We start from the raw sequence: 56889 nt of genomic DNA, 5'->3' as shown, positions 1-56889 counted from the left end.
ATACGCCGCACAACCCGTCGGCGACGGTCTGGCAAAAGGCCGATTTTGCCGCGCTGTGGCAGGCGATTGCGGAGCGTGAAATTTATGTCCTGAGCGACGAGGTGTATGAGCACATCTGCTTCGCGAAAGAAGGACACGCCAGCGTGCTGGCCCATCCGCAGCTGCGCGAGCGGGCTATTGCCGTGTCGTCATTCGGTAAAACCTACCATATGACCGGCTGGAAGGTGGGGTACTGCGTGGCCCCCGCCGCCATCAGCGCCGAGCTGCGTAAGGTGCACCAGTACCTGACGTTTGCCGTGAATACCCCTGCTCAGCTGGCGCTGGCGGATATGCTGCGCGCTGAACCCGAGCACTATCGCGACCTGCCGGATTTTTACCGTGCTCGACGGGATCTGTTCGTGACGGCGCTGGGCCAAAGTCGCCTGGAAATTTTGCCGTCTGAAGGAACCTACTTCCTGCTGGCGGATTACAGCGCCATTTCCGATCTGGATGATGTCAGTTTCTGCCAGTGGCTGACGAAAGAGGTCGGCGTGGCCGCCATTCCGCTGTCGGTATTCTGCGCCGATCCCTTCCCGCATAAGCTGATCCGCCTCTGCTTTGCGAAGCAGGAATCGACGCTGCTGGCCGCGGCGGAGCGTCTGAACACGCTCTGATTATTTTACCGTCCAGGCTTCAGAGTAACGGCGGTCTGCAAACAGCTCCAGCAGGCCGTTGATTTGTTTGAGACGCAACACCTCATCGCTGTCCATCCCGAGCTCTTCGCCAATTCTCTCATTGCTCCAGCCAAGCTGTGCAAGTTCCCGAACGATTTCGGACATGGCGTTGATTTGGTGTCGCCCGCGCGCCCGGTTGTGCCGAATGGTGGCGGCCATGCGGTCATGTTTATTCTGCCGGTCCTGGCGCAGGCAGGTGACGGGCAGGTAACCTCTGAGCTTACGCTTCAACGCAGCCCGACTTGTGCCAATTTCATGACGATGAAATCCATCCACAATTTCGTAATGTTGCGGTTCGCTTTCGGTCACAACAATAGGCTGGGTGAATCCATCAAGCTCCAGCGACTTGCTGAGCAGCCGTTTTTCCGGTGGGGCTACATTATTGGGATTGTAATCGTTGGCGGTAATGGCGTCCTGTTTGATCCACAGTACGCAGTCGATGGGCTGATCGTAAAACGGGCTATTTTTGTGCAGCGCCAGGCGAAAGGCATTAATGGCGTTAATTCTGTCCTCTTCGGGGAGAGACTGAAGATATGTTTCGATGTTGTTGATTATTCTTTGTCGCATAAAATGCCCCACTCCTTGCGTTTAGCCTTCACTCTGTCGCTGTAGCGTTGATAATGTTTGGGTTTGTTTGGGCTGAATGACAGTGCTCTGCACCAGTAGTCGTTATTCAGTAAAACCTTACAAATACGGCGCCATGAGGGAATGTCTTTGGCACCGATATCGCCTTCCTGGGTATCGGGAATATCCTCCATGCCTCTCTTTTGATACCAGTGCAGATAAACGGCGATTTTATTGCGGTAATGTTCGGCCGTATTTTGCGGCATGCTGTCGAGCAGCAGCATGGCGTATTCACGCCAGCAAAGGTGTTCGGGCTTCAGGATTTTCCTGTGACCATAGAAATGATTATCGTGACCAGCATAAATTCCCCCGCTGCGCACGCCGCTTACGCGTTCACACATATTCGCCCAGCGTTCAGGCTCCACAACGTGGTAAAGCCACAACCCCTGACGCTGCTCCGGGCCAAAGGGCTCGCAGATGCGCATGTAGCGGGGCGGCACGCCTGCCTGAAACATCAGGTCATACAGGGCGTTATAGCAACCCCCCGATTTGGCGAACCAGGTCCAGATATCGGCGGTTTTCCAGTCGTAGAGAGGATAGATATACCAGGCATGTCCCCCCGGCGCGACGGTTGTCCAGGGCTTGTCGTCGGCAAAACGCTGCTTCCGCGCTGAAGCGATAGCCAGAAAGCGGTTGTAAGATTCATCGGCACGAATACCAATCAGCACGGCCGCCGGGCGATTGCGTGAATACCAGTCGGAGAAACTGCGAACGAAGACTTCAAACGTCATGCCTGGCTGGTAAAAAGGAAAAAAGGCGGGATCGGTAACTGCATCATCTGGAGGTTGGCGAACCCACCGGGCGCCCGGTTCCCAGCATTGCCATTCCGGCTGAAATTGCGAAAGAGAATTTTGTGTCGTCAGGGGGAGGGCCACCCACCAGAAATGGTCAATGACGTCGCTGTATAATTCGCGCATATGTTCAACGTGGGCGATGGTATAAGAAAATTGCGCTTCCCAGTCGATAAACAGCACATCTATTTTTGTTTTCATCTGTCTCGCCCGAAGGGCAACCAGATGCAGCATGACGGTGGAGTCTTTACCCCCTGAAAAAGAGACACACACTCTGGATAGGTTTTCGAGCGTCCATGCGATGCGTTCCTGGGCTGCACAGAGGACATTTTTATCCAGCGGAAGCTTATAAATAGACATGGTTATCCTCTTCCTGAGTACTCAAATTGGGTCGTTAAGTAAATATGTAAGAAGAGAATACTATTAGCTGATAATTACATCAGGAAATAAATTGTATAAAATCATTAAAATATAATTATTATGAATGCGTTAGAATGTGTTGGCTGAATGTGAATTCAGCCAGTCACCATTATCGATGCAAAGATAGCTCTTCAATAAAGCTTGAAAACGCCGAGCTATTCAATGCCGAGCGGTTGTACATCATAAATATTTGGATGGAAGGGAGGACTAATGTTGTTTCAATCTTCCGTAAATTTAACGACGCGCCATACTGATCGAATGCTGGTGTAGGAGCAAGACCAATTATATCGGTACAGCTGATCATTGACAGCAGAGAAATAAATGAATCACTACGAAATACAATGTTACGTTCTGGAAGGACTTTCTCTGCGCTCTCCTGATAGTTTTTAACGCTTAGTTCATCACTTAAAAATGCCGTAAAGTCTTCTTTAAGGAGTTCCTCAAGTGTTGCGCTCTGACCAATACGGGGATGATCCGCACGGCAAACAAGCGTAAAAGACATTTCATAGAACAGACTGCAGGCGATAGAACGACTGTTGAGAGATGAGAAGGAGAAAACCAGGTCTGCTTTACGGTAGGCTAACAGATCTTCTGCTGAATCTGGGGCGAGAAAAACATCATGAAGCTCAATTTGGTAGTTATGCTTTTCCATCAAAATTTGCATTGGCCCCAGCATAATTTTGGGCGTCATAAACTGCGGGCAGTAAATGACAAAGTTCTTCTTTAACCCGCTGCTGTGCATGATGTTGATGGTCTGCTCAAGCTGATTCAGGTTTTGTTCAAGATGATGGTGAAGATTGACGCCAACCGTAGTCGGCGTAATCCCCTTACCTGAACGAATAAACAACGGGTCGTTGAGCTGCCCGCGCAAACGCTGCAGTGACTGGCTTACCGCGGAAGGTGTAATATAGAGCGTCTCAGCCGCTTTACTGATACTCAGATGTTGATAAATGCACTCAAAAATGACGAGCAGGTTGAGGTCGAATTTCTTGAGGTCGTAGAGATTTGCCATGTTTCGTCCTGATGATGTCGTGTTTGCTGTGGTTATCACATCACTGATAACTATAGTTTGAAGCTAACCATTTACAATCCTTTCGGTTAACTCTCTTAATTTTAAATTAAACTCACCTTAATATATCACGACGTCAGATTATTAAAATAGCGCTTCAAAGATGATTAAGATAATTTTATCTTAAAGAAGGGATAAACCGCTTAAATGACAATTGTCATTTATATATTGAGGTATTTTTATCATAAAAATAAATTTATAACGCCTCGAAATGATGTTCGATACTGCCTATCACAGCCATAGGCAGAAATGCCTCAGTTATGGATTGCTCAATCTCTGCACGGGTGGTGTAATCAAACCGCTGTTACCGCCTTGATATTAAGGGTTGTAGAGCGCAACGCAACGCCAGCTTCGGCTGGCACTGAATGTACCTGCGGGGAATTCAGGTATCAGGGCCGCCCGTTGAGGCGGCCTTTTTACTTTTGGCGTTTCCTTTAAAAGGTTCACCTTACTGTCTTGTTGAAGTTGTTAGGTTTGGCTGATTGATTTGATAAAGCATACGCATTAGCCCCGATGAAGAAAGTTGGTTACCTTACATCTCAACGAAAACACGGAGGAAGTACAGATGTCTTTGATTAATACCAAAATTAAACCTTTCAAAAACCAGGCGTTCAAAAACGGTGAATTCATTGAAGTCACTGAGAAAGATACCGAAGGCCGCTGGAGCGTGTTCTTCTTCTATCCTGCTGACTTCACCTTTGTTTGCCCGACCGAACTGGGTGACGTGGCAGACCACTACGAAGAACTGCAGAAGCTGGGCGTAGACGTTTACTCTGTCTCTACCGATACCCACTTCACCCACAAAGCGTGGCACAGCAGCTCTGAAACCATCGCGAAAATTAAATACGCGATGATCGGCGACCCGACTGGCGCCCTGACCCGTAACTTCGACAACATGCGTGAAGATGAAGGCCTGGCCGACCGTGCAACCTTCGTGGTTGACCCGCAGGGCATTATCCAGGCTATCGAAGTTACCGCTGAAGGTATCGGCCGTGATGCTTCCGACCTGCTGCGTAAAGTGAAAGCGGCTCAGTACGTGGCTTCTCACCCAGGCGAAGTGTGCCCGGCGAAATGGAAAGAAGGCGAAGCGACCCTGGCTCCATCTTTAGACCTGGTCGGCAAGATCTAAGTCTGTAAAGCCTGGCGGCGCTGCGCTTGCACAGGCCTACAGTATCGTAGGCCGGGTAAACGAAGTGCCACCCGGCAATCAATGGGCGCCCCCCGCGCCCATTTCATTCCAGCACCATGATGCAAGTTGCATTCAGGCCGCCCTTATAAGGCAGCTTGCATGATGACGTCTTAAGAGAGGGAAGAACCATGCTCGACACTACGATGAAAACCCAGCTCAAGGCCTACCTTGAGAAACTGACCAAACCCGTTGAGCTGATTGCCACGCTGGACGACAGCGCAAAATCGGCAGAGATCAAGGAACTGCTGGCAGAGATTGCTGAACTGTCACCGAAGGTGACTTTCAAAGAAGACAATACGCTTGCCGTCCGTAAGCCTTCTTTCCTGATCGCCAACCCAGGCTCTGACCAGGGGCCGCGCTTTGCCGGCTCTCCGCTGGGTCATGAATTTACCTCACTGGTGCTGGCGCTGCTGTGGACCGGCGGTCATCCGTCTAAAGAAGCGCAGGCGCTGCTGGAGCAGATCCGCGATATCGACGGTGATTTTGAGTTTGAAACCTATTACTCGCTCTCCTGCCACAACTGCCCGGACGTGGTGCAGGCGCTGAACCTGATGTCGGTTCTGAACCCGCGCATTAAGCACACGGCGATTGACGGCGGTACGTTCCAGAACGAAATTACCGAGCGCAACGTGATGGGCGTTCCGGCGGTGTATCTGAATGGTCAGGAATTCGGCCAGGGCCGCATGACGCTGACCGAAATCGTTGCCAAAGTAGATACCGGCGCAGAAAAACGCGCGGCGGAAGAGCTGAACCAGCGCGATGCATACGACGTGCTGATAGTTGGCTCCGGCCCGGCGGGTGCGGCAGCAGCGGTTTACTCCGCACGTAAAGGGATCCGTACCGGCCTGATGGGCGAACGCTTCGGCGGCCAGGTGCTGGATACCGTGGACATCGAAAACTATATTTCCGTGCCGAAAACCGAAGGCCAGAAGCTGGCGGGCGCGCTGAAGGCGCACGTTAGCGATTACGAAGTGGACGTGATCGACAGCCAGAGCGCCAGCAAGCTGGTTCCGGCGGCGGTGGAAGGGGGGTTACACCAGATTGAAACCGCTTCTGGCGCGGTGCTGAAAGCGCGCAGCGTGATCGTTGCCACCGGTGCGAAATGGCGCAACATGAACGTGCCGGGCGAAGATCAGTACCGCACCAAAGGTGTGACCTACTGCCCGCACTGCGACGGCCCGCTGTTTAAAGGCAAACGCGTGGCGGTGATCGGTGGCGGTAACTCCGGCGTGGAAGCGGCTATCGATCTGGCAGGAATTGTTGAGCACGTGACGCTGCTGGAGTTCGCGCCAGAGATGAAGGCTGACCAGGTTCTGCAGGATAAAGTTCGCAGCCTGAAAAACGTCGATATCGTGCTGAACGCGCAGACCACGGAAGTGAAGGGCGACGGCAGCAAAGTGACCGGCCTGGAGTACCGTGACCGCGTAAGCGGCGACGTTCATAGCGTTCAGCTTTCGGGGATCTTCGTACAAATTGGCCTGCTGCCGAACACCACCTGGCTGGAAGGCGCGATTGAGCGCAACCGCATGGGCGAGATCATTATTGATGCTAAATGCGAAACCAGCGTGAAGGGCGTGTTTGCCGCGGGCGACTGCACCACCGTGCCGTACAAGCAGATCATCATCGCCACTGGGGAAGGTGCAAAAGCGTCCCTGAGCGCGTTTGATTATTTGATCCGCACCAAAACCGCATAATAAAAGAAAGTAAGACGATACCTGCACTAGCCACCTCTTTATGAGGTGGCTTTTTTTTTAGATTTTTTTACCCTCAATTATCCTCGTTATTGACCACTTCATGCGTTAATTACCTGCTTCGATCAAAGAAATTAATGAGCCTGCTGATAATATCTCGTCGTTTTTTGTGTCGATAAATATTTATATTTAACATGAATGATAAAGATATATTCACCTCTTCAATATATGAGGCGTTAACCCCCTTTGAAATAAAGGGATTGACGTTTCGTGATTTCTTTAACGCGGCAGACATGACATCGCGATGCGCCTCGTTACACCTTTTATTCCCGGAAAGTGAAGCCTGGCAGCAGGATGAGGCGTTAGAGGTTGAGTATGACTTCAACGCCCTGTTTGTCGGCCCTGCGACGCTGCTGGCGCCGCCTTATGCCTCGGTTTACCTTGACGAGGAGCCGCTGCTGATGGGGGCCACAACGCTGAGCGTGCGCGAATTCCTGCAAAGCATTGGGCTGTTCGTGACGGAGGAGAATAGCGTTCCCGACGATCACATTAGCTATGAAATAGAGCTGGCGGTGATGCTCTCCGTGCATGCCAGACATTCGCCGCAATATCATGATGCACTCACCCGCTTTGTGCGCGGCCATCTCGAATTATGGCTCCCTGCGTTTATCGCAAAAATAAATGATTGTGCAAAAACATCCGCAATGAAATGTCTCGCGTCGCAGCTGACTAATTGGTTTGATGAATTAAAAACGAGAGTAATATTATGAGTATTGATAAAGGGCAGCTAAACCGGCGCTCCTTTTTAAAAGGACTGATTGCGCTGGGTACCGTCGCCGCATTACCTGGCGGACTATTATCCTCCCGATGTGCCCTGGCACAGCCCCCCATTCCGTTTAACCCGAAAACCTACAAAATTTTCCGTAACGCTTGCCCGCGTAACTGCTACGACACCTGCAGCTTAAAAACCTGGGTCAAAGATGACGTAATCACTTTCGTCGACGGGGCAAGCGAGTCCACGTTCACGCACGGCGCGCCGTGTGTGAAGGGGCTGACCTACCCGCGCCGGGTTTACTCCCCGGACCGCATTAAATACCCGATGATTCAGGACGGTCGCGGCAGCGGTAAATGGCGTCGCATCTCCTGGGATGAGGCCATGCAGCGCATTGCCAGCAAGATGCTGGAGATTAAAAAGAAAGACGGATCTATGCTCGGCCTGGCGCTGTCGAAATACTCCGGCAACCTCGGCGTGATGAGCTATGCCGTGGAGGGGATGATGTCTTCTCTCGGTTACACCACGCGCTTTGCCGGTACGCCATGCTGGCCGGCAGGGATCGATGCCCAGCACTATGACATGGGCGACATGTGGTGTAACGACCCGGAAGATCTGGTGAAAGCCAAATACATCATTATCTGGGGCGCAAACCCGGCGTGGTGCTCCATGCACACCATGAAGTACATCTATCAGGCGCGTGAGAGAGGGGCGAAAGTCGTGGTCATCGATCCGCTGTTCTCGCAAACCGCCGCCAAAGCCGATCTGTACCTGCGCGTGCGCCCCGGCTCAGACGGCGCATTGGCGCTGGGAATGGCGCGCCACCTGCTGGATATCGGCCGCGTCGACCAGGAGTTTGTGAACAACTTTGCGCACGGCTTCCCGGAATTCGAGCAGTATCTGCGCAGCAACATCACCGTTGAGTGGGCGTCTGAAATCTGTGGCCTGTCGGTAGACGTAATTCGCCAGCTGGCGGAAGAGTTTACCGCGGTAAAACCTGCCACCGTCTGGATCGGCTACGGGATGCAGCGCCACGTCAACGGCGGGGCGAACGTGCGCGCCATTGACGCTTTTGTTGCCATGACCGGCAACATCGGTGTGGAAGGCGGCGGTGCCCGCTACGGCCATCTGCAGACCTGGGGCTATAACTATCATGCGATGACGCAGAAGCCACCGGCCGGATCTGTTGGCATGGTGGGCGAAAGCGGCCCGGTAGGGGAGTTCGTCAGCGACAGCGGCGAAAAGAGCCACTATTCCGACCGCGCGCTGAACCTGAACCAGACCGCGCAGAGCATTCTTGATGCCAACGATCCGCCCATTCGCATGCTGTGGGTGGCATGCAAGAACCCGTTTGCCCAGGACTTTGACCGCAACAAAATGGAAAAAGCCTTCAGCAAGCTGGAGATGGTGGTCTGCGTCGATCAGTTCTTCAACGAGACGGTGCAGCATGCCGATATCGTGCTGCCGGTGACCACCACCTTTGAGCACTGGAACCTGTCGTCGTCTTACTGGCATTACTGGCTTTCGGTGAATGAACCGGCCATTAAACCGATGTACGAATGCAAGAGCGATCTGGATATTGCCGTGCTGCTCTCGCGCACCATCAACAAAATGGAGCCGGGCTCCTGTACCTTCCCGCAGGACATTGACCAGAAAAAATGGCTCGACCTGGAGTTCAATGAGGGCATGGCGAAGCAGTTTGGCATCCGCTCATGGGACGATCTGCTGGACGGGCCGGTGAAAGCCAAAATGGTCAGCTCTGCCGCCTGGCACGACCGCAAGTTTAAAACGCCATCGGGCAAGTATGAGTTCCTCTCCGAGCTGTGTGAAAAGAACGGCCATAAAGCGCTGCCGGAGTATATGCCGGCCGCGGAGGGCAAGCTGCCGTTCCATCTCTTCACCCCGCATTTGCAGTACGGCCTTCACTCGCAGTTCGTCAACCTCGACTGGATGCAGGTCTTCTGGCCGGAGCCGTTTGTCTATATCCACCCAGCCGCCGCGCAGAAGAAGGGCATCCGCGAGCTGGCGAAAGTCCGCGTGTTTAACGAGGTGGGCGAAGTGGAGCTGCGGGCGAAGATCACCACCAACGTGCCGGAAGATTTCCTGGTGATGTATGAGTCCTGGTTTAACAAGCTTAAGTACAACGTGCAGAACGTAGTGAAAGATACGCCAGCCGATATGGGCAAGATGGCAACCGGCGCGCCTGGCGCGGCGATCCACAGCCAGTTTGTCGACATTGCCCTTATCGCGAATGAAGGAGCAGACGCATGAGACGCGCATTTTTAGTGAACAGTGATAAATGTATTGGCTGCCGTGGATGCGCCATGGCCTGCAAGAGCTTTAACCAGCTTGAGCCGGATCGCTTCTGGCGCTATGTCTATCCGCTGGATAAAGAAATTTATCCGCATGAGGAGCGCGCGTTTTTCTCGCTGGCCTGTAACCACTGTGAAAACCCGGCCTGTCTGGCGGCGTGCCCGGTGGAAGCCTACACCAAACGCGATGACGGCGTGGTGGTGCATAACCCTGAGCGCTGCATCGGCTGTAAAAACTGCATCCGCAACTGCCCGTACGGCGCGCCGCGCTTCAACGAAGAGACGCAAAAGGCTGAGAAGTGCAGCATGTGCTATGAACGTCTGGATATCGGTATGGCCCCGGCCTGCGTTAACGCCTGTCCGGTCGGCGCGCTGACGATTATCGATCTGGATGCCGACCCGCTGCCGAACAATGCCGTGCAGTATCCGCCGGGCTTCCCGAAGATGCCTCAGCTTAATCCGGGTACGCGCTTCATTCTGGCCCGTCAGCCAAAACAGCCGGGGGATAAATAATGGAAAAGTATGAAATACCGCTCGTTATCTTTACCGTGCTGAGCCAGATGTCCGTTGGGATGACGCTGCTCCTGACCTGGCGCACGCTGCGTGGTGAAGTGCATGGCACCCGCCTTCACTGGCTGATTACCGGGCTGATTCTGGGCGTGGCCTCCGTCGCCGCGGTGCTGCATCTGGCGCACCCGGAACATGCTTACAACGCGTTGATTAACCTGAAACATGCCTGGCTGAGCCGCGAAATTCTGGGCGCGACCCTCTACGGCGCCATGATTGGGCTGGCCTTCCTGAGTAAGGGAAACAAAGGCGCGGCGCTGCTGGCGTCCCTGTTCGGGATCCTGCTGGTGGTGGTGCAGGGGATGACCTACGCGGCACCGGCGATGCAGGCTATTGCCAACGGCATCACCATGATGCTGTTCTTTGCGACGGTCTGGGTGATGGGCTGTGCCGCCACGCCGCTGCTCGGGCTGAAAGCATCTAACGCCGCGCTGCGCCAGGGAATTATTGCCCTGATGGCGCTGCTGATTGCCGCGCCGGTGATGTGGCTCAGCGGCGGCACCATCATGAAAATGACCGCTCACGCCTGGTTAAGCTCGCCGCTCTATCTGGGCAGCCTGCTGTGCTGCATTGTGGGTGGCGCGTTGTCGCTGAAGCGCCAGCCGATGCAGAAAGCGGTGTTTGCGCTCCTGCTGATGGGCGTGGTGCTCAGCCGCCTGACCTTCTTCGGCGATACCGTCAGCACCATCGTCAATATTGGTCACCTGTACTGATAAACAAAACCCCGCGAAAGCGGGGTTTTTTGTGGGTATTTACCGGACTACCATCACCGGAATATGGGTGTGGCGGATCACGCTGGAGGCGTTCGACCCCAGCAGGTGAGTGGTAATGGAAGGATTACGTGAACCGATCACCACCACGTCTGCATTCAGCTCTGCGGCCAGTTCATTGACGGCGTCGCGCACGCTGCCGAACCGGACGTGGGTTTTGATGCGGGAAGGGTCGATGCTGAAATGCCCGACCATGGTCTGCAGCCGCGTTTCGGCTTCGTGCTGTAAATGCTCCTCAAAGCGACGCACGTCGGCGGCAAAGCGGTGCAGGCTCAGGCTGGCAGAGCCCGGTAAGACGTGTAAAAGATGAATAATTCCATCCTGCTGCGCGAGGAATTCCGCGTGGCGCACAGCTTTGTCGCTCAGTTCCATTTCGAAAACATCAACCGGCATAATGATTGTCTTATACATAACCGTTTCTCCTTGTTTATAAACGCTGGATACATTCAACCACAAAATATGAATGGTTTCTGTAAGCGCTTCGGCACTTTTCCTCTCTTGCCAGGATAAATCTCAAAAGGCGCGTATTTCCCGGCAGACTTTCAGGGGTAGCTACCCTTTATAAACTTACCTGAAACCTTTCGGAGGTTGCATGAAAGCGCTCACGTACCACGGTCCGCACCATGTTCGCGTTGAGAATGTCCCCGATCCCATCATTGAACAGCCCGACGATATCATCCTGCGCGTCACGGCCACGGCGATTTGCGGCTCCGACCTGCATCTCTATCGTGGGAAGATCCCAAAGGTGCAGCACGGCGACATTTTTGGACATGAATTTATGGGCGAGATCGTCGAGTGCGGTCGGGAGGTGAAGGATCTGCAAAAAGGCGATCGCGTGGTGATCCCCTTTGTCATCGCCTGCGGTGACTGCTTCTTTTGCCGTCTGCAGCAGTACGCGGCCTGTGAGAATACCAATGCCGGGCAGGGCGCTGCGCTGAACAAAAAGCAAATTCCCGCGCCGGCAGCCCTGTTTGGCTATAGCCATCTCTACGGCGGCGTGCCGGGAGGGCAGGCGGAATACGTGCGCGTGCCGAAAGGCAACGTCGGGCCGTTTAAGGTGCCGCAGCTGCTATCCGACGATAAGGCCCTGTTCCTGTCTGATATTTTGCCCACCGCCTGGCAGGCGGCAAAAAATGCGCAGATTGAAAAAGGCTCCAGCGTCGCCGTTTTCGGTGCCGGTCCGGTGGGGCTATTGACCATAGCCTGCGCGCGGCTGTTAGGGGCTGAGCAGATCTTTGTTATCGACCATCACCCCTACCGGCTGCGGTTTGCCGAGGCGCGCTACGGTGCTATCCCCATCAATTTTGATGATGATAACGACGCGGCGGAAAAGATAATCCAGCAAACCGCAGGGCAGCGGGGTGTCGATGCCGTCATTGATGCCGTCGGGTTCGAGGCCAAAGGCAGCACCACGGAGACGATCCTCAGCAACCTTAAAATCGAGGGTAGCAGCGGCAAAGCATTGCGTCAGTGCATTGCTGCCGTCCGGCGCGGCGGGGTGGTCAGCGTACCCGGCGTGTATGCCGGGTTTATTCACGGCTTCCTGTTTGGGGATGCCTTCGATAAGGGGCTGACGTTTAAGATGGGCCAGACGCACGTCCACGCCTGGCTGGGCGAACTGTTACCGCTGATCGAAAAAGGGCTGCTGACGCCGGAAGAGATTGTTACGCATTATCTCCCCCTGGCGGATGCGGAACGTGCCTATAAGATTTTCGAAAAACGGGAAGAGGAGTGCCGGAAGGTGATCCTGGTGCCCGGCGCGGAAACGCCTGAGGCCGCTGAGCAAAAAGTGAAGGGCCTGGTGAATGCATTCCCGGGCGGCGTGGTGTGAGGTCACTCGCCGGTGGCGGTCAAGATACAGGACCGCGGTGAAGCACAATCGGGTGAAGATGTTCGGAAAGAGGATGCAGACGCATCCTCTGTGCAACGCGGGTCGCGTTTGTTCAGAATGACATTAACGCAGGTAATCGCCCGCAGCTTCTGGCTGGTAGAGCAGCTCCAGCACTTCCAGATGGGTGGAGGCACCGCCCGGCAACTCCCAGTGGATGGTATCGCCCGTGCGCAGCCCCAGCAGCGCGGCACCCACAGGAGCAAGAACCGAAAGCTGCGCGCTGCTGTCGGTCATCTGAGCCGGATAAACCAGCGTGCGGGTCAGCTCTTCACCGGTGGTCAGGTTGCGGAATTTCACCTGGCTGTTCATGGTGACCACGTCATGCGGCATGGACTCTGGCGTGCACATCTGCGCGCGGTCGAGCTCCTCATTCAGGGCGTCGGCCACCGGAAGTGAGGCGAATTCTGCTTTTTCCAGCAGCCTGTCGATACGTTCTGCGTCGAGCTCGTTGATGATGATTGTAGGTCTGGACATTTTTTACTCCATGTCGTTAATGCTGCGTCTAACGCAGAAACCAATCCAAAAGAAAACCCTCGCCGTCTGGCAGCGAGGGTTTAACTCTCCCGATGATACTGGCTGAACGCGCAAGTTTGAAGTGATGAAGGTCACATTCATGTGCCATATGAATTTTCACTGAAATTTATTCAGTCTTTATTCCTGGCGGATTGCGTTACGCTGTGTGTTCTGAACCCGGGCGCTGCGCGAAGCATCATTCGCCTCAGCCCTAACCAACGAGAGAGCGCTATGTACTTTTACCAACCGTCTCAGGGGCATGGCCTGCCGCATGACCCGCTGAACGCCATTGTCGGCCCCCGTCCGATTGGCTGGATCTCCTCTTGCGACCAGGCCGGTCATCTGAACCTTGCGCCGTATAGCTTCTTCAACTGCTTCAACTATCGCCCGCCGATCGTTGGCTTTTCCAGCAACGGCTGGAAGGACAGCGTGCGTAATATTGTTGAAACAAAGGAGTTTGTCTGGAACCTGGCGACGCGCGATCTCGCGGAAGCGATGAATCTAACCTCTGCCACGCTTCCTCACGATCGCGATGAATTCACCTTTTCAGGGTTAACGCCTGCTGCCAGCAAGCTGGTGAGCGCCCCCCGCGTGGCGGAAAGCCCGGTCAATTTTGAGTGCCGTCTTTCGCAGTGCATTCAGCTTACCGGAGCCGACGGTACACCGATTGACACCTGGCTGGTGCTGGGGGAAGTGGTGGGTATCCATATTGCCGAAACGCTGCTGGAAGAGGGGATATACCAGACGGCGAAAGCGCAGCCCATCCTGCGAGCGGGTGGGCCGACGGCTTACTATGGTATCAGTGACGAACACCGGTTTGACATGGTGCGACCGGTGGTGGGCGATCAGTAACCGGCTTTATCAATGACAAATTGTTTTCCGCAGTTGCCTGGATGCGGCTGCGGAGCAAAGGATGCCGCAGAAAGCGGGGCGTTAATGGTGTCTGCTTTCAGTGAAATCTGCATCTCGGTCAGATACGCCGGATTACCGTTGCAGGTCAGCTTGAAGGCTTTGATATTTTCCTTGCCCCAGGTTTTGGCAACGGCGTTGTCAAAGTCGGTACGGCTGACGGTTTTACCGTAATTTTCCGCAAGGAAATGACCGACGGCGCTGGTTTTCATTTCCTGATTCATTCTCACCATGGTGCCGAAATAGGCATCGGGATCAAAACCAAAGCAGACGCCATGTTTGGCATATTCATAACGTTCCAGACAGGAGTTTCCGCCCGCGCCCGGCATGACCTCGTTCAGCTTCGCCGCGCCGGAAAGCGACAGCCCGGTTTCGGCTGCTGCGCATTTGCGGCTGGCCTTCACTTCCGGCATGTTCGGGATAGGGCGCGTGGCACAGCCAAATCGCATCCATCGACGTTCATCCACGCCGCGTGCGGCAATGGATTTCGGCAGGCCGGGCCATAGCCCGTGAACGGTCAGAAAATCGGTTTTATTGTCGCGCTCTTTTTGCAGACGACATTCATCCGGTTCATTGCGGTTACGCTCGACCATGCTTTGACAAAAACCCGTTTGCCAGGACAAAGCCAGCACATAGCGATCGAAATCACCGTACTGCGTGGCCTTGAGAGGTTCGGCCTGTGCTGAGAAGAGACTGAGTGCAAGCGCTACTGCGCCAGACGGGATAACAATATCCTTCCTGAACATGTGATTTCCTGATTGGTTGTGCGCAATTCATTTTTGTGGGTTATTAAAGCACAAAAAGCGCCCGCAGGCGCTTTTTGGCAATCAGGAATTTCACTTAGGCGGCGCCGGGCACCAGCACTTCGGTAGCAATAATGACGATGATCAGCCCAACCAGCACCGGCACTGACGTGCGTTTCACTACTTCAAACGGCGAGATTTTTGCCATCCCGGCAACCGCCACCACCACGCCTGAAACAGGCGAGATGGTACGACCCAGGTTTGAAGCCTGGAGCATGGGAATGGAAAGGTAAGCCGGGTTGATACCGGACGAGTGAGCCAGCTTAGGGATCATCTCAACGAAGGCGTAGAAAGGGGCGTTACCGGAGCCGGTGGTCATCGCCGCCAGCATGGTCAGTACCACCAGGACAAGCATCAGGATAATACTGGCCGAGCCAAACGAGGTGGCGATGGAGATCAGGCTCTGGATAAAGCCGATCGTGCTCAGACCCTGGGCAAAGACACCCGCCGCAACCAACAGCATCACCACGCCAGCAAACGCATCTGCCATACCGCGATACGCGACCTCAAGGCCGGAGAAGACTTTTTGGGTGTTGAAACCGCGCACGAACTCCAGCACAGCGGCTAGCAGCATACAGATAACCAGGATAGTAATAATGTGCAGCTGCGGGCCCCATTTTCCGTCAAAAATCAGCACGCCGATAATCGGCGTGAACGGCAGAATGGCGTAGAACGCCGGCGCGGTGGTGGTGATTTCGCTGACATCCATCATTTCATGGCTGATGTTCTCTTTCTTATCAAGATAGCGCTGCCAGAAGAAATGCGCGATACCCATTCCCACAATGGCAACGATCGAAATCGGCAGCGTGGTTTTAAAGGCGAAGTCGATAAGCGACATTTCGGCTGCTTTCGCCGCCAGCACAACGTCACCTGACGTTGGGGAGAGAATAATGGCCGCCGGGGAGGCGCAAATTGCCGCCGCCGCCCCGCGGCTGATGCCCACGTTTACCATCACCGGGAACAGCGTGGCCATTAGCAGTACGCCAAGCCCGGTTGCCGATGAAACGGCCAGCGACATCAGGCAGGCGAGGAAATAGGCGGCAACCATCAACAGATACGGCGAGTTAATGTACTGCAGGGGCTTCGAGGCAAGCTTCACAACCATGTCGTTCGCGCCGATATGGGTCATATAGGCTGCAAAACCGCACAGCATCATGATCATCATGCCCAGATCGCCACCGCGGCTCATGAGCAGGATTTTAATATATTCAACAATATCCGTGGCGGTGTAGCCCGTACTGGCTGCGCTGGCAGGTAAAACCTGATGACCCATTAATGCGCTGATTATCAGCAGCGTTAAACCACCAACAAATAAAACGCCTGTGGCTGAGTAGCCTTTAATGATGTAGCGAGCTACACCCACAATGACGACGACCCCAATTAGGAGTTCGAAAAACGTAAGCATGATTTCCCCTGTGTCTTTCAGCCCTGAGATATAAAAAATTAATATAAAAAAGAAGGATGAAAATGTGCCGAATTAATGGCCCGCCCTTGCTGATTAAAATCAATAAACAGACGACTAACGAACAGCATAACAGCGTTTTTGCCATGGCTAAGGCATTTATGTCATAAGGATCTTGACCGGCAAAGACAGCGTAACATGTCTACCTAATGATAACAAAATGTTAAACTTTTGTGTGGTCTGGCCTGTTAATCCTGGAGACGGTTAACAGGCAGTAGGCGTACAAGATGTGGGATTATTCGGGATAAGCAGAACGCCGCTTTAAGAATATTCCCGAAAAACGGCCTGATATTTAAGAGTAGCGGTGATGCCGTTAAGGCTTGGTTCAATTACTTTATGGTAAACTTTGCCTCGAATATCAAGAATGGTAATTGCATTGTGATTGTACGTAATACTTTTTTCTCTATTTTATTGTTTATTATTGGTCAGTTAACGTTTTCTACTGTTGCACAGGCAGAGGACAACGCGACGGATAAAGGCTGGTTCTCTACTTTTACGGATAATGTTTCGCAGACCTGGTCAGCGCCTGAACATTACGATCTCTATGTCCCGGCAATAACGTGGCACGCGCGCTTTGCTTACGACAAAGAGAAGACGGATAAATATAACGAGCGTCCCTGGGGGGCGGGTTTTGGTCAGTCGCGCTGGGATGATAAAGGAAACTGGCATGGCATCTATCTGATGGCCTTCAAAGATTCCTTTAACAAATGGGAACCGATTGGCGGCTACGGCTGGGAAAAAACCTGGCGCCCGCTGGCGGATGAGAACTTCCACGTGGGTCTGGGCTATACCGCCGGGGTGACCGCGCGCGACAACTGGAAGTACATTCCGATCCCTGTATTGCTGCCTCTGGCCTCTGTTGGCTATGGCCCTGCAACGTTCCAGATGACCTACATCCCGGGGACGTATAACAACGGTAACGTTTACTTCGCCTGGATGCGTTTTCAGTTTTAACTGACAAAACGTTACATGTTGGTGAAAAAACGCGCAGCCGTTGATTCATAAGCGATAAAAATCTGTCAGTGAAAATTAACGCGACTTTAGTCACTTTTTGTCAAAGATCCGCTGGACAAAAGGTCCCACAATTGATGTACTGGTAACCGACACAGCATTTGTGTCGTTTTTTAATGTAAAGGTAATTTTGATGTCTAAGATTAAAGGTAACGTTAAGTGGTTTAATGAGTCCAAAGGATTCGGTTTCATTACTCCTGAAGATGGCAGCAAAGACGTGTTCGTACACTTCTCTGCAATCCAGTCTAATGGTTTCAAAACTCTGGCTGAAGGTCAGCGTGTAGAGTTCGAAATCACTAACGGTGCCAAAGGCCCTTCTGCTGCTAACGTAATCGCTCTGTAATTCAGACGCGTCAGCAAGAATTTCAAAACCCGCTCATTGAGCGGGTTTTTTTCGTTATGAATCAGCCAAGCAGGTAAATTTTCAGGAAGCTGGCCACGATCAGTACGCTCAACAACACCATGCCTGCGCTCATCAGACTCTGTTTCATTTGTCACCCTCGTTCAGTATTGCCTTCAGAGTGACAGAGAAAAATTAAGCCAACATTAACGCTTCGGCAGTTAATGCGTGCTTACAGAGGAAAAGAGCCAAAATGCGATCCCCGTCATCGCGAAAGATCCGATCATGTTGATCGCGATATTCACCAGCGCCCAGCCGATACGACCTTCCTGAAAGAGAAAAACCGTTTCCGCGGAAAAGGTTGAAAAGGTGGTCAAACCGCCGCAGAAGCCGGTGGTGATCAAGACTTTCCACATGGGATCGATGTGGGTCATCCGGTTAAACCAGGCCAGCCCCATTCCAATAATAAAAGCACCAATCAGGTTGGCGGCCAGCGTCCCTAATGGAATTGCCTGATGCAGGGGGTTAAACCGCATACTCAGTAACCACCTCGCAACGCTCCCCGTGCCTCCACCAATAAAAACAGCTAAAAGGAGTTGTAACACGCTAAATACCTGCTATTTGATGTGTAAGAGTAGCGAGTTTAACGCTGTTTATAATGAGGGGACAAATATGTATGTTGCGGTAGGGCAGTTTGCGGTCACGCCTGACTGGCGGGTTAACGCTGTTCAGTGCGTTAACCTGATGATACAGGCCCGACAGAAAGGCGCGTCGCTGCTGGTGCTTCCTGAGGCGTTACTGGCAAGGGATGATAACGACCCGGATTTGTCCGTGAAGTCCGCGCAGGCCCTTGACGGCGAATTTTTACAGCAGCTGCTTGCCCAGAGCGTGGGCAGTACGATGACCACCGTCTTAACCGTGCATGTTCCCTCTACCCCGGGTCGCGCAGTGAATACGCTCGTGGCGATCCGTGACGGTGCCATTGTTGCGCGCTATGCCAAGCTTCATCTCTATGATGCGTTCAGCATCCAGGAGTCGCGACGCGTTGATCCGGGAGATGTCGTCCCGCCGCTCATTGATATCGACGGGTTTAAGGTGGGGTTGATGACCTGCTATGACCTTCGTTTCCCGGAGCTGGCGGTGCATCTGGCGCTGCAGGGAGCGGACGTGCTGGTATTGCCTGCTGCATGGGTTAAGGGGCCGCTAAAAGAGCAGCACTGGGCAACGCTGCTTGCGGCACGCGCGCTGGACACGACCTGCTACGTTGTTGCCGCCGGGGAGTGCGGCAATAAAAACATCGGGCAGAGCAGGGTGGTTGATCCGCTGGGAGTGACGATTGCCGCCGCAGCGGAAGCGCCGGTTCTGCTGATGGCGGAGATAATTTTAGAAAGAGTTGCGCTTGCGCGTCAGCAATTACCTGTTCTTCGCAACCGTCGCTTTGCGCCACCGCAATTATTGTGATGTTTTTTTCAACAATGCTTGATTCACCTTGTTACAGATTGCTATTGTGTGCACGCGCCAAATGACCGTTAATACGATCGGGTTTTTGGCGCTGAATGCAGCCTGTTTTAAGTAAAGAAGGTATCTATGGGTGAGATTAGTATTACCAAACTGCTGGTGGTTGCCGCACTGGTCGTCCTGCTGTTTGGTACCAAGAAGTTACGCACGCTGGGTGGTGACCTGGGGGCTGCCATCAAAGGCTTCAAGAAAGCGATGAACGACGATGACGCAGCCGCGAAGAAAAGCGCTGACGACATCCCGGCAGAAAAGCTTTCCCACAAAGAGTAACGGCAATGCCTGAGGGCTTGCGAAAAAAACCGGCTCATGAGGCCGGTTTTTTTGCATTACTGTAAATGAATATTACGGCGTTATTTGACTTCTTCGCCCTTCGCCTGCATGTCCGCATGGTAAGAAGAACGAACAAACGGACCGCAAGCCGCATGGGTAAAGCCCATCGCCAGCGCTTCGGCTTTCATCTCGTCAAACTCATCCGGGCTCACGTAGCGCTGTACCGGCAGGTGGTGACGGCTTGGCTGCAGATACTGGCCGAGCGTCAACATGGTCACACCGTGGCGGCGCAGATCGCGCATCACTTCGATGATTTCGTCATTGGTTTCACCCAGACCGACCATCAGACCTGACTTGGTTGGAATATGCGGATGTGCTTCTTTAAAACGCTCCAGCAGCTTCAGAGACCAGTTATAGTCGGCTCCCGGACGCACCTGACGATAAAGACGCGGAACGTTCTCCAGGTTGTGGTTAAACACATCTGGCGGCGTCGCGGTCAGGATATCCAGCGCGCGGTCCATACGGCCGCGGAAGTCGGGAACCAGCGTCTCGATTTTGATGTTCGGGCTTTTTTCGCGGATAGCAGTAATGCAGTCAGCGAAGTGCTGAGCACCGCCATCACGCAGATCGTCACGGTCAACGGAGGTGATAACCACATAACGCAGCGCCATGTCGGCGATGGTTTGCGCCAGTTTTTGCGGCTCGTTGGCATCGGGGGCCACCGGGCGGCCATGCGCCACGTCGCAGAATGGGCAGCGGCGGGTACAGATAGCACCCAGAATCATAAACGTCGCGGTGCCGTGATTGAAACATTCAGCAAGGTTCGGGCAAGAGGCTTCTTCACAAACAGAGTGAAGGCCATTCTTACGCATCGCCGCTTTGATCCCCTGGATACGCGAAGAGTCTGCCGGAAGTTTGATTTTCATCCATTCCGGTTTTCTTAACAGCGCCTCGCGCTCTGTAGCCACGTTTTTAACCGGGATAAGGGCCATTTTATCGGCATCGCGGTATTTAACACCGCGTTCCATCACAATGGGTTTACTCATAGCGTGCGTGTTCCAGTTGCGAATATCGAAGGAAAGCGTTTCAATTCAAGGGAATGTTGTATTTATCAACTATTTTTGAACGAACGACAGGCAGTATATCATTGAAACGGTCGTTAAAGCAGCCTGCCAGGTCGCCAATTTGTAAAATAGTTGTTGTTTTGTGCGTTTTGCCCTGCAAGCGGCAGGGACGTGTACGGGTACGCTCTGTCAGAAGGCCTGACGGATAATGCGGATGACGTTTTCCAGTACCGGATCGCGCAGGCTGAGCTTGTTGTAATGCAGTGAAATCTCGATAGATTCTGCATTGAGCTGGCTAAGCGGAATATTCTCCAGCGGCCAGCATTTCCGCAGCAGGTTATACAGGCGTGAAGGCATGATGCACAGCATATCGCTGCTGCCAATCAGGGATGCGGTGGTGAACATATTGTAACTGCTGAAACTGATCTGACGTTCCGGAAAAATTTCATCAATACGCTGACGCAGAGCGTGGTTAGACTGTCCTTCGGTCATGAAAGACGAGTGGTCGTAGTTGCGCAGGTTCTCAATGGATAACGGCTCGCTGAGGGCGGGGTGCTGCCTGCGGCAAACCAGCACCAGGTTATCCGCATAAAGCACATTTTGCCCCAGCGCTCGGGCGCTAAAGCTACCGCTTTCAATGACCAGGTCCGTCTGGAACTGAGCAAGCTGAACGTCAGGTTCGTTAAGAGGCACATTGCGAAGCAGAAGCTGAGGCGCATGCTCTTTCACGGCCTGGAAGATCGCGGGCATCACCAGCACGCCGACAGAAGGGGAGCAGCCGATGGTGATGGTTCTCTGTTTGTCATAGCTTCCGGTTAAATCCAGCGCACCCAGAATCGACTCCAGCCCCTGGCTGATGTATTCGTGGAGGTGTGTCGCATAGGCCGTTGGCGTGACGCCCTGGCCCTTACGGATAAATAAGGGATCGGGAAATATAGCCCGCAGCTTTTGAATTGACTGACTTATTGCCGATGGCGTGAGATTAAGAATTTTCGCAGCGTTAACGATACCCTTATGGACATATACTGCCTCAAAAATAGTCAGTAAATTGAGATCAATATTACGTAAAGTCCGAAAAATTTGCGGCTTATCTTCGCCACCAGGGTCATTCAGGCGTTTGGCTGGTAAATTATTATACTCCACGCTTTCACTCCGTATACATTCACAACATGAATGATAGTTCAATTTATTTATTATGCTTGTAGAGATTCGTAAAGTGTTGGTTTTGTTCCACTTGTTTATCAAAAACAAACAGTTGTGTGATTATCACTCAAGTTACTTAGCCTGAGTATGCCGTGCTGTCCGGAGGCTAAATAATATGTAAGGGCAATATTCGGGCGCTTCGAAAATATAGAATCTGCGGATTATTGTAAAGCGTAAAAGCGGTAAATAAACAGCGGCCCGTCAAATTATCGGGCCGTCTGAATGATATATTAAGCAGGGATATATTCGTGCGGGGGATTGTTAAGCAGTGCTAACACGTTCTTCAGAAGCACGGGGCGTATATTTTCTGGCGTAGCGGTGTCGACCCACTGGCGCATTTGCGTCATTTCCATGCCGGCGTAGCCGCAGGGATTTATGCGCTGAAAGGGCGTAAGATCCATATTAATATTCAATGCCAGGCCGTGGAAGGAACATCCTTTACGAATACGCAGCCCCAGAGAGCAGATCTTCATTTCGCCAACGTAGACGCCCGGTGCATCGGCACGCGGATGCGCGTCAATACCATATTCCGCCAGCGTGTTGACGACGGTCTGCTCCAGTAACGTCACCAGCTCACGCACGCCAAGCTTTCTGCGCTTCAGATTAAGCAGGACGTACATCACCTGCTGACCAGGCCCGTGGTAAGTCACCTGACCCCCGCGATCGCTCTGGATCACCGGGATATCGCCCGTCATTAATAAGTGTTCCGCTTTTCCCGCCTGGCCCTGCGTAAATACCGGCAGATGTTCGACCAGCCAAATCTCATCAGGGGTGTTGTCATCGCGTGAATCGGTGAAGTCGTGCATAGCCTGGGAGACAGGCTCATAAGGTTGCAGCCCGAGATGACGGACCAGAATTTTATCCTGATACAAAACGCGTCTCCGAAGACGAGGGACAAAAGATGAGGGGGAGTATATCACAGCGGGGAAGAGGGGTTACCCGGCAAACCGGGTAACCGCAAAGGGACTACAGCACCATACGAACAATTTCGATATTGCCGAGCTCTTCGTACAGCGTCTCAACCTGCTCGATATGTGTGGCAGTGATGGTAATAGAAACCGAGTGGTAGTTGCCCTTGCTGCTTGGTTTTACTGACGGAGAGTAGTCACCCGGCGCATGGCGCTGTACCACTTCAACCACCTGATCAACCAGCTCAGGTTTCGCCAGACCCATTACTTTGTAGGTAAATGGGGTAGGGAATTCAAGCAGTTCGTTAAGTTTGGTTTTCATGTCAGCTCCGGCGTAACGTCAAAAAGAATAACTCCCACGTCAGGTGGGAGTTATCAGGATACTTAGTATATGGGGATCAAAATCACACTTTCAAGTGTTCGATTTTTAGCCAAACCAGTGATGGAACATCAATTTAATGTAATCAATGATTTTGCCGAAGAAATTGCCTTCAGGAATTTCTTCCAATACCACGAGGGGACGCTGGTCGATCGTTTTACCGTCCAGCTGGAAGTTGATGGTGCCCACTACCTGATTTTTCTGCAGCGGGGCATGCAGTTCAGTTGTGTTAAGCACATAGCTTGCTTTCAGATCCTTCATACGACCGCGTGGAATGGTCAGGTAGAGGTCTTTATCCACGCCCAGAGAAGCACGGTCGTTATCGCCGAACCAGACGGGTTCAGAAGCAAACTCTTTGCCTGCTTTCAGCGGGTTCACGGTTTCGAAGAAGCGGAAGCCCCAGGTCAGTAGCTTCTTGCTTTCGGTTTCGCGACCTTTGAAGGTGCGACCGCCCATCACGGCAGAGATCAGACGCATCTGGCCTTCAGTAGCAGAAGCCACCAGGTTGTAACCGGCTTTGTCGGTGTGGCCGGTTTTGATGCCGTCAACGTTCAGGCTGTTATCCCACAGCAGGCCGTTACGGTTGGTCTGACGAATGCCGTTGAAGGTGAACTCTTTCTCTTTATAGATAGAGTACTCGTTCGGCACATCACGGATCAGCGCCTGACCAATCAGCGCCATATCGCGCGCGGAGCTGTACTGACCGTCTGCATCGAGACCATGTACGGTCTGGAAATGGCTGTTCTTCAGACCCAGAGCATTGACGTAGCTGTTCATCAGGCCCACGAATGCATCCTGACTACCGGCGGCGAAATCGGCCATGGCCACGCAGGCATCGTTACCGGACTGCAGGTTAATGCCACGAATTAACTGAGAAACCGGAACCTGCATTCCTGGTTTCAGGAACATCAGCGAGGAACCTTTGAAAACAGGGTTCCCGGTAGCCCACGCATCGTTGCCGATGGTGACCAGATCCGTCTCTTTGAACTTACCGGCTTTCATTGCCTGGCCAATGACGTAGCTGGTCATCATTTTGGTCAGGCTGGCCGGGTCACGGCGGGCATCGGCATTCTGTTCAGCCAGCACTTTGCCAGAGTTGTAATCGATCAGGATGTAGGATTCCGCGTCGATTTGCGGAACGCCAGGGATCATGGTCTTGATATTCAGGTCATCAGCATGAGCTGCAGAGAGTGCAGCCGCGCAAAGGGCCGTGGTCAGCGCCATGCGCTGCACAAAACGAGCAGAAAAAGTGGTCTTCATGGTCAGAACTACGACATCCGTGATGGAATTAAAAAAAGTGCCTTACTATAGCAAATGCTATTCAGGCAGGCATCCGACTTTAAGCATGAGTTTGTGAATGTGTTTTACACAAACTGACATTTCGGATACCGCCGATTAATTACTTCGTAACAGCGATAAAGGACTGCAGCTGTGCCTCGCTCTGCAAACGCTGCTGCAGGGACGCTGCCTGCGACTTGCTGGCGAACGGCCCCATCTGGATACGCCAGACCGCGCCGTTTTGCTCAACGCGTCCTGGTACGCCAAACTGCTGGCTTAAACGCTGCTGATACTGCTGGGCACGGGCCCGATCGCTCACTGCGCCCACCTGGACGACAAAGCCGCCGCTGGCTGCTGCGGGAGCGGCAACGGCTGCGCTCTGGGTCGTAACCGGAGCCGTTACCGGGGCAGGTTGCTGCACGACGGGGGCGGCAACAGGGGCAGGTGTCGGCTCACTGCTCTCCAGCACGCCCGAAGCTAAGTTCGTTGGTGCACCAAGGAAGCCGCTGCTTTTTACCGGTGCGCCAGTGGAATCTTCGCTTTGCAGGGTGTCATTGCTGATCGGGCGAATCTCTCCCGCTGGCTGAGAAGGTTCTGCCGGCGAGGAGACGCTTCCCATGCCGCCGTCCAGATTTGGGCGGTCAGGGAGGGCATAGGTCTGTTTCGCCACCGTGGTACACGCGGTTCCCGGCCCGGAGAGCGAACCATCCTGCGCCACGATAATTGGGTCAATGCGGACTTTGGTGTTGTTCGAGGTGTTCAAACGATCGGCAGACGCGCGCGACAGGGAAATCACCCGGTCATTACCGTATGGGCCGCGGTCGTTAATACGCACGACGATCATACGGCCGTTCGCCAGGTTGGTGATACGGGCGTAGCTTGGGATCGGCAGAGTCGGGTGCGCCGCAGTCAGCTGCATTGGGTCAAACGTTTCACCTGATGCCGTCAGGTTACTGCCTGGCTCGGCATCATAAATGGCGGCAAAGCCAGCCTGGCTAAAGCGGGACGGATCCTGCACGATTTTGTAGCTTTTTCCGTCGCGCTCGTAATCCTGATTCGCGCCGGCATTCAGCGGTTCATAAACGGGATCGGCACCGCTAATTTCAACGATTGGGCCATTACACACCGCAGGCTGCGGCGGCGCGACGGTTGCCTGTTGCTGACCATCATCACTTGTGCAGGCCGCAAGTAAACTTGCCGCAATGCAGATCCCCAGCCACTGCTTACGCATTCCGATCCCCTTATTTTTATACGCTTTTTGACAACATTTTTCTGTGGGTATGGATCGACATCACGATACCAAACCCGGCCATCAACACGATCAGTGCCGAGCCTCCGTAACTCACCAATGGTAGCGGTACGCCTACCACCGGCAGAATACCACTCACCATACCAATATTTACGAAGACATAAACGAATAAAATCAACATCAGTCCGCCCGCCATGACGCGGCCGAAGGTGGTTTGCGCGCGGGCCGCAATCCACAATCCTCGCATGATGAGCAGCACGTAGAGCGCCAGCAGGATCAGGATGCCAACCAGCCCCAGCTCTTCTGCCAGTACCGCAAAGATAAAGTCGGTGTGGCGTTCCGGTAAAAACTCCAGCTGAGACTGGGTACCGTGCAGCCAGCCTTTACCGCGCAGCCCGCCGGAGCCAATCGCAATTTTGGACTGAATAATATGATAGCCCGCACCGAGCGGATCGGTTTCCGGATCGAGAAGCATCATGACGCGCTGGCGCTGGTAGTCATGCATCAGGAAGAACCACAGGATAGGGATAAACGCTGCAACCAGCACCACCGCGATACCGATCAGACGCCAGCTTAAGCCCGAGAGGAACAGGACAAACAGGCCGGAGAGGGCGATAAGGATCGAGGTGCCGAGGTCAGGCTGCGCCGCAACCAGCAGCGTCGGCAGGAATATCAGCACCAGGGCGATAGCGGTGTTTTTCAGCGACGGCGGGCAGACGTCGCGGTTGATAAAGCGCGCTACCATCAGCGGAACCGCGATTTTTGCAATCTCCGAGGGCTGGAAACGGACTATGCCCAGATCCAGCCAGCGCTGTGCCCCTTTTGAGATGGCACCGAACGCATCTACCGCCACCAGCAAAATAATACAGAAGATGTAGAGATAGGGTGCCCAGCCTTCATAGACGCGCGGCGGGATCTGCGCCATTACCACCATAATGACCAGACCCATCGCGATCTGGCCGATCTTGCGTTCCATCATGCCGATGTCCTGGCCGCTGGCGCTCCAGATAACCAGGGCGCTGTAAACCAGCAGGGCCAGCAGGATCAGCAGCATGGCTGGGTCGATGTGAATTTTATCCCACAGCGATTTTTTATTTGGATTATCCGTCATGATTATTGGTCCTCCGCCGCAGCGGCGGCCGGGTTTTCAGCCGGCAGTTCGGTGTTGTTATCACCCAGCATAATGTGGTCCAGAATCTGGCGCATGATGGTCCCAACCGCCGGGCCAGCGCCGCCGTTCTCCAGAATCATCGCCACCGCCACCTGCGGGTTATCATAAGGGGCAAACGCCGTCATCAGCTTATGGTCACGCAGACGTTCGGCAATGCGGTGTGCGTTATAGGTTTCATTGGCTTTCAGACCAAAGACCTGCGCCGTACCGGATTTCGCGGCCACTTTATATGGCGTACCTGCGAAATACTTGTGCGCGGTTCCGTTTGGACGGTTTGCCACACCGTACATACCGTCTTTCGCTATTTCCCAGAAGCCGGAATGGATGTCGCCCACCGGCGCTTCATGGGGTTGCACCCACGGCACTTTTTTGCCGTCTTCAACGGTGCTTTGCAACAGATGCGGAACTTTAACCACGCCGTCGTTAATGAGGATCATCATCGCTTTGTTCATCTGAAGCGGGGTGGCCGTCCAGTAGCCCTGGCCGATACCCACCGGTATGGTATCCCCCTGATACCACGGCTTTTTAAAGCGCTTCAGCTTCCACTCGCGGGTTGGCATGTTGCCTGACCGTTCCTCTGCCAGATCCACGCCGGTGTAGTGTCCGTAGCCGAATTTGCTCATCCACTCAGACAGGCGGTCAATGCCCATGTCATACGCCACCTGATAGAAGAAGGTATCCGCAGACTCTTCCAGAGATTTCGTGACGTTCAGATGGCCGTGGCCCCATTTCTTCCAGTCGCGATAGCGTTTTTCAGAGCCGGGCAGCTGCCACCAGCCCGGGTCAAACAGGCTGGTATTGCGGTTAATGACGCCCGCGCTCAGCGCTGAGACCGCCACGTACGGTTTAACCGTTGATGCCGGCGGGTAAACGCCTTGCGTGGCGCGGTTCACCAGCGGGGTGTTAGGGTCATTCAGCAGGCCGGAGTAGTCTTTGCTGGAGATGCCGTCAACAAAGAGGTTCGGGTCATAGCTTGGCATAGAAACCATGGCCAGAATGCCGCCGGTGCGCGGGTCGGTGACCACCACGGCGGCGCGGCTGCCCGCCAGCAGGGTTTCAATATACTGCTGCAGTTTGAGATCGAGCGTCAGATAGACGTCGTGCCCCGCCTGAGGCGGTACTTCTTTAAGCTGGCGGATGACGCGGCCACGGTTGTTAACCTCAACTTCTTCGTAGCCGGTCTGCCCGTGCAGGACATCTTCGTAGTAGCGTTCAATCCCCAGCTTGCCGATATCGTGCGTCGCGGCGTAGTTCGCCAGCTTGCCGTCTTTATCGAGGCGCTCAACGTCTTTATCGTTAATCTTGGAAACGTAGCCAATCACATGCGTTAGCGCGGAGCCGTAAGGGTAATAGCGACGCTTGTAACCCTTCACTTCCACGCCGGGGAAGCGGTACTGGTTCACCGCAAAACGGGCGACCTGGACTTCCGTCAGGTTGGTTTTCACCGGGATGGAGGTGAAACGGTGGGAGCGGGCGCGCTCTTTTTTGAAGGCCGCGATATCATCATCGTTAAGATCGACAACGCTTCTTAGCGCCTCCAGCGTATTCTGCACGTTATCAACTTTCTCCGGCATCATCTCGACCTGATAGATGGTGCGGTTTAACGCCAGCGGGGTGCCGTTACGGTCGTAGATAATGCCGCGGCTGGGCGCGATAGGCACCAGCTTAATGCGGTTTTCGTTTGAACGCGTCTGGTAATCGGTAAAGCGGACAATTTGCAGATTATAAAGGTTGGCGATCAGCACGCCGGTAAGCAGCAAAATCCCCGTAAAGGCGACCAGCGCCCGGCGCACAAACAGCGCGGACTCAGCCGTATAGTCGCGAAAAGAATTCTGTAGTTTCATCCGCTGCTTAATCTACCCTGGTCAGTCATTACTCGCGGTGATAGGGGTGGTTGGTAGTAATGCTCCACGCGCGATACAAGCTTTCCGCCACCAGGACCCGAACGAGCGGGTGGGGCAGCGTCAGCGCAGAGAGAGACCAACTTTGTTCTGCTGCCGCTTTGCAGGCGGGGGATAACCCTTCAGGTCCACCAATCAACAGACTGACGTCGCGGCCATCCTGCTTCCAGCGCTCCAGTTCGTGCGCCAGCTGCGGCGTATCCCAGGGTTTACCTGGAATATCAAGGGTGACGATGCGGTTCTTGCCTGCGGCAGCCAGCATCAGTTCACCCTCTTTATCGAGAATACGTTTGATATCCGCGTTCTTGCCGCGCTTCCCGGCGGGAATTTCCACCAGTTCGAACGGCATATCTTTAGGAAAACGACGCAGATACTCAGTAAAACCGGTTTGTACCCAGTCCGGCATTTTGGTGCCGACGGCGACCAGCTGCAACTTCACGCATTAACCCCAGAGTTTTTCCAGCTCATACAGGCGACGGCTCTCTTCCTGCATGACGTGGACAATCACATCGCCGAGGTCAACAACCACCCAGTCAGCGGTCGCTTCACCTTCAACGCCAAGCGGTAACAGTCCTGCTGCGCGCGATTCCTGAACCACATGGTCGGCAATCGAAACAACATGACGCGTAGAGGTACCGGTGCAGATAATCATGCAGTCGGTAATACTGGATTTACCCTTAACGTCGATAGCGATGATGTCCTGACCTTTCAGGTCATCAATTTTGTCGATAACAAAATCCTGGAGTGCTTTACCCTGCAAGTTTTCCCCCTGGGTGAATGAGATTGTACAACTATGAATTCGTGGCCAGACAGTATACCTGAACTGACGCCCCTGTCGGGACAAATGTCACCGTCCGGGCTTTTGAAGGCGGGTATCATCCCACCCTCCGCCTGAGATTGCATCGCCATTTTTGTAAAACAATTTCTGTAAAGCAACGATCGGCGGGAAAGTCTGGCAGCGGAGGATAACAGTATGGCTTAACCTGTCAAGGCAGGATAATCAATATGCTGCTTTTTATGCCTTCCGGCTATTTATCTGCGGTTTTCTGATACAACCCGTGCGTATGAATATACGACAACACCGGGGCGGGCAGCAGATCGTCACAGGCTAAACCCTGCTGTAAACGCTCGCGAATAAGGGTCGCAGAGATGTCGAACCAAGGCGTCTCTGCCAGATAGATCTTCCCGGCGGGCTGGTTGTGAAGATCTTCCACGTTATCGGTCAGGTGGTCTTCAAGCCACTGCTGATATTGCGCTTCGCGCATGGTCAGCGGGTATCCCGGACGGCGGCAGACGAGCAGGTGGCTGTTCTCCAGAATGGTTTCATACTTGTGCCACGTGGGGAAGTTGAGCAGGGAGTCCTGACCGATGATAAAGGCGAGCGGCTGGTCAGGCCCCTGTTCGGCCCGCCACTCCTGCAGCGTTTGCGACGTCCACGAGGGGGTGTCGCGACGCAGTTCCCGTTCATCCAGCCTGAAGAGCGGCTTATCCGCGATAGCCAGAGCGAGCATCTCTTTTCGCTGCTCGCTGGTCGCCTCTGGCTGAGGGCGATGCGGCGGAACATTATTGGGCATGATGGTAACGCGCTGCAGGCCGATCAGATTTGCCAGAATTTCTACCGGCTTCAGATGCCCGTAATGTACCGGGTCAAAGGTGCCGCCATACAGAGCCTGTAAAGAGTGCATACTATCCATCAATAAATACGTCAGCCAGCGCCTTGTGGCAGAGCAGCAGGGAAAGGCTTTCCAGCTCCGCCCACACCGACTGGCCGTAATCTTGTTTCAGGGTGAGCTCGGCGCGCATCAGAAGCTGCACAGCCTGACGCAGCTGTTCATGGCTCAGGCGGTTGATGGCCTCGGTGGTCATTGCCCGACGGTTTTGCCATACCCGGTGTTTATCAAACAGGGAGCGTAACGGCGCGTGGGCCGACTGGCGCTTGAGCGTTATCAGCAGCAACAGTTCGCGCTGCAGCGTGCGCAGCAGAATGACGGGTTCACTGCCCTCCAGGCGCAGCTGCTGGAGAATATGCAGGGCGCGTTTGCTTTTCGCCGACAACAGTGCATCCACCCAGTGGAACGGCGTGAAGTGTGCGGCATCGTTAACCGCCTGCTCAACGCGCGGTAAGGTCAGCTTGCCGTCCGGCCAGAGCAGGGAAAGCCTGTCCAGCGCCTGTGCCAGAGCCAGCAGGTTGCCTTCATAGCAGTAGCAGAGCAGCTGGTTCGCCGCATCGTCCAGCTGAAGGTTGTTCTGCTTTGCCCTTGCCGCCACCCATTTTGGCAGATGCGCCTGTTCAGGCGTCTGGCAGGTGACCTGCACCGCGTGGGTCGCGAGCTGGGTGAACCACGCCGCATTTTCCTGCGCTTTGGTGAGCTTGCTGCCGCGCACAATCAGCAGCAGATCGCTGTGTAACAGACTCACCAGGGTGGCGAGTTGCTCATTGATGGCCGCGTTAGGGCCGTTCTCCGGCAGCAGGATCTGGATTGTCTGGCGTGACGCAAAAAGGCTCATCGCCTGACAGAGTGAGAAGAGGGCATTCCAGTCGGTGGAGTTATCCACCTGGACGGTATGGTGTTCATCAAAGCCCTGAGCGGCGGCCGCATGCCGCACGGCATCCAGGCTTTCCTGAAGGAGTAACGGATCGTTTCCGAGCAGCAGATACGCCGCGCGCAGCCCTTCATTGAGCTGCGCGCGGAGTTGTTCAGGATACAGCCTGATCATCATTTACCCAGAGAGGTAGAAACAGGAGGCGTGCTGGCATCCGGTTTTTCAATAATGTCAGAGCCTTCTCTGTTAGACGCTGCAATACCTGGCAGTTTGCGGATCAGCTGCTCCGCCGCCTTGTCGTACATTTCGTTGATGATAATCTGCTGTTCAGCATCTTTTGCCAGCGCCGTTTGCGGGTTATCAAAGAACGAACGATACACTTTTGCGCTGATCGGATAGATGTCTTTACCCGGGATCAGTACAGCCGCGTTGACCGACAGCACCATCTGATATTCAGCCGTGCGGCCGTCCTGGAAGATGGACGCCGTATCCTGTCCCAGCGTCATTCCCAGTACGCGCAGAGATGGTACATCCTGGCGCAGCGTACCTTTCTCGATAAGCTCAACGCCATTCAGACGCAGCTGATTGCGGATTGCCCGGCTGAGCGGGCCGTTTGGATCCCCGGAATCAAAGATCATTGTTTTCATCTCAGCGGGCACCGCCGTGGTGTTGCGCAGGTGCCAGCCACAGCCAGCGGTGACAAGCACCGCCAGAGATAAGAGTATTGTTGCCAGTTGTCGCACGTTTCCTCCCGCGCTTAGCCAACGACCAGATTGAGCAGTTTACCCGGTACGTAGATCGCTTTACGTAAGGTAACGCCCTCAAGATATTTCGCAACCAGAGGTTCCTGGCCCGCGCGCTCGCGAACCTGATCTTCGGTTGCATCGACCGCCACGGTAATTTTACCACGGACTTTGCCGTTGACCTGGACCACCACCAGCGTGGTGTTTTCTACCATCGCTGCTTCGTCAGCCACCGGCCACGGCGCGTTGTCGATATCGCCTTCGCCTTTCAGCTCCTGCCACAGGGTGAAGCTGACGTGTGGCGTGAACGGGTTAAGCATGCGAACCACGGCCAGCAGCGCTTCACGCATGATGGCACGATCCTGCTCGCCGTCCTGCGGGGCTTTCGCCAGCTTGTTCATCAGTTCCATAATAGCCGCAATTGCGGTATTGAAGGTCTGACGACGACCAATATCATCGGTCACTTTCGCAATCGTTTTATGAACATCACGACGCAGCGCCTGCTGATCTTCGCTCAGCGCAGCGGCGTTCAGTGCCGGGGCATCACCCTGTGCGGTGTGTTCGTACACCAGTTTCCAGACGCGTTTCAGGAAGCGGTTCGCGCCTTCCACGCCGGATTCCTGCCACTCCAGCGTCATATCAGCCGGAGAAGCAAACATCATGAACAGACGCACGGTGTCAGCGCCGTAACGCTCAACCATCACCTGCGGGTCGATACCGTTGTTCTTAGACTTGGACATCTTGCTCATGCCGGTATAAACCAGTTCATGACCTTCAGCGTCTGTCGCCTTCACGATACGGCCTTTCTCGTCGCGCTCAACGATGGCATCAACCGGAGAAACCCAGTTGCGCTCGCCGTTCGCGCCAACGTAGTAGAAGGCGTCTGCCAGCACCATACCCTGGCACAGCAGCTGTTTAGCGGGCTCGTCAGAGTTCACCATGCCGGCATCGCGCATCAGCTTATGGAAGAAGCGGAAGTAGAGCAGGTGCATGATGGCGTGTTCGATACCACCAATATAGATATCTACCGGCAGCCAGTAGTTGGCGGCGTCAGAATCCAGCATGCCTTCTTTGTACTGCGGGCAGGTGTAGCGCGCGTAGTACCAGGACGACTCCATAAAGGTGTCAAAGGTGTCGGTTTCACGCAGCGCAGGTTGGCCGTTGACGGTGGTTTTGGCCCACTCAGGATCGGCTTTGATCGGGCTGGTGATGCCGTCCATAACCACGTCTTCCGGCAGGATCACCGGCAGCTGATCTTCAGGCGTTGGCATTACGGTGCCGTCTTTCAGGGTCACCATTGGAATTGGAGCACCCCAGTAACGCTGACGGGAAACGCCCCAGTCGCGCAGACGGAAGTTCACTTTACGCTCGCCCACGCCCAGTGAGGCCAGCTTATCGGCGATGGCGTTGAAGCCCTCTTCGAAGCTCAGGCCGCTGAATTCGCCGGAGTTGAACAGGGTGCCTTTTTCGGTCAGCGCCTGCTCGGACAGGTCAGGTTCAGAACCATCGGCGGCCAGAATGACGGCTTTAATCGGCAGGTTGTATTTGGTGGCAAACTCGTAGTCGCGCTGATCGTGACCCGGAACGGCCATGACGGCACCTGTACCGTACTCCATCAGCACGAAGTTTGCTGCCCAGACAGGGATCGCTTCGCCCGTCAGCGGGTGCTTGGCATAGAAGCCCGTCGCAACGCCTTTTTTCTCCATCGTCGCCATGTCGGCTTCGGCCACTTTGGTGTTGCGGCATTCGTCGATGAAGGTGGCCAGTTCCGGGTTGTTCTCTGCCGCTTTCTGCGCCAGCGGGTGACCTGCGGCCACGGCCAGATAGGTCGCGCCCATGAAGGTGTCCGGACGAGTGGTGTAGACGGTCAGGGTCTGATCGTAGTTCTCAACGTTGAAGGTAATTTCCACGCCTTCAGAACGGCCGATCCAGTTGCGCTGCATGGTCTTAACGGTGTCAGGCCAGTGGTCCAGCGTATCCAGATCGTTCAGCAGTTCGTCAGCGTAAGCGGTGATTTTAATAAACCACTGCGGGATCTCTTTACGCTCAACTTTGGTGTCGCAGCGCCAGCAGCAGCCGTCGATAACCTGCTCGTTCGCCAGAACGGTCTGGTCATTCGGGCACCAGTTAACGGCAGAGGTCTTCTTGTATACCAGGCCTTTTTTGTACAGCTCGGTGAAGAACTTCTGCTCCCAGCGGTAGTATTCCGGGGTACAGGTCGCCAGCTCGCGGCTCCAGTCATAGCCGAAGCCCAGCATTTTGAGCTGGTTTTTCATGTACGCGATGTTGTCATACGTCCACGGTGCCGGAGCGGTATTGTTTTTAACCGCTGCGCCTTCTGCAGGCAGGCCGAACGCATCCCAGCCGATTGGCTGCAGAACGTTTTTGCCCAGCATGCGCTGGTAACGGGCGATCACATCACCGATGGTGTAGTTACGCACGTGGCCCATGTGTAGTCGACCAGAAGGATAGGGAAGCATCGACAGGCAGTAATACTTCTCTTTGCTCTCGTCTTCGGTTACTTCAAAGGTGCGCTTCTCGTCCCAGTGTTGCTGGACTTTTGATTCTATCTCTTCCGGGCGGTATTGCTCTTGCATGGCAGCCAGTGGTCCTGTGTTCAATACAGCTACAAAAATGTAGCCAATGGATGTGGTAATTCAGATCCGCATAGCATAGCCCAAACGCCCGCGTCAAAACAGCCTTTCGCGCAATTGCACTTTGCAGGAATTTACCGGGTCTGTGCTTCACCTGACAAAGCGGCGGCGAAATAAGGTCTATTATTAGAAATAGTTACTTACCCGGGAGGCAAAATGATGAACAAGGTTGCTCAATTTTACCGCGAACTGGTGGCGACACTGACGGAACGGCTGCGTAACGGCGAGCGCGATATTGACGCGCTGGTCGAACAGGCGCGTGAACGGGTGACGCAAACGGGTGAGTTAACGCGAACCGAAGTGGAAGAGGTGACGCGCGCCGTACGCCGCGATCTGGAAGAGTTCGCGCGCAGCTACGAAGAGAGCCAGGATGAGATTGCCGACAGCGTCTTTATGCGGGTGATCAAAGAGAGCCTGTGGCAGGAGCTGGCGGATATTACCGATAAAACCCAGCTGGAGTGGCGTGAGGTGTTCCAGGACTTGAACCACCACGGCGTCTACCAGAGCGGTGAAGTGGTGGGGCTGGGGAACCTGGTGTGCGAGAAGTGCCATCACCATATTGCGGTATACACGCCGGATGTGTTGCCGCTGTGTCCGAAGTGCGGGCACGATCAGTTCCAGCGTCGGCCGTTTGAGCCATAAGTAAAAGCGCAGGTTTGTTCCCTCTCCCGGTGGGAGAGGGCCAGGGTGGGGGCATCAGGCCGCACTATAGTAAGCCAGCCTCTCTGCCAGTAAATCCACAAACGCCTCCCGGTCGATATCCACCATCAGCGTCGTATTCGGTTTATTCCCCGTCAGCGAATAGTAATCCACCACCGTCATCCCCTGGGTGTATTTCCCCTGCGTCTCCACGCCAACCCAACGCTCCACCGTGGTAAACATGTCAGGCTTCAGCAGCCAGGCGATGGTGCACGGGTCATGCAGCGGCGCGCCGTGGAAGCCCCATTTCTCGGTTTTGTGGTACTCCATAAAGAAATCGAGCAGCTCGGCTACGGTTGTCGCAACCGGGTTGCCCACGGCGCGGAAGCGTTCAATATCGTCCGCCATAATCTGCGCACGGTGGGTAACATCCAGCCCCGCCATCACAATTGGTAAACCCGACTGGAAAACAATTTCCGCGGCTTCCGGGTCGACAAAGATGTTGAACTCCGCTGCAGGCGTCCAGTTCCCCAGCCCCAACGCGCCGCCCATAATCACAATACGGGCGATTTTACCGTGCAGTTCCGGATGGCTGTTCAGCAGCAGCGCAACGTTGGTTTGCGGTCCGGTGGCGACCAGCGTTACGGGCTCCGTGCTTTCACGCAGCACCTTCGCCATCAGCTCCACGGCGGTGCAGTTTTGCGGCGCAAAGCCCGGCTCCGGCAGTGCCGGACCGTCCAGCCCGCTTTCGCCATGAACGTTGTCGGCAATGATCAGCTCGCGCATCAGCGGCTTCACGGCCCCGCCGGCGACGGGAATATCGACGCGGTTAAGCAGCGTCAGCATTCGTAAAACGTTGCGCAGGGTTTTGTCCGGCGTTTGGTTTCCAGCGGACGAGGTGACGGCTTTTACGTCCAGTTCAGGGGAGGCAAGTGTGAGGACGAGAGCGATCGCGTCATCATGACCCGGATCGCAATCGAGAATAATTGGCTGTGCCATAGCGTTCTCCATACGTAGCGTTATTTTGTGACAAGGTTAACGCTGCAGTGTGACGCCGACGAGAGGAACTGAGTGAAAGCGTGAAGCAGTGCGCAATCCGCAGATTGCGCACCGGGAAGATTAGTGCAGGATTTTTGCGAGGAAATCTTTGGCGCGTTCGGATTTCGGGTTGGCGAAGAACTCTTCTTTCGGTGAGTCTTCGACAATTTTCCCTTCGTCCATAAAGATCACGCGGTTGGCCACTTTACGGGCGAAGCCCATTTCGTGCGTCACCACCATCATGGTCATCCCTTCGTGCGCCAGCTCGACCATCACGTCCAGCACTTCGTTGATCATTTCCGGATCGAGCGCCGACGTCGGCTCATCGAACAGCATCGCCACCGGATCCATGCACAGCGCGCGCGCAATCGCCACACGCTGCTGCTGGCCGCCGGAAAGCTGTGCCGGGAACTTATCGGCATGTGCAGAAAGCCCCACGCGCTCCAGAAGCTTCAGCCCCTTTTCGCGCGACGCTTTTTTATCACGCTTGAGCACTTTGACCTGCGCCAGCGTCAGGTTCTCGATAATGGAGAGATGAGGGAACAGCTCAAAATGCTGGAACACCATGCCGACGTGAGAGCGAAGCTGGGCCAGGTTGGTTTTCTTGTCGTTCACTTTCGTGCCGTTAACAACAATTTCGCCCTGCTGCACGGGCTCCAGCCCATTAACGGTTTTGATCAGCGTGGACTTACCGGAACCGGACGGCCCGCACACCACCACCACGTCGCCTTTTTTGACTTCGGTGGAGCAGTCGGTCAGCACCTGAAAGTGCCCATACCATTTAGAAACATTTTTCAGGGAAATCATTATACCGTCCTTTTCTTCAGCCAGCTGACCAACAGCGACGCGCTTAAACTAATCACAAAATAGACCGCACCCGCGAAGAGCACCATCTCGACCTGCGTACCATCACGTTCACCGATGGTCGACGCGGTACGGAAGAAGTCCGCCAGGCTCAGAACGTAAACCAGAGAGGTATCCTGGAACAGCACGATACCCTGGGTCAGCAGGAGCGGAACCATGGCGCGAAACGCCTGCGGCAGAATGATGAGCTGCATGGACTGCCAGTGCGTCATTCCCAGCGCCAGCGCGGCGCTGGACTGCCCACGGGAGATACTCTGAATACCCGCACGGATAATCTCTGAGTAGTAAGCGGCCTCAAACATCGAGAACGCCACCATCGCAGAGATCAGGCGGATATCGGTTTTCGGCGACAGCCCCAGCACGTTCTGTAAGAAGCCGGGAACAATCAGATAAAACCACAGCAGCACCATCACCAGCGGGATGGAGCGGAAGACGTTAACGTAGGCAGTCGCAAACCAGGCGAGCGGCTTAAAGCTCGACAGGCGCATGACGGCCAGCAGGGTGCCCCAGACGATACCCACGACGATAGCGATCGCGGTGATCTTTAAGGTAATCACCAGGCCATCGAGCAGGTAAGGCATGGATGGAACAATAGAACTCCAGTCAAATTCGTACATTATTTGCCCCCCAGATTGCCCGGCAGGCGTACTTTGCGTTCAACCAGGTTCATCACCAGCATGATGAAAGCGTTAATCAGAACATAGGCGAGCGTGATCGCGGTGAAGGATTCCCACGCGTGAGCGGAGTAATCCAGCAGCTTGCCTGCCTGTGCAGCCATATCCACCAGGCCGATGGTTGAGGCGATGGCCGAGTTTTTCACCAGGTTCATCATCTCAGAGGTCATTGGTGGAACGATAACGCGGTAGGCGTTAGGCAGCAGCACGTAGCGGTAGGTTTGTGGCAGGGTCAGGCCCATCGCCAGGCCCGCATTTTTTTGTCCACGCGGCAATGACTGAATGGCGGCACGCACCTGCTCGCAAACGCGCGCAGCGGTAAACAGCCCCAGACACATCATGGAGGAGACAAAGAACTGCACGTTCGGATCCAGCTCCGACTTGAACCACATGCCAATATTTTCCGGCAGCAGTTCCGGGATGACCAGATACCAGGTAAAGAACTGCACGATGAGCGGAACGTTACGGAACAGTTCCACATACAGAGTGCCTATTGTTGAAAGGAAACGGTTAGGGACGGTGCGCAGAATACCGAACAAAGAACCGACAAGAAACGCGATAATCCACGCCGTTATCGATAATGCCACGGTAACCTGAAAGCCGCTCCACAGCCAGCCAAGATAGGTGGTGTTGCCGAACGGGGCTTGTTGCAGGAATATGCCCCAGTTCCAGTCTATTGACATAATAAACTCCAGAAAAAAGAGGGTAGCAGCGCTACCCTCGAAGATTGGTGAGAAGCTCATTTTTCGCGCTGAGTGGGGAACGACCACTCAGCGTATAGTCTGTCCATGCTTCCCGACAATCGAGAGGGCAGGAGATCCCGCCCCTGTTGTTCTAATTAGTTAAGAGCCTTGTCATTTGGAGATTTGAACAGCGCTTTCATGTCGTCAGACAGTTCAAAGTTCATATTGAGATTTTTTGGTGGAATCGGGTTCTTGAACCATTTGTCGAACCATTTTTCCGCTTCGCCGGAGGTCTGCACCTGAGCGATAGTGTCATCGATCAGCTTTTTGAACTGCGGATCGTCTTTACGCAGCATACAGCCGTAGGCTTCTTTAGACTGCGCGGTACCGACGATATCCCAGTTGTCTGGTTTCTTCGCCTTCGCACGTTCGCCCGCCAGCAGGGCGTCATCCATCATAAACGCGACGGCACGACCGCTTTCCAGCGTACGGAAGGAGTCGCCATGGTCTTTCGCGCTGATGATGCGCATATCCATTTTCTTCTCGTCGTTCAGCTTGTGCAGCAGGACTTCAGAAGTGGTACCGGAGGTCACAACGACCGCTTTGCCTTTCAGGTCAGCAAAGTCTTTGATCGCACCGCCCTTCTTGGTCAGCAGACGGGTGCCCACGACAAAGATGGTGTCAGAGAAGGCCGCCTGTTTTTGACGCTCGAGGTTGTTGGTGGTGGAGCCACACTCGAAGTCAAAGGTGCCGTTTTGCAGCAGTGGAATACGGTTCTGTGAAGTGATTGGGATCAGCTTCACCTGCAGGTCAGGTTTGTTCAGCTTTTTCTTCACAGCTTCAACGATAGCGTTGGAGTAATCCTGTGAATAGCCCACGACTTTTTGCGTGTTGTCGTAGTAAGAGAACGGGACGGAAGATTCACGGTGGCCGACCACGATGACGCCGTTTTTGGCAATCTTGTCGAGAGTGCTGCCTGCTGCCGGAGCGTCTTCAGCGTGAACCACGCCTGCGGACATTCCCATAACCAGCATTGCTGTGGCCAGTTTACGTAATTGCATACCCAACTCCTTTCTTATCAGCGCCAGTGACGCATTGATACCCATTGTGATGTTGTTATATCTCGCGCAATGCGAGTGCAGTGTTATGCAAGCTTGTTAACATTTAGTCTGGCTTAATGTAAAGATTTTGCTGCGTTATTGTTTATTTTTGCGAAGCGCGCCGCACCATTCAGAGGCAATAATCTCCCGTTGCACCGTTTCGGTGCTACCGACGATCTACGCTGGTGCGACAAGGTTGCACGTTAAGCCAAACTGCGTTTGCGTGAATAAACAAAGCAATAGGCGTGCCAGGATTTCCCCTCTCCCAGGAAGGGAGAGGGGAAAAGGCGGAGCGGGAAATTGAAATGTGTACAGGATTCTTCCCTCTCCCCTATGGGGAGAGGGCCAGGTGAGGGGTAAGATTATTTCCGACGCTGACGAAGGCTCATCAGCACAGCCCCAAAGCCAAACAGCGCGCTCAGGATCCACAGCGGCCAGTTGCCGGTGCGGGCGTACGGCGTCAGCCCCGTGGTTGGCGTGACGTGAGTGGTCAACACTTCGCGCGTAAACTGCGGGATCATGGCCTGGATTTCACCCTGCGGACCAATCACCGCGGTGATGCCGTTGTTGGTGCTGCGCAGCAGCGGGCGCGCCAGCTCCAGGGAACGCATGCGCGCCATCTGGAAGTGCTGCCACGGGCCGATAGACTTCCCGAACCACGCATCGTTGGAGATGGTCAGCAGATAGTCGGTATCCGGACGGAAGTTATCCCGTACCTGCTCGCCGAGGATAATTTCGTAGCAGATAGCGGCCGTCAGGGCCAGACCGTGCGCGTGCAGCTGGGGCTGAACGTACGGGCCGCGGCTGAAGGAGGACATCGGCAGGTCAAAGAACGGTGCCAGCGGACGCAGGATCGACTCCAGCGGCACAAATTCACCGAACGGCACCAGGTGGTTCTTGTTGTACCGGTCGGTGGAGTGGTAGCTGTATTCGCTGTCTTTGCCGAGCGTAATAATGGTGTTGTAGGTGTCGTAGCGGTTCTGCTGGTTCAGACGTGCATCAACAATGCCGGTAATCAGCGTGCTGCCGCGCGCCACCAGCAGGTCGTTCATCATGTTCAGGAACGGCTGCTGGTTAATTTCCAGATCGGGAATAGCGGATTCCGGCCAGATAATCAGCTGCGATTTACCCATCACCTCTTCGGTAGCGTTGGCGTAGATCTTCAGCGTGTTCAGCAGCTCTTTTTCGTCCCACTTCATGGACTGCGGGATATTCCCCTGCACCATGGAAACCTGCATGGCGCGCTCGGGCTCGGGCGTGAACCACTGGATATAGTGCAGCGGGAAGGGCAGGGCGAACAGCACCAGCGCAGCAACCAGCGGCTTCCAGCCGCGCGTGACCAGCGCCAGCACCAGCAGGCCGCTCACCACCATCAGCAGGAAGTTAATCGCTTCAACGCCCATGACCGGCGCCAGCCCTTTTAGCGGGCCGTCAATCTGGCTGTAGCCGAACTGCAGCCACGGGAAGCCGGTCAGTACCCAGCCGCGAAGGAACTCGGTAATCTGCCAGACAACCGGCGCGGCAATGGCGACGCGCAGCCAGGTGGTTTTAGGCCACAGGCGAGAGAGAATGCCGGCGAACAGACCGGTATAGAGCGAGAGATAGGCGGCGAGCAGGACGACCAGGAAGACGTTAACCGGCCCCGGCATCCCGCCAAACTGGGCGATGCTGACGTAGACCCAGTTAATGCCGGAACCAAACAGCCCCAGCCCCCAGAAGTAGCCGATGGCAGCGGCCTGTACCGGACGACGATTCAGGGTTAATCCCTGAAGCCCCATCAGGGAGAGAATGGCGGCGGGCCAGATATCGTAAGGAGAAAAAGCCAGCGTACCGCTGGCTCCGAGTAACAGCGCCAGCAGCAAACGGACGCGCTGGCGTTCAAGCAATGGGGCAAATGCCATTTACATTAATCTTCCAGTTTTGGCACCGGTGAATCGTCCGGCGTTCTGACGTGAACCTGTATAATACGTCTGCTGTCGGCCATTGCCACTTTGAACTGGTAACCGTCGATGTCAACGGTCTCACCGCGCGCCGGAAGATGGCCAAAGGCCTGCATCACCAGCCCACCAATGGTATCGACCTCTTCATCGCTGAAGTGGGTACCGAAGGCGTCGTTGAAGTCTTCAATCGAGGCCAGCGCGCGCACGGTCCAGGTGTGGCGGCTGAGCTGACGGAAGTCGATATCCTCTTCTTCGTCGTACTCGTCTTCAATTTCGCCCACGATCAGCTCAAGAATATCTTCGATCGTGACAAGACCTGAGACGCCGCCGAATTCATCAATAACAATCGCCATGTGGTAACGCTGAGAGCGAAACTCTTTCAGCATCCGATCCACACGTTTACTTTCCGGCACAACCACGGCCTGGCGTAACACTTTTTCCATGCTGAAGGCTTCGGCATCGCTGCGCATAAACGGCAGCAGATCTTTGGCCATCAAAATCCCTTCGATGTGATCTTTATCTTCGCTGATGACCGGAAAACGCGAGTGGGCGGATTCGATGATCACATCGAGGCACTCGTCCAGCGTCTGGTTACGTTTCAGGGTGATCATCTGCGAGCGGGGGATCATGATGTCGCGGACGCGCTGGTCGGCGATGTCCATCACCCCTTCGAGCATTTCGCGCGTATCTTCGTCGATAAGGTCGTTCTGCCCGGAATCACGAATCAGCTCCAGCAGTTCATCACGGTTTTTCGGTTCGCCGTGGAAAAGCTGGTTCAGAATGAGGGAGAAAAATCCCTTTTTACTGGTTGTCGTGTCGCTACTGTGTGAATTGTCGTCGCTCATGGCGTTTGTTAAGGGTTCTCTTGTTAGTTCAACGTTAACCGCCGCGCTATGTCCTTGCGCGGCGGCATGGTAGTCAGTAACTGACTATTCTTTCTCGGCAATGTACGGATCCTCATAGCCCAGAGCAAGCATTATCTCTGTCTCAAGGGACTCCATCTCTTCCGCTTCGTCATCTTCAATGTGGTCGTAGCCCAACAGGTGCAGGCTGCCGTGTACCACCATGTGCGCCCAGTGGGCTTCCAGCGGTTTTTGCTGCTCTTTGGCTTCCTGTTCCACCACCTGACGGCAGATGATCAGATCGCCCAATAGCGGCATCTCAATGCCCGGCGGCGCTTCGAACGGGAACGAGAGCACGTTGGTCGGCTTATCTTTCCCGCGGTAGGTCAGGTTAAGCTCATGGCTTTCCGCTTCATCCACCAGGCGAATCGTGACTTCTGATTCTTCCTGAAACTGGGGGATTACCGCATCCAGCCATTTCTGAAACTGTGCCTCTTCTGGCATGCCGGAATTGTCTTCACACGCCAGCTGTAAATCGAGGATCACCTGACTCATTTCTGTTCTTGCTCCTGCGCTTCGCGCTTACGTTCCGCGGCCTGTTCGGCCCTGCGTTTTTGATCCGCCTCTTCCCAGGCTTCATAGGCGTTAACGATGCGCGCAACCACCGGGTGGCGAACGACGTCTTCACTGTGGAAGAAGTTAAAGCTGATTTCGTCTACCTCTGACAGCACCTCAATGGCGTGGCGCAGGCCGGACTTGGTGCTGCGCGGCAGGTCGATCTGGGTGACGTCACCGGTAATGACCGCTTTCGAGTTAAAGCCAATACGCGTCAGGAACATTTTCATCTGTTCGATGGTGGTGTTCTGGCTTTCATCGAGAATGATGAACGCGTCGTTGAGCGTGCGGCCGCGCATGTAGGCGAGCGGGGCAACTTCTATCACGTTACGCTCGATCAGCTTCTCAACTTTCTCGAAGCCGAGCATCTCGAACAGCGCGTCGTACAGCGGACGCAGGTAAGGGTCGACCTTCTGGCTGAGATCGCCGGGCAGGAAGCCGAGTTTTTCACCCGCTTCAACGGCAGGGCGGGTCAGCAGGATACGACGGATCTCCTGACGCTCCAGCGCATCCACCGCAGCGGCAACCGCCAGATAGGTTTTACCCGTACCCGCCGGACCCACGCCGAAGGTGATGTCATGGTCAAGAATATTGGCGATGTACTGCGCCTGGTTCGGCGTACGCGGCTTAATGACGCCACGCTTGGTCTTGATATTGATCGCCTTACCGTAGTCCGGCACGCTTTCCGCGCTCTGCTCAAGCACGCGCGCCTCTTTAATGGCGAGGTGGATCTGTTCCGGCTCAATATCCTGAGTTTCGCCGCGCATCGGGGCGGTATCGACATACAGGCTGCGCAGAATATCTGCAGCCGCGTTGACGCAGATAGGGCGTCCGGTGAGTTTGAAATGGTTATCGCGACGATTGATTTCGATACCCAGACGTCGCTCCAGTTGTTTGATGTTGTCATCAAACGGCCCGCACAGGCTCAGCAGGCGAGCGTTGTCTGCGGGCTCAAGGCTAATTTCACGCGTATCTATGTTCAAACTGTTCCTCTTTGAGTAGTTAACTGACTCGCCGCCACACGGCGTAATAAAACGGTCATTACCGAAATTATTCACGCCACAGAATAAAGGCGCAAGCGTTGCGGAAGATATTGGGGACGATGAGAGGAAATACAAGGCCTGCCGGACAGGCAGGCCTGAAGGATCACGGCTGGTAAATGCCCACGCCAGAGTCGTTGATTTTGCGGGTGCGAGAGATAACGGATTCTGGCGTCTCTGCAATGCGCAGGCCCATTTCGTCCTCGGTGCGTACCACCTTCGCGCGCAGCGAGTTGGTGAGCACTTCGACAATCTCGACGTCCACAAATTTACCGATCATGTCCGGGGTACCTTCAAAGTTCACCACGCGGTTATTTTCGGTTCGACCGGACAGCTCCATGATGCTCTTGCGGGAGGTGCCTTCCACCAGAATGCGCTGAACGGTGCCGAGCATACGGCGGCTCCAGGCATTGGCCTGCTGGTTGATACGCTCCTGCAGAATATACAGACGCTGCTTTTTCTCCTCTTCCGGCACATCGTCAACCATGTCGGCCGCAGGTGTTCCAGGACGCGCTGAGAAGATGAAGCTGTAGCTGACGTCGAAATTCACTTCACCGATGAGCTTCATGGTGCGCTCGAAGTCATCAGCGGTTTCGCCAGGGAAGCCGACGATAAAGTCTGAGCTAATTTGAATATCCGGGCGCGCTTCACGCAGCTTGCGGATGGTGGATTTGTACTCCAGCACCGTATGCGGGCGGCCCATCAGGTTCAGCACGCGGTCAGAGCCACACTGAATTGGCAGGTGCAGGAAGCTCACCAGCTCAGGGGTATCGCGATACACGTCAATGATGTCGTCGGTAAACTCCATCGGATGGCTGGTGGTAAAGCGAATACGGTCGATGCCGTCAATCGCGGCCACCAGGCGCAGCAGTTCGGCAAAGCTGCCGGTGGTACCGTCGTAGTTCTCGCCGCGCCACGCGTTAACGTTCTGGCCCAGCAGGTTCACTTCGCGGACGCCCTGCGCGGCAAGCTGCGCAATTTCAAACAGAATGTCGTCCGCCGGGCGGCTGACCTCTTCACCGCGGGTGTAAGGCACCACGCAGTAGGTACAGTATTTGTTGCAGCCTTCCATGATCGAGACGAAGGCGGTCGGGCCATCGGCGCGCGGCTCTGGCAGACGGTCAAATTTCTCGATCTCCGGGAAGCTGACGTCAACGACCGGGCTACGGTTGCCGCGAACCTGATTGATCATCTCCGGCAGGCGGTGCAGGGTCTGAGGGCCAAAGACGATATCCACATACGGGGCTCTCTGGCGGATAAGCTTACCTTCCTGCGACGCGACGCAGCCACCCACGCCGATGATCAGGTCCGGATTTTTCCTTTTCAGAAGCTTCCAGCGGCCTAACACATGAAAGACTTTTTCCTGTGCTTTTTCACGAATTGAACAGGTGTTCAGCAGCAGCACATCGGCTTCTTTCGCATTTTCAGTCAGCTGGTATCCGTGGGTGGTATCCAGCAGATCGGCCATCTTGGATGAATCGTATTCGTTCATCTGACAGCCCCAGGTTTTTATATGGAGTTTTTTAGTCATCGACTTGCTCAGCTCAGGATTGCAAGCCGCGTATTGTAATGCTTTGGTGGGGTTGTGACCAGTATGAAGGTTGTGTGTCTCATGACCGCAAAAATCCGGTAAACTTAAGGGATTCTCCAATAAGGAAAATTGACCATGACACTCCAACACACCGAAGTTGCCGTTGTCGGCGGCGGTATGGTCGGCGGCGCGCTGGCGCTGGGGCTGGCGCAGCAGGGATTTGAGGTAACGGTAATTGAGCAGTCGGCACCGCCGGCATTCGATCCCGCCAGCAAACCGGACGTGCGCATTTCCGCCATCAGCGCGGCGTCCGTCGATCTGCTGCGCGGCCTGGGCGTCTGGGAGGCGGTGCAGGCGATGCGCGCGCACCCTTACAGCCGCCTTGAAACCTGGGAGTGGGAAAATGCCCACGTGTCGTTTGACGCCGCCGAGCTGAAGCTGCCGCGCCTGGGCTATATGGTGGAAAACAGCGTGCTCCAGCTGGCGCTATGGCAGGCGCTGGAGGCTCATCCGAAGGTGACGCTGCGTATGCCTGCGTCACTTAAGGCACTGCATCCTCATGAAAGCGGCTATTTGCTGACGCTCGACAGCGACGATGAACTGGCCGTGAAGCTGGTCGTCGGGGCGGACGGCGCTAACTCGCAGGTCAGAGAGATGGCGGGTATTGGGGTTCATGCCTGGCAATATCAGCAGTCCTGCATGCTAATCACCGTTCAGTGTGAGGATGCGCCGGGCGAAAGCACCTGGCAGCACTTTACCCCGAACGGTCCGCACGCGTTTTTACCGCTCTTCGATAACTGGGCGTCGCTGGTGTGGTACGACAAACCGGCGCGCATTCGCCAGCTGCAGGGGCTGTCGATGGAGCAGCTGCAGCGCGAGATCCTGCTTCACTTCCCGAGCCGCCTTGGCAACGTGACGCCAGTCACCGCTGGTGCTTTCCCGCTCACGCGCCGTCATGCTCTGCAGTATGCCCGAGAAGGGCTGGCGCTGGTGGGCGATGCGGCACACACCATCCACCCGCTGGCGGGGCAGGGCGTGAATCTTGGCTATCGTGACGTCGACGCCTTGCTGGATGTTTTAAGCAATGCGCGCAGCCATGCGGAAGCCTGGGCCAGCCACCAGGTACTCAAGCGTTATCAGACGCGCCGTATGGCGGATAACTTCATCATGCAGTCGGGGATGGATCTGTTCTATGCCGGGTTCAGCAATGACCTGGCCCCGGTGCGCATTCTGCGTAACATTGGATTGATGGCAGCGGAACGTGCCGGCGGTTTGAAGCGACAGGCCCTGAAATACGCCCTCGGACTCTAATCTTTATTCCCTCTCCCCGTGGGAGAGGGTTAGGGTGAGGGCATCAGGCACAAAAAAGCCCGCAGAGCGGGCTTATTTGTTTTAAGTGGCTGGGGTGCAGGGATTCGAACCCCGGAATGCTGGTATCAGAAACCAGAGCCTTACCGCTTGGCGACACCCCAATTGCGTTAAACAGACTGCTTAACGACTTTTTAAATTGGCTGGGGTACGAGGATTCGAACCTCGGAATGCCGGAATCAGAATCCGGTGCCTTACCGCTTGGCGATACCCCAACAATTTTTTATTACCGAAACAAATCGATAATCTTAATTTGGTGGCTACGACGGGATTCGAACCTGTGACCCCATCATTATGAGTGATGTGCTCTAACCAACTGAGCTACGTAGCCAGTACTGCAGTCTTCGATGGCTGGGGTACCTGGATTCGAACCAGGGAATGCCGGTATCAAAAACCGGTGCCTTACCGCTTGGCGATACCCCAATACCGCGGAGAACCGCAAAATCGAAGAAATATGGCTGGGGTACCTGGATTCGAACCAGGGAATGCCGGTATCAAAAACCGGTGCCTTACCGCTTGGCGATACCCCATCCGTGCAACGCTTACCCGGGAATGGTGCGGGAGGCGAGACTTGAACTCGCACACCTTGCGGCGCCAGAACCTAAATCTGGTGCGTCTACCAATTTCGCCACTCCCGCAAAAAGATGGTGGCTACGACGGGATTCGAACCTGTGACCCCATCATTATGAGTGATGTGCTCTAACCAACTGAGCTACGTAGCCATCTTTTTTTCGCGTTACCTTATCGGCGTTGCGGGGCGCATTATGCGTATAGACCCTTGCAGCGTCAACACCTTTTTCAACGAAAATAGCCGGAATGTGACTGTTTGGTTAGGTTGCGAACAGCGTGGCCGAATATTCGGCAATTATTGGTTATTAATCGGTTTTTGGTGGTGAAATGTGAGGCAAAAAAAACAGGCCCCTGAGGGGCCTGTTTGAAATCGTTGTGATTATTTGTAGGCGGACTGGTGAACGCCTACCGCACGTCCTGATGGATCGTTCATCGCCTTGAAAGATTCATCCCATTCAATGGCTTTCGCGGAGGAACAGGCCACTGACGGACCGCCTGGAACACATTCGGCTGCGCTCGGCACCGGGAACAGCTCTTCAAAGATCTCACGGTAGAGGTACGCTTCTTTCGAGCCCGGCGTGTTGTACGGGAAGCGGAAGCTTGCGGTTTCCAGCTGCTGGTCAGAAATCTGTTTTGCCGCTACCTCTTTCAGGGTGTCGATCCAGCTGTAGCCAACGCCATCAGAGAATTGCTCTTTCTGACGCCATGCCACGCTCGCCGGCAGGTAAGATTCAAAACATTCACGCAGGATATGTTTTTCCATTTTGCCGTTGCCGCACATCTTGTCCTGCGGGTTGATGCGCATCGCGACGTCGAGGAATTTCTTATCCAGGAACGGCACGCGCGCTTCCACGCCCCAGGCGGACATCGCTTTGTTGGCACGCGCACAGTCGAACATGTGCAGCGCCTGCAGCTTACGCACGGTCTCTTCATGCAGCTCTTTGGCGTTTGGCGCTTTGTGGAAGTACAGGTAGCCGCCAAACACTTCGTCAGACCCTTCACCGGAGAGCACCATCTTGATGCCCATCGCTTTGATCTTACGCGACATCAGGTACATCGGCGTGGAGGCGCGAATCGTGGTCACGTCATAGGTCTCAACGTGATAGATCACATCGCGGATCGCATCCAGACCTTCCTGCACGGTGAAGTGAATTTCATGGTGAACGGTGCCGAGGTGGTTCGCCACTTCCTGCGCGGCTTTCAGGTCAGGTGCCCCTTCCAGGCCCACGGCAAAGGAGTGCAGCTGCGGCCACCAGGCCTCGGAACGCTCCTGATCTTCCACGCGGCGGGCCGCGAATTTCTTGGTGATCGCGGAGATCACGGAGGAGTCCAGACCGCCGGAGAGCAGCACGCCGTAAGGCACGTCTGACATCAGGTGGCTTTTCACGGAATCTTCCAGCGCCTGACGCAGCTCGGCTTTATCCGTCACGTTGTCTTTAACCGCGTCATAATCGAACCAGTCGCGCTGATAGTACGGACGGATTTCACCGTCTTTACTCCACAGATAGCTGCCCGCCGGGAACTCTTTAATGGTGCGGCAGACCGGAACCAGGGCTTTCATTTCGGACGCGACATAGAAGTTGCCGTGTTCATCGTGGCCCATGTACAGCGGGATAATGCCGATGTGGTCGCGGCCAATCAGGTAGGCGTCTTTTTCGCTGTCGTACAGGGCGAAGGCAAACATGCCCTGCAGGTCGTCAAGAAACTCGGGACCTTTCTCCTGATACAGCGCCAGGATCACTTCACAGTCAGAGCCGGTCTGGAAGGCGTAGCGGTCGCCGTACTCGGCGCGCAGTGCCTGATGGTTATAAATTTCACCGTTGACAGCCAGCGCGTGCGTTTTTTTCTCGTTATACAGCGGCTGTGCACCGGCGTTGACGTCAACAATAGACAGACGTTCGTGAGCCAGAATCGCTTTGTCGCTGGCGTAAACGCCTGACCAGTCCGGGCCGCGATGGCGCATCAGGCGGGACAGTTCGAGTGCCTTTTTACGCAGTTCGCCCGCGTCAGTTTTAATATCCAGTACGCCAAAAATTGAACACATAACCTTCTCCGTTAACCCTGTTGCATTGTGATGTCGCTTGCTTATGAAAATGCCGCAAAAGGGGGAGGGGGCGCAAGCGTTTTACGGGCTAAAGCGGAAATAGTGCAATAGTGATTGCGGAATAGTGAAAAAAGAGTACGTCACTCATCCTTTTATTGATGATTATGCAATGAAACACGCTTTTTGTTAGATGGGATTTTATTTGTATGGGCCGAAAATGAAAAACCACGCCCTGAAGCGTGGTTCTGAATCAAATAACGTCGATTTCGTCGACGGAGGGGTATATCCAGCTTGGGCGGAACGGCATCGTATCAATGTCATCAAGCTGAGAGACGCCAGACAGCACCAGAATGGTTTCAAGCCCCGCCTGGAAGCCGGCCAGAATATCGGTGCGCAGGTTGTCGCCAACAATGACGGTTTCTTCTGAGTGTGCCTGCATCGTATTCAGCGCGGCGCGGATGATCCACGGGCTCGGTTTGCCGACAACAAACGGCTTACGGCCCGAGATTTTCTCAATACCGGCGCAGAGCGCGCCGCAGGCCGGATAGAAACCACGGCCGTGCGTATCCGGGTTGGTGGCGATAAAGCGCGCGCCGCTGGCGACAAAGTAGGCTGCTTTATGCATCATCTCCCAGTTAAAGGAGCGCGTTTCACCGACGATCACAAAGTCCGGGTTCACATCGGTAATAGTAAAGCCTGCTTTATAAAGCTCGTGGATCAGCGCGCCTTCACCGACAACGTAAGCTTTTTTACCTTCCTGACGCTTCAGAAAATCCGCCGTTGCCATTGCCGAGGTATAAAACACGCTGTCCGGCACGTCGACGCCTGCGGTGGCAAAACGGTTCGCCAGATCCTGACCGGTTTGGGAAGGGTAGTTCGTGAGCAGAACCAGTGGCATTCCTTTGTCGATGATGCGGTGAAGAAACTCCGCAGCACCCGGCACGGCAACGTTGTCGTGCATCAGCACGCCGTCGATATCACAAATTACATTCTTAATGGTCATGGACAGTCCGACATCAAAAAAAGAAGGCGTTACTATAAGGTCCGATCAGGATTCCAGCAAATGCTGGAGCAGGATCCCGTTGAGCATGGCGCGCTTGACCAGCGCAAACGCGCCAATCGCCGAGCGATGGTCAAGCTTCGAACGCACCACCGGGAGGTTCTGGCGGAATGCTTTCAGCGCCTGGGTGTTAATACAGCCTTCAATGGCGGGCAGCAGCACCTTTTCCGCTTCAACAATTTCTCCGGCGATCACCACTTTCTGCGGGTTAAACAGGTTAATGGCGATCGCGATGGTTTTCCCCAGATGGCGACCTACCTGCTCGATTACCTCGCAGGCCAGCGCGTCGCCTTTATTGGCGGCTTTGCAGATGGTGCCTATCTTGCAATCGTCCAGCGTGACGCGGCTTTGATAACCCTGCTCAAGCAGGTGACGGACGCGCTGCTCGATGGCCGTGTTGGCGGCGATGGTTTCAAGGCAGCCGAAGTTGCCGCAGTGGCAGCGTTCGCCGAGCGGTTCAACCTGAATGTGGCCAATCTCGCCGACGTTACCGTTTCGACCAATGAAAATACGGCCATTGGAGATTATGCCTGCGCCCGTACCGCGGTGTACGCGCACCAGAATAGAGTCTTCACAGTCCTGACTCGCACCAAAGTAGTGCTCAGCCAGCGCTAAAGATCGAATATCGTGGCCGACAAAGCAGGTCACCTTAAAGCGTTTTTCCAGCGCGTCGACCAGGGCCCAGTTCTCAACCTGAATATGCGGCATGTATCGAATCACACCGCTTTCCGGGTCGACCAGGCCCGGCAGAATGACGGAGATGGCGATGAGCTCGCGGATCTTGCGCTGACAGCTTTCAATAAAGTGCGCGATGGTATTCAGCAGCGCGTGTTCCAGCGTCTCCTGGGTGCGCTCGGGCAGCGGGTAGTGCTCTTCCGCAATGGCTTTGCTGCTCAGATCGTAGAGCGTGAGCGTGGTGTCATGACGACCAAGCCGGACGCCAATGGCCTGGAAGTTGCGGGTTTCGGTAATAATGGAGATGGCGCGGCGGCCCCCGGTGGAGGCCTGCTGATCGACTTCTTTGATCAAACCGCGCTCAATGAGCTGGCGGGTAATTTTTGTCACGCTGGCGGGAGCAAGCTGGCTTTGTTCGGCTATCTGGATCCGCGAGATTGGACCGTGTTGGTCAATCAGGCGATAAACCGCCGCACTGTTAAGTTGTTTAACGAGATCGACATTACCGATTTGAGCTTGTCCGCCTGGTGTCATACTTTTACTTACTCAGTGACGACCTCGTTACCATTAACGATGGTCTTAATAATTTTATAATCGTGTGTGAATGCCGTCAGGTTTGCAACCATACCTGGTGCAATTCCGCCGAGCTGTTTATCCACGCCTATGGCGCGAGCCGGATAAAGGGTGGCCATACGCAGGACTTCATCAAGCGCAATCCCGCAATGTTCAACCAGGTTACGCACCCCTTCAATCATGGTTAAAGAGGAGCCACTCAGCGTACCGTTTTCATCCACACACAGTCCATTGCGGTAGTATATTGTTTTACCGGCAAAAATGAACTGCTCAATATTTGCACCTGCTGGCGCGGTGGCATCGGTGACCAGGCAGAGCTTGTCGCCTTTCAGCCGCTTGGCGTTGCGAATGTTGGTGTAATCAACGTGCATGCCATCAGCGATAATGCCGCAGTAGACGTCTGGTTCGTCGAAAATCGCCCCGACCAGACCCGGTTCACGGCCGGTAATATACGGCATGGCGTTGTAAAGGTGCGTGGCAAAGGTAATACCCGCGCGGAAGCCCGCTTTGGCTTCTTTCAGCGTGGCGTTTGAGTGGCCTGCTGAAACCACAATCCCGGCGGCAGCCAGTTTGCTGATGACATCCGTACCGGTCATTTCAGGCGCCAGCGTCACTTTGGTGATGACATCAGCGTTGGCACACATGTAGTCGACCAGTTCTGCATCCGGCTTGCGCACGTAATCCGGGTTATGCGTGCCTTTCTTCACTATGTTCAGCCACGGCCCTTCAAGGTGCAGACCCAGCGCCTGGTTCGGGTATTTGGCCAGGTATTCGCGCATCACGCGGATACCCTGTTTCATCAGGTCATCACTGCTGGTGATGAGCGTCGGCAGATAGCTGGTGCAGCCTGATTTCTCGTTAGCTTTCTGCATGATTTCCAGCGTTTCAACCGTCACCGCCTCGGCGGTATCATTGAACTGCACACCGCCGCAGCCGTTCAGCTGTACGTCGATGAAACCGGGGGAGATTACTGCTCCATTGAGTGAGCGCTGTTCAATCTCCGGCGGCAGCTCTGCCAGCGGACAAACACGTTCAATCAGGCCATTGGCGATAACAATCGCATGGTCATCCAGAATTTCATGGCCGGTATAAATCCGACCGTGGGTTAAAGCGTACATAACGACCCCCGGTTAAAAAAAGCGGCCGCCTCTTATGGAAGAGGCGGTTATTCAATTACAGACCTTTGATGTTCTCTGCTTCTAACTCGTTGAAGTATTTCAGCGTTTTCACCTTCAGTTCCATCGTGGACGGTTCGTCGCAGACAATGACTGATTTTGGATGCAGCTGCAGGCAGCTGATGGTCCACATGTGGTTAACGTTGCCTTCAACGGCAGCCTGGAGCGCCTGCGCTTTCACGCCGCCCAGCACCAGAATCATCACTTCTTCGGCATCCAGCAGGGTGCCTACGCCAACGGTCAGGGCGTATTTTGGAACCTGGTTCACGTCACCGTCAAAGAAGCGGGAGTTTGCCACGCGGGTGTCATGGGTCAGCGTTTTAATGCGAGTACGGGAAGCCAGAGAAGAGGCTGGTTCGTTGAACGCAATATGACCATCGTTGCCCACGCCACCCATGAACAGGTGGATTTTACCGTAAGAACGGATTTTTTCTTCGTACTGACGGCATTCTGCGTCAATATCAGGCGCATTTCCATTCAGCAGGTTAATATTTTCAGTTGGGATATCAACGTGATCAAAGAAATTGCGGTGCATGAAGCTATGGTAGCTTTCTGGATGCTCTTTTGGCAGGCCAACATATTCGTCCATGTTGAAGGTCACAACATGTTTAAAGCTAACCTGGCCCGCTTTGTGCATTTCAACAAGCGCTTTGTACGCGGTCAGTGGAGTACCACCGGTTGGAAGGCCAAGAACGAAGGGACGATCGGCAGTAGGCTTGAAGGCATTAATACGGTTAACGATATGGCGAGCGGCCCATTTACCGACTTGTTCAGCAGTTGCCAGGGGAATCAGTCTCATTGTTCACCTCAAAGTTTAAGTAGAAGAGTGGGCGGATGGGTATCGGAACCTGATGCTTAAGCGTAACCTGGAACCTTTCAGGCCGGATCAATCCGTCTCGATTTTTTGAATGATAAAATAAGTTTTGGCTGTTAGCCAGTGAAAGGGAGGGTGAATTACGATATTTGGTGACAAAAATCACAAAAAATGGGTGTTTAATTTGCGATACGAATTAATTTTTCACACACTCACAATGCCAGTGAATCATCAACTGTATTAATAGTTAGTGACACAATAAAAACACAGCAGAGAACGTGCCTGAAACGGGGTCTCATAGGGGGAAGAAAGTGAGTATTCTAGGTTATTTACAGAAGGTTGGCCGCGCGCTTATGGTGCCGGTCGCCACGCTGCCGGCGGCAGCGATATTAATGGGTGTCGGTTACTGGATTGACCCGGTAGGCTGGGGTGGAGACAACGCATTAGCGGCGTTCTTCATTAAATCCGGTTCCGCCATCATCGACAACATGTCCGTGCTGTTTGCCATTGGTGTGGCTTACGGTATGTCCAAAGATAAAGACGGTGCTGCGGCGCTGACCGGTTTCGTGGGCTTCCTGGTGCTGACCACGCTCTGTTCTCCGGCTGCGGTTTCTATGATCCAGAAGATCCCGGCGGACCAGGTTCCAGCCGCGTTCGGTAAGATCAGCAACCAGTTCGTGGGTATTCTCGTCGGTATTATCTCTGCGGAACTGTACAACCGCTTCAGCAGCGTTGAGCTGCCAAAAGCGCTGTCTTTCTTCAGCGGTCGCCGTCTGGTGCCAATCCTGACCTCATTTGTGATGATCTTCGTTGCGTTCATCCTGATGTACATCTGGCCGGTTATCTTCGACGGTCTGGTTAACTTCGGTGAACACATTCAGAAGCTGGGTTCCGTCGGTGCGGGCGTGTACGCGTTCTTCAACCGTCTGCTGATCCCGGTCGGTCTGCACCACGCGCTGAACTCCGTATTCTGGTTCGACGTTGCCGGCATTAACGATATTCCTAACTTCCTGGGTGGCGCACAGTCCATTGAAGCAGGTAAAGCGGTGGTAGGTATCACCGGTCGTTACCAGGCGGGCTTCTTCCCAATCATGATGTTCGGCCTGCCGGGTGCAGCGCTGGCTATCTACCACTGCGCGCGTCCTGAAAACAAAGCGAAAGTGCTGGGTATCATGATGGCAGGTGCGTTCGCTGCCTTCTTCACCGGTATCACCGAGCCGCTGGAATTCTCCTTCATGTTCGTTGCGCCGGTTCTGTATGTGATCCACGCTGTGCTGACCGGTATCTCCGTGTTCATCGCTGCAAGCATGCAGTGGATTGCCGGTTTCGGCTTCAGCGCCGGTCTGGTGGATATGGTGCTGTCGTCCCGTAACCCGCTGGCGACCCACTGGTGGATGCTGATCCCACAAGGTCTGGTGTTCTTCGTTATCTACTACGTGGTGTTCCGCTTCACCATCACCAAATTCAACCTGATGACCCCGGGTCGCGAGCTGGCTGTGGCCGGTAGCGAAGCGGATGGTCAGGATGTGAACGTGAGCGGCGGTCAGGAGCAGGACGTTTCTGGCCTGGCGCGTCAGTACATCGCCGCTGTGGGTGGTTCTGACAACCTGACCGGTATCGACGCCTGTATCACTCGTCTGCGTCTGAACGTGAAAGACTCCTCTCTGGTGAACGAAGCGCTGGCAAAACGTCTGGGTGCTTCTGGCGTTATCCGCCTGAACAAAACCAGCGTGCAGATTATCGTTGGCTTCGTGGCTGAGAAAATTGCCAACGCCATGAAAACCACCGGCCCGGTAGCCGCAGCAGAAGCTTCTGCCGCACCTGCCGCTGCGCCAGCGGCTGCAAAACCGCAGGCGGTGCCAAACGCGGTGACCATCGCTGCGCTGGTTTCTCCTGTCACCGGTGAAGTGGTTGCGCTTGAGCAGGTGCCTGACGAAGCGTTTGCCAGCAAAGCGGTCGGTGACGGCGTGGCGGTGAAACCAACGGACAAAACCGTTGTATCTCCTGCGGCCGGTACCATCGTGAAAATCTTCAACACCAACCACGCGTTCTGCCTCGAAACCGAAAAAGGCGCGGAGATCGTTGTCCATATGGGTATCGATACCGTTGCGCTGAACGGTCAGGGCTTTACTCGCCTGGTGGAAGAGGGTGCCGAAGTGGTGGCAGGTCAGCCGATTCTGGAAATGGATCTGGACTTCCTGAACGCCAACGCGCGCTCGATGATTAGCCCGGTCGTGTGCAGCAACATCGACGACTTCAGCGGTCTGGTTCTCCAGGCAAAAGATCAGGTGGTTGCGGGTCAAACACCACTGTACGAGATTAAAGGCAAGTAATCGCTCCTGAGTAGAGTCATGCCTTAAGCGGCGGGGGATATCCTCCGCCGCTTTTTTTGCAGCAAACGCCCCCATTATTTTCATCTGATACGTATTTTCCGTAACTAAGGGTTGTCACTACGACCAGCTTATAAGATCATACGCCGTTATACGTTGTTTACGCTTTGAGGAATCCACGATGAGTGAGGCAGAAGCCCGCCCGAGTAACTTTATTCGTCAGATCATCGATGAAGATCTGGCCAGTGGTAAGCACACCACGATACATACGCGTTTCCCGCCGGAGCCGAACGGCTACCTGCACATTGGTCACGCGAAATCGATCTGCCTGAACTTTGGCATTGCTCAAGATTACCAGGGGCAGTGCAACCTGCGTTTCGATGACACCAACCCAGTAAAAGAAGACATCGAATACGTTGAGTCCATTAAAAACGACGTGCAATGGCTGGGCTTCAACTGGTCTGGCGATATCTGCTACTCCTCTGACTATTTTGATCAGCTGTATGCCTACGCGGTGGAGCTGATCGGCAAAGGCCTGGCATACGTCGACGAACTGTCTGCTGACGAAATCCGCGAGTATCGCGG

The 56889-nt window shown here is 54.5% G+C and carries 54 protein-coding genes and 7 tRNA genes (2 of these 61 only partly in view); 17 read left to right on the top strand and 44 right to left on the bottom strand.

Annotated features, from left to right (window positions below; genetic code table 11):
* Window positions 1-653 carry the 3' portion of a pyridoxal phosphate-dependent aminotransferase gene (locus tag OSH03_RS06240; RefSeq protein WP_266178545.1) on the top strand. 508 nt of this gene lie to the left of the window's left edge, so only the last 653 of its 1161 coding nucleotides appear in the window; its start codon lies off the left edge, out of view; the stop codon is at window positions 651-653.
* Here the strand turns inward: OSH03_RS06240 and OSH03_RS06235 are convergent, their stop codons facing one another.
* The 3 genes from OSH03_RS06235 to citR all read right to left on the bottom strand — a co-directional run bounded on the left by OSH03_RS06235 (window position 654) and on the right by citR (window position 3560).
* Window positions 654-1280: an IbrB-like domain-containing protein gene (locus OSH03_RS06235; RefSeq protein ID WP_266178544.1), complete on the bottom strand. Its 627-nt coding sequence runs from the start codon at window positions 1278-1280 to the stop codon at window positions 654-656.
* Window positions 1265-2488: a phosphoadenosine phosphosulfate reductase gene (locus OSH03_RS06230; RefSeq protein WP_266178543.1), complete on the bottom strand. Its 1224-nt coding sequence runs from the start codon at window positions 2486-2488 to the stop codon at window positions 1265-1267. Before OSH03_RS06230 ends, OSH03_RS06235 begins: the two co-directional genes overlap by 16 nt.
* 169 nt (window positions 2489-2657) lie before the next feature.
* Window positions 2658-3560 (bottom strand): DNA-binding transcriptional repressor CitR, encoded by a 903-nt coding sequence (gene citR, locus OSH03_RS06225; protein WP_266178542.1) that lies wholly within the window; start codon window positions 3558-3560, stop codon window positions 2658-2660.
* Window positions 3561-4182: 622 nt separating this feature from the next.
* Between citR and ahpC the strand changes: the two genes are divergently transcribed.
* From ahpC to OSH03_RS06195, 6 genes are all read left to right on the top strand, one after another.
* Window positions 4183-4746 (top strand): alkyl hydroperoxide reductase subunit C, encoded by a 564-nt coding sequence (gene ahpC, locus OSH03_RS06220; protein ID WP_014882974.1) that lies wholly within the window; start codon window positions 4183-4185, stop codon window positions 4744-4746.
* Window positions 4747-4934: 188 nt separating this feature from the next.
* Entirely contained in the window at window positions 4935-6500 is a 1566-nt protein-coding gene (ahpF, locus tag OSH03_RS06215; RefSeq protein WP_061098895.1) for an alkyl hydroperoxide reductase subunit F, read from the top strand.
* Window positions 6501-6691: 191 nt separating this feature from the next.
* The gene (locus OSH03_RS06210) at window positions 6692-7267 is read left to right on the top strand and encodes a TorD/DmsD family molecular chaperone (RefSeq protein WP_266178541.1); all 576 of its coding nucleotides are present in this window, start codon (window positions 6692-6694) and stop codon (window positions 7265-7267) included.
* The gene (locus OSH03_RS06205; protein ID WP_266178540.1) at window positions 7264-9540 is read left to right on the top strand and encodes a molybdopterin-dependent oxidoreductase; all 2277 of its coding nucleotides are present in this window, start codon (window positions 7264-7266) and stop codon (window positions 9538-9540) included. The genes OSH03_RS06210 and OSH03_RS06205 overlap by 4 nt, the downstream gene beginning before the upstream one ends.
* On the top strand, window positions 9537-10094 hold the full coding sequence (locus OSH03_RS06200) for a 4Fe-4S dicluster domain-containing protein (RefSeq protein ID WP_080327917.1): 558 nt from the start codon (window positions 9537-9539) through the stop codon (window positions 10092-10094). The genes OSH03_RS06205 and OSH03_RS06200 overlap by 4 nt, the downstream gene beginning before the upstream one ends.
* Window positions 10094-10861: a dimethyl sulfoxide reductase anchor subunit family protein gene (locus OSH03_RS06195; RefSeq protein WP_266178539.1), complete on the top strand. Its 768-nt coding sequence runs from the start codon at window positions 10094-10096 to the stop codon at window positions 10859-10861. The genes OSH03_RS06200 and OSH03_RS06195 overlap by 1 nt, the downstream gene beginning before the upstream one ends.
* A 39-nt stretch (window positions 10862-10900) precedes the next feature.
* On the opposite strand, the gene uspG is transcribed toward OSH03_RS06195, so the two are convergent.
* Entirely contained in the window at window positions 10901-11329 is a 429-nt protein-coding gene (gene uspG, locus OSH03_RS06190) for a universal stress protein UspG (protein WP_028012323.1), read from the bottom strand.
* A 181-nt stretch (window positions 11330-11510) separates the two neighbouring features.
* On the opposite strand from uspG, the gene OSH03_RS06185 reads away from it, so the two are divergent.
* Complete coding sequence (locus OSH03_RS06185; protein WP_266178538.1) at window positions 11511-12749, top strand: zinc-dependent alcohol dehydrogenase; 1239 nt, start codon at window positions 11511-11513, stop codon at window positions 12747-12749.
* 123 nt (window positions 12750-12872) lie between these two features.
* On the opposite strand, the gene rnk is transcribed toward OSH03_RS06185, so the two are convergent.
* On the bottom strand, window positions 12873-13283 hold the full coding sequence (gene rnk / locus OSH03_RS06180; RefSeq protein ID WP_061098890.1) for a nucleoside diphosphate kinase regulator: 411 nt from the start codon (window positions 13281-13283) through the stop codon (window positions 12873-12875).
* A 270-nt stretch (window positions 13284-13553) separates the two neighbouring features.
* On the opposite strand from rnk, the gene OSH03_RS06175 reads away from it, so the two are divergent.
* Window positions 13554-14174: a flavin reductase family protein gene (locus OSH03_RS06175; RefSeq protein ID WP_266178537.1), complete on the top strand. Its 621-nt coding sequence runs from the start codon at window positions 13554-13556 to the stop codon at window positions 14172-14174.
* On the opposite strand, the gene rna is transcribed toward OSH03_RS06175, so the two are convergent.
* Both rna and dcuC read right to left on the bottom strand, forming a co-directional pair.
* A complete protein-coding gene (rna, locus tag OSH03_RS06170; RefSeq protein ID WP_151412727.1) occupies window positions 14168-14977 on the bottom strand; it encodes a ribonuclease I in 810 nt (269 codons plus the stop codon). The genes OSH03_RS06175 and rna overlap by 7 nt on opposite strands.
* A 94-nt stretch (window positions 14978-15071) precedes the next feature.
* Complete coding sequence (gene dcuC / locus OSH03_RS06165) at window positions 15072-16439, bottom strand: anaerobic C4-dicarboxylate transporter DcuC (protein WP_061098887.1); 1368 nt, start codon at window positions 16437-16439, stop codon at window positions 15072-15074.
* Window positions 16440-16832: 393 nt separating this feature from the next.
* On the opposite strand from dcuC, the gene pagP reads away from it, so the two are divergent.
* Window positions 16833-17450, top strand: a complete 618-nt coding sequence (gene pagP, locus OSH03_RS06160) for a lipid IV(A) palmitoyltransferase PagP (RefSeq protein WP_061098886.1) — start codon at window positions 16833-16835, stop codon at window positions 17448-17450.
* A gap of 190 nt (window positions 17451-17640) precedes the next feature.
* Window positions 17641-17850 carry a transcription antiterminator/RNA stability regulator CspE gene (gene cspE, locus OSH03_RS06155; protein ID WP_002439184.1) on the top strand — a complete coding sequence of 70 codons (210 nt, stop codon included), beginning with the start codon at window positions 17641-17643 and terminating at the stop codon, window positions 17848-17850.
* 218 nt (window positions 17851-18068) lie between these two features.
* Here cspE and crcB read toward each other — a convergent pair whose 3' ends face one another.
* Complete coding sequence (gene crcB / locus OSH03_RS06150) at window positions 18069-18452, bottom strand: fluoride efflux transporter CrcB (protein ID WP_041910922.1); 384 nt, start codon at window positions 18450-18452, stop codon at window positions 18069-18071.
* A 67-nt stretch (window positions 18453-18519) separates the two neighbouring features.
* Between crcB and OSH03_RS06145 the strand changes: the two genes are divergently transcribed.
* Both OSH03_RS06145 and tatE read left to right on the top strand, forming a co-directional pair.
* On the top strand, window positions 18520-19308 hold the full coding sequence (locus tag OSH03_RS06145) for a deaminated glutathione amidase (protein WP_253541210.1): 789 nt from the start codon (window positions 18520-18522) through the stop codon (window positions 19306-19308).
* A gap of 126 nt (window positions 19309-19434) precedes the next feature.
* Window positions 19435-19635, top strand: coding sequence for a twin-arginine translocase subunit TatE (gene tatE / locus OSH03_RS06140; RefSeq protein ID WP_028012332.1), 201 nt, complete (start codon window positions 19435-19437; stop codon window positions 19633-19635).
* Window positions 19636-19715: 80 nt separating this feature from the next.
* Here the strand turns inward: tatE and lipA are convergent, their stop codons facing one another.
* The 14 genes from lipA to leuS form a co-directional block, all read right to left on the bottom strand.
* Window positions 19716-20681, bottom strand: a complete 966-nt coding sequence (lipA, locus tag OSH03_RS06135; RefSeq protein WP_008501032.1) for a lipoyl synthase — start codon at window positions 20679-20681, stop codon at window positions 19716-19718.
* Window positions 20682-20888: 207 nt separating this feature from the next.
* Entirely contained in the window at window positions 20889-21842 is a 954-nt protein-coding gene (locus tag OSH03_RS06130; protein WP_266178536.1) for a YbeF family transcriptional regulator, read from the bottom strand.
* 290 nt (window positions 21843-22132) lie between these two features.
* Window positions 22133-22774, bottom strand: a complete 642-nt coding sequence (lipB, locus tag OSH03_RS06125; RefSeq protein ID WP_266178535.1) for a lipoyl(octanoyl) transferase LipB — start codon at window positions 22772-22774, stop codon at window positions 22133-22135.
* 94 nt (window positions 22775-22868) lie between these two features.
* On the bottom strand, window positions 22869-23132 hold the full coding sequence (ybeD, locus tag OSH03_RS06120; RefSeq protein WP_003858718.1) for a DUF493 family protein YbeD: 264 nt from the start codon (window positions 23130-23132) through the stop codon (window positions 22869-22871).
* A gap of 105 nt (window positions 23133-23237) precedes the next feature.
* On the bottom strand, window positions 23238-24449 hold the full coding sequence (gene dacA, locus OSH03_RS06115; protein ID WP_045261014.1) for a D-alanyl-D-alanine carboxypeptidase DacA: 1212 nt from the start codon (window positions 24447-24449) through the stop codon (window positions 23238-23240).
* Window positions 24450-24588: 139 nt separating this feature from the next.
* Window positions 24589-25698: an endolytic peptidoglycan transglycosylase RlpA gene (gene rlpA / locus OSH03_RS06110; protein WP_266178534.1), complete on the bottom strand. Its 1110-nt coding sequence runs from the start codon at window positions 25696-25698 to the stop codon at window positions 24589-24591.
* 16 nt (window positions 25699-25714) lie between these two features.
* Window positions 25715-26827: a peptidoglycan glycosyltransferase MrdB gene (gene mrdB / locus OSH03_RS06105; protein WP_042715186.1), complete on the bottom strand. Its 1113-nt coding sequence runs from the start codon at window positions 26825-26827 to the stop codon at window positions 25715-25717.
* A gap of 2 nt (window positions 26828-26829) precedes the next feature.
* Window positions 26830-28731, bottom strand: coding sequence for a peptidoglycan DD-transpeptidase MrdA (gene mrdA, locus OSH03_RS06100; RefSeq protein ID WP_028012338.1), 1902 nt, complete (start codon window positions 28729-28731; stop codon window positions 26830-26832).
* Between the two features lie 28 nt (window positions 28732-28759).
* Window positions 28760-29227 carry a 23S rRNA (pseudouridine(1915)-N(3))-methyltransferase RlmH gene (gene rlmH, locus OSH03_RS06095; RefSeq protein WP_003858701.1) on the bottom strand — a complete coding sequence of 156 codons (468 nt, stop codon included), beginning with the start codon at window positions 29225-29227 and terminating at the stop codon, window positions 28760-28762.
* 3 nt (window positions 29228-29230) lie between these two features.
* Window positions 29231-29548 carry a ribosome silencing factor gene (gene rsfS, locus OSH03_RS06090; RefSeq protein WP_003858696.1) on the bottom strand — a complete coding sequence of 106 codons (318 nt, stop codon included), beginning with the start codon at window positions 29546-29548 and terminating at the stop codon, window positions 29231-29233.
* A 268-nt stretch (window positions 29549-29816) separates the two neighbouring features.
* Window positions 29817-30482, bottom strand: a complete 666-nt coding sequence (gene nadD, locus OSH03_RS06085; protein ID WP_151412731.1) for a nicotinate-nucleotide adenylyltransferase — start codon at window positions 30480-30482, stop codon at window positions 29817-29819.
* Entirely contained in the window at window positions 30475-31506 is a 1032-nt protein-coding gene (gene holA / locus OSH03_RS06080) for a DNA polymerase III subunit delta (protein ID WP_253543473.1), read from the bottom strand. Before holA ends, nadD begins: the two co-directional genes overlap by 8 nt.
* Window positions 31506-32075: an LPS assembly lipoprotein LptE gene (lptE, locus tag OSH03_RS06075; RefSeq protein WP_045630867.1), complete on the bottom strand. Its 570-nt coding sequence runs from the start codon at window positions 32073-32075 to the stop codon at window positions 31506-31508. Before lptE ends, holA begins: the two co-directional genes overlap by 1 nt.
* Before the next feature lie 14 nt (window positions 32076-32089).
* Window positions 32090-34672, bottom strand: a complete 2583-nt coding sequence (gene leuS, locus OSH03_RS06070; protein WP_266178533.1) for a leucine--tRNA ligase — start codon at window positions 34670-34672, stop codon at window positions 32090-32092.
* 216 nt (window positions 34673-34888) lie between these two features.
* Here leuS and OSH03_RS06065 point away from each other — a divergent pair, with 216 nt between their 5' ends.
* Window positions 34889-35371 (top strand): zinc ribbon-containing protein, encoded by a 483-nt coding sequence (locus OSH03_RS06065; protein ID WP_028012343.1) that lies wholly within the window; start codon window positions 34889-34891, stop codon window positions 35369-35371.
* A gap of 54 nt (window positions 35372-35425) precedes the next feature.
* Here OSH03_RS06065 and rihA read toward each other — a convergent pair whose 3' ends face one another.
* From rihA to miaB, 10 genes are all read right to left on the bottom strand, one after another.
* A complete protein-coding gene (gene rihA, locus OSH03_RS06060; protein ID WP_266178532.1) occupies window positions 35426-36367 on the bottom strand; it encodes a pyrimidine-specific ribonucleoside hydrolase RihA in 942 nt (313 codons plus the stop codon).
* Between the two features lie 120 nt (window positions 36368-36487).
* Window positions 36488-37213 carry an amino acid ABC transporter ATP-binding protein gene (locus OSH03_RS06055; RefSeq protein ID WP_014883001.1) on the bottom strand — a complete coding sequence of 242 codons (726 nt, stop codon included), beginning with the start codon at window positions 37211-37213 and terminating at the stop codon, window positions 36488-36490.
* Window positions 37213-37887: a glutamate/aspartate ABC transporter permease GltK gene (gltK, locus tag OSH03_RS06050; RefSeq protein ID WP_028012346.1), complete on the bottom strand. Its 675-nt coding sequence runs from the start codon at window positions 37885-37887 to the stop codon at window positions 37213-37215. Before gltK ends, OSH03_RS06055 begins: the two co-directional genes overlap by 1 nt.
* Window positions 37887-38627, bottom strand: a complete 741-nt coding sequence (locus tag OSH03_RS06045; protein WP_028012347.1) for an amino acid ABC transporter permease — start codon at window positions 38625-38627, stop codon at window positions 37887-37889. The genes gltK and OSH03_RS06045 overlap by 1 nt, the downstream gene beginning before the upstream one ends.
* A 155-nt stretch (window positions 38628-38782) precedes the next feature.
* A complete protein-coding gene (locus OSH03_RS06040) occupies window positions 38783-39688 on the bottom strand; it encodes an amino acid ABC transporter substrate-binding protein (protein WP_014831086.1) in 906 nt (301 codons plus the stop codon).
* Window positions 39689-40089: 401 nt separating this feature from the next.
* Window positions 40090-41628, bottom strand: a complete 1539-nt coding sequence (gene lnt / locus OSH03_RS06035; protein ID WP_266178531.1) for an apolipoprotein N-acyltransferase — start codon at window positions 41626-41628, stop codon at window positions 40090-40092.
* Between the two features lie 5 nt (window positions 41629-41633).
* Window positions 41634-42512, bottom strand: coding sequence for a CNNM family magnesium/cobalt transport protein CorC (gene corC, locus OSH03_RS06030; RefSeq protein WP_021242574.1), 879 nt, complete (start codon window positions 42510-42512; stop codon window positions 41634-41636).
* Window positions 42513-42596: 84 nt separating this feature from the next.
* A complete protein-coding gene (gene ybeY, locus OSH03_RS06025) occupies window positions 42597-43064 on the bottom strand; it encodes an rRNA maturation RNase YbeY (protein ID WP_003858677.1) in 468 nt (155 codons plus the stop codon).
* Window positions 43061-44107 carry a PhoH family protein gene (locus tag OSH03_RS06020; protein ID WP_061098874.1) on the bottom strand — a complete coding sequence of 349 codons (1047 nt, stop codon included), beginning with the start codon at window positions 44105-44107 and terminating at the stop codon, window positions 43061-43063. Before OSH03_RS06020 ends, ybeY begins: the two co-directional genes overlap by 4 nt.
* 163 nt (window positions 44108-44270) lie before the next feature.
* Entirely contained in the window at window positions 44271-45695 is a 1425-nt protein-coding gene (gene miaB / locus OSH03_RS06015) for a tRNA (N6-isopentenyl adenosine(37)-C2)-methylthiotransferase MiaB (protein WP_266178530.1), read from the bottom strand.
* A 135-nt stretch (window positions 45696-45830) separates the two neighbouring features.
* On the opposite strand from miaB, the gene ubiF reads away from it, so the two are divergent.
* The gene (ubiF, locus tag OSH03_RS06010; protein ID WP_266178529.1) at window positions 45831-47006 is read left to right on the top strand and encodes a 3-demethoxyubiquinol 3-hydroxylase; all 1176 of its coding nucleotides are present in this window, start codon (window positions 45831-45833) and stop codon (window positions 47004-47006) included.
* Between the two features lie 86 nt (window positions 47007-47092).
* On the opposite strand, the gene OSH03_RS06005 is transcribed toward ubiF, so the two are convergent.
* From OSH03_RS06005 to nagB, 12 genes are all read right to left on the bottom strand, one after another.
* A tRNA-Gln gene (locus tag OSH03_RS06005) sits at window positions 47093-47167 on the bottom strand.
* 36 nt (window positions 47168-47203) lie between these two features.
* Window positions 47204-47278: transfer RNA gene (locus tag OSH03_RS06000), tRNA-Gln, on the bottom strand.
* A gap of 39 nt (window positions 47279-47317) precedes the next feature.
* A tRNA-Met gene (locus OSH03_RS05995) sits at window positions 47318-47394 on the bottom strand.
* A 17-nt stretch (window positions 47395-47411) separates the two neighbouring features.
* Window positions 47412-47486, bottom strand: a tRNA-Gln gene (locus OSH03_RS05990).
* Window positions 47487-47518: 32 nt separating this feature from the next.
* Window positions 47519-47593: transfer RNA gene (locus OSH03_RS05985), tRNA-Gln, on the bottom strand.
* 23 nt (window positions 47594-47616) lie between these two features.
* A tRNA-Leu gene (locus tag OSH03_RS05980) sits at window positions 47617-47701 on the bottom strand.
* Between the two features lie 7 nt (window positions 47702-47708).
* A tRNA-Met gene (locus OSH03_RS05975) sits at window positions 47709-47785 on the bottom strand.
* Window positions 47786-48012: 227 nt separating this feature from the next.
* Window positions 48013-49677, bottom strand: coding sequence for an asparagine synthase B (gene asnB, locus OSH03_RS05970; RefSeq protein WP_266178528.1), 1665 nt, complete (start codon window positions 49675-49677; stop codon window positions 48013-48015).
* A gap of 250 nt (window positions 49678-49927) precedes the next feature.
* Window positions 49928-50680: a ribonucleotide monophosphatase NagD gene (gene nagD, locus OSH03_RS05965; protein WP_061098871.1), complete on the bottom strand. Its 753-nt coding sequence runs from the start codon at window positions 50678-50680 to the stop codon at window positions 49928-49930.
* A gap of 45 nt (window positions 50681-50725) precedes the next feature.
* Window positions 50726-51946 carry a DNA-binding transcriptional regulator NagC gene (gene nagC, locus OSH03_RS05960; protein ID WP_028012354.1) on the bottom strand — a complete coding sequence of 407 codons (1221 nt, stop codon included), beginning with the start codon at window positions 51944-51946 and terminating at the stop codon, window positions 50726-50728.
* Between the two features lie 8 nt (window positions 51947-51954).
* A complete protein-coding gene (nagA, locus tag OSH03_RS05955; protein ID WP_266178527.1) occupies window positions 51955-53103 on the bottom strand; it encodes an N-acetylglucosamine-6-phosphate deacetylase in 1149 nt (382 codons plus the stop codon).
* 55 nt (window positions 53104-53158) lie between these two features.
* Window positions 53159-53959: a glucosamine-6-phosphate deaminase gene (gene nagB, locus OSH03_RS05950; protein ID WP_266178526.1), complete on the bottom strand. Its 801-nt coding sequence runs from the start codon at window positions 53957-53959 to the stop codon at window positions 53159-53161.
* 326 nt (window positions 53960-54285) lie between these two features.
* Here nagB and nagE point away from each other — a divergent pair, with 326 nt between their 5' ends.
* Both nagE and glnS read left to right on the top strand, forming a co-directional pair.
* Window positions 54286-56307: an N-acetylglucosamine-specific PTS transporter subunit IIBC gene (gene nagE, locus OSH03_RS05945; RefSeq protein WP_253541220.1), complete on the top strand. Its 2022-nt coding sequence runs from the start codon at window positions 54286-54288 to the stop codon at window positions 56305-56307.
* A gap of 178 nt (window positions 56308-56485) precedes the next feature.
* Window positions 56486-56889: the beginning of a glutamine--tRNA ligase gene (gene glnS, locus OSH03_RS05940; RefSeq protein ID WP_266178525.1), read on the top strand. Its footprint extends 1264 nt past the window's final position; 404 of the gene's 1668 nt are visible here — the first part of the coding sequence; its start codon is at window positions 56486-56488; the stop codon falls past the right edge of the window.

The organism is Enterobacter nematophilus, from assembly GCF_026344075.1.
Lineage (GTDB): Bacteria > Pseudomonadota > Gammaproteobacteria > Enterobacterales > Enterobacteriaceae > Enterobacter > Enterobacter nematophilus.
The sequence above is the reverse complement of the archived record's forward strand: the minus strand, read 5'-3'. Positions and strand labels throughout refer to the sequence as shown.

What these genes read in the sequence shown, in the direction of transcription:
- OSH03_RS06235 (WP_266178544.1), bottom strand. Translation starts at nt 1,280, where the DNA reads ATGCGACAAAGAATAATCAACAACATCGAAACATATCTTCAGTCTCTC.
- OSH03_RS06230 (WP_266178543.1), bottom strand. Translation starts at nt 2,488, where the DNA reads ATGTCTATTTATAAGCTTCCGCTGGATAAAAATGTCCTCTGTGCAGCC.
- citR (WP_266178542.1), bottom strand. Translation starts at nt 3,560, where the DNA reads ATGGCAAATCTCTACGACCTCAAGAAATTCGACCTCAACCTGCTCGTC.
- ahpC (WP_014882974.1), top strand. Translation starts at nt 4,183, where the DNA reads ATGTCTTTGATTAATACCAAAATTAAACCTTTCAAAAACCAGGCGTTC.
- ahpF (WP_061098895.1), top strand. Translation starts at nt 4,935, where the DNA reads ATGCTCGACACTACGATGAAAACCCAGCTCAAGGCCTACCTTGAGAAA.
- OSH03_RS06210 (WP_266178541.1), top strand. Translation starts at nt 6,692, where the DNA reads ATGAATGATAAAGATATATTCACCTCTTCAATATATGAGGCGTTAACC.
- OSH03_RS06205 (WP_266178540.1), top strand. Translation starts at nt 7,264, where the DNA reads ATGAGTATTGATAAAGGGCAGCTAAACCGGCGCTCCTTTTTAAAAGGA.
- OSH03_RS06200 (WP_080327917.1), top strand. Translation starts at nt 9,537, where the DNA reads ATGAGACGCGCATTTTTAGTGAACAGTGATAAATGTATTGGCTGCCGT.
- OSH03_RS06195 (WP_266178539.1), top strand. Translation starts at nt 10,094, where the DNA reads ATGGAAAAGTATGAAATACCGCTCGTTATCTTTACCGTGCTGAGCCAG.
- uspG (WP_028012323.1), bottom strand. Translation starts at nt 11,329, where the DNA reads ATGTATAAGACAATCATTATGCCGGTTGATGTTTTCGAAATGGAACTG.
- OSH03_RS06185 (WP_266178538.1), top strand. Translation starts at nt 11,511, where the DNA reads ATGAAAGCGCTCACGTACCACGGTCCGCACCATGTTCGCGTTGAGAAT.
- rnk (WP_061098890.1), bottom strand. Translation starts at nt 13,283, where the DNA reads ATGTCCAGACCTACAATCATCATCAACGAGCTCGACGCAGAACGTATC.
- OSH03_RS06175 (WP_266178537.1), top strand. Translation starts at nt 13,554, where the DNA reads ATGTACTTTTACCAACCGTCTCAGGGGCATGGCCTGCCGCATGACCCG.
- rna (WP_151412727.1), bottom strand. Translation starts at nt 14,977, where the DNA reads ATGTTCAGGAAGGATATTGTTATCCCGTCTGGCGCAGTAGCGCTTGCA.
- dcuC (WP_061098887.1), bottom strand. Translation starts at nt 16,439, where the DNA reads ATGCTTACGTTTTTCGAACTCCTAATTGGGGTCGTCGTCATTGTGGGT.
- pagP (WP_061098886.1), top strand. Translation starts at nt 16,833, where the DNA reads ATGGTAAACTTTGCCTCGAATATCAAGAATGGTAATTGCATTGTGATT.
- cspE (WP_002439184.1), top strand. Translation starts at nt 17,641, where the DNA reads ATGTCTAAGATTAAAGGTAACGTTAAGTGGTTTAATGAGTCCAAAGGA.
- OSH03_RS06145 (WP_253541210.1), top strand. Translation starts at nt 18,520, where the DNA reads ATGTATGTTGCGGTAGGGCAGTTTGCGGTCACGCCTGACTGGCGGGTT.
- tatE (WP_028012332.1), top strand. Translation starts at nt 19,435, where the DNA reads ATGGGTGAGATTAGTATTACCAAACTGCTGGTGGTTGCCGCACTGGTC.
- lipA (WP_008501032.1), bottom strand. Translation starts at nt 20,681, where the DNA reads ATGAGTAAACCCATTGTGATGGAACGCGGTGTTAAATACCGCGATGCC.
- ybeD (WP_003858718.1), bottom strand. Translation starts at nt 23,132, where the DNA reads ATGAAAACCAAACTTAACGAACTGCTTGAATTCCCTACCCCATTTACC.
- dacA (WP_045261014.1), bottom strand. Translation starts at nt 24,449, where the DNA reads ATGAAGACCACTTTTTCTGCTCGTTTTGTGCAGCGCATGGCGCTGACC.
- rlpA (WP_266178534.1), bottom strand. Translation starts at nt 25,698, where the DNA reads ATGCGTAAGCAGTGGCTGGGGATCTGCATTGCGGCAAGTTTACTTGCG.
- mrdB (WP_042715186.1), bottom strand. Translation starts at nt 26,827, where the DNA reads ATGACGGATAATCCAAATAAAAAATCGCTGTGGGATAAAATTCACATC.
- mrdA (WP_028012338.1), bottom strand. Translation starts at nt 28,731, where the DNA reads ATGAAACTACAGAATTCTTTTCGCGACTATACGGCTGAGTCCGCGCTG.
- nadD (WP_151412731.1), bottom strand. Translation starts at nt 30,482, where the DNA reads ATGGATAGTATGCACTCTTTACAGGCTCTGTATGGCGGCACCTTTGAC.
- holA (WP_253543473.1), bottom strand. Translation starts at nt 31,506, where the DNA reads ATGATCAGGCTGTATCCTGAACAACTCCGCGCGCAGCTCAATGAAGGG.
- leuS (WP_266178533.1), bottom strand. Translation starts at nt 34,672, where the DNA reads ATGCAAGAGCAATACCGCCCGGAAGAGATAGAATCAAAAGTCCAGCAA.
- OSH03_RS06065 (WP_028012343.1), top strand. Translation starts at nt 34,889, where the DNA reads ATGAACAAGGTTGCTCAATTTTACCGCGAACTGGTGGCGACACTGACG.
- rihA (WP_266178532.1), bottom strand. Translation starts at nt 36,367, where the DNA reads ATGGCACAGCCAATTATTCTCGATTGCGATCCGGGTCATGATGACGCG.
- OSH03_RS06055 (WP_014883001.1), bottom strand. Translation starts at nt 37,213, where the DNA reads ATGATTTCCCTGAAAAATGTTTCTAAATGGTATGGGCACTTTCAGGTG.
- gltK (WP_028012346.1), bottom strand. Translation starts at nt 37,887, where the DNA reads ATGTACGAATTTGACTGGAGTTCTATTGTTCCATCCATGCCTTACCTG.
- OSH03_RS06045 (WP_028012347.1), bottom strand. Translation starts at nt 38,627, where the DNA reads ATGTCAATAGACTGGAACTGGGGCATATTCCTGCAACAAGCCCCGTTC.
- OSH03_RS06040 (WP_014831086.1), bottom strand. Translation starts at nt 39,688, where the DNA reads ATGCAATTACGTAAACTGGCCACAGCAATGCTGGTTATGGGAATGTCC.
- lnt (WP_266178531.1), bottom strand. Translation starts at nt 41,628, where the DNA reads ATGGCATTTGCCCCATTGCTTGAACGCCAGCGCGTCCGTTTGCTGCTG.
- corC (WP_021242574.1), bottom strand. Translation starts at nt 42,512, where the DNA reads ATGAGCGACGACAATTCACACAGTAGCGACACGACAACCAGTAAAAAG.
- ybeY (WP_003858677.1), bottom strand. Translation starts at nt 43,064, where the DNA reads ATGAGTCAGGTGATCCTCGATTTACAGCTGGCGTGTGAAGACAATTCC.
- miaB (WP_266178530.1), bottom strand. Translation starts at nt 45,695, where the DNA reads ATGACTAAAAAACTCCATATAAAAACCTGGGGCTGTCAGATGAACGAA.
- ubiF (WP_266178529.1), top strand. Translation starts at nt 45,831, where the DNA reads ATGACACTCCAACACACCGAAGTTGCCGTTGTCGGCGGCGGTATGGTC.
- asnB (WP_266178528.1), bottom strand. Translation starts at nt 49,677, where the DNA reads ATGTGTTCAATTTTTGGCGTACTGGATATTAAAACTGACGCGGGCGAA.
- nagD (WP_061098871.1), bottom strand. Translation starts at nt 50,680, where the DNA reads ATGACCATTAAGAATGTAATTTGTGATATCGACGGCGTGCTGATGCAC.
- nagC (WP_028012354.1), bottom strand. Translation starts at nt 51,946, where the DNA reads ATGACACCAGGCGGACAAGCTCAAATCGGTAATGTCGATCTCGTTAAA.
- nagA (WP_266178527.1), bottom strand. Translation starts at nt 53,103, where the DNA reads ATGTACGCTTTAACCCACGGTCGGATTTATACCGGCCATGAAATTCTG.
- nagB (WP_266178526.1), bottom strand. Translation starts at nt 53,959, where the DNA reads ATGAGACTGATTCCCCTGGCAACTGCTGAACAAGTCGGTAAATGGGCC.